We start from the raw sequence: 57,671 nt of genomic DNA, 5'->3' as shown, positions 1-57,671 counted from the left end.
CCCTGATTGTAACTGTCTTTATCTCTGGGATTTTTTACCTTATACAATTCATTCACAAAAATACGGGCTGCTGTAGCACCGCGACTAAAACCAAAAACATCAACATATAAAGTACTTATATTTAGTTCTTTTTCGTCTTGCAATTTTTTTACAATATCCTGACATCCTTTTTCTACTTTTTCAAAAAGACCAGTTTCTCCAGTACCATATCCCTGGCCTCGGGTAAAATCACCGTAATAATCAAGTGTCCCATCTTCATTTTTATCCGGATTTTTGGTACCAATTCCTTCTACATAAACAGAATAATAATGTTTTTTCTTCTCATTTAAATATGCATTTTCCAATCTGTCCACATTAGAATGATCGTTTCCATAACTGGTGTTTGAACCATCCTTGCTTGATGCGTAGGTATTTTTCAATTCCGGATCCTTTCGCCTGCCTTCAATATTTTCTCTATTGTTTGAGGTACCGTCAAAGAAAACGCCCATGTAAACGTCATTTCGTTCTTTATCATCCTCTTTAGGTGGCACAAATCGTGGTTTGCCAAATAGTATATTGCTCATTTTGTTACGATTTATTACCTTTTATATTTATCTTTTTTACCGAAATCAAGGTCAGGTTTTCTTTTGTTGCCACTATTACAATTTTTTCGGTGGTTTCGTGCATTGTACCTGAGAAACTTGTGTGAGTATTCTTTATTTTTATATTTAAATTCTTTGCTGTTTTATTAATTGCCATAAATATTATTTATTAAAAGAAATTTGATTTTTCGACACTATTTATTTCTACTGTTTTATTAGTGCTTTCTAAAAGCATATTTTCTTTGGTACTAAAAATGGTAACTTCTTCAGCATGTTGTGTTGATTCTAATGAATGTCTAATATATTCCTTTTCTATTATCTCTGTTTTATTATTTGCACTCTCAGTAAAATCTCCTGCTGCATTAATATTTACATCATTACCTGCACTTTGTGAAATATCTTTACTTGCATCAACATCAACATTCTCCCCTGCACTTACAGAAACATTTTTACCTGCTGTAATACTGATATTCTCCCCTGCATCAAACGTCATATTCTTTGGCGCACTTACATTAGTATTTCCATTCCCATCCATAAAATATTTATTCCCGCTAGGATCTTCAATCAAAATACTTCCATCTCCGTCGTTCAGAATAAATTTGATTCCTGAGCGGGTGTGAATCGCCTTCACATTATTCTGACCATCTGCATAACCGCTAGACTGACTTCCATTATATTGTGTTCCTAAAATATACGGATTCTGTGCATTGTTTCCTTCAAAGCCTACCAAAACCTCTTCATCGATTTCCGGAATAAAATAAAATCCTTTTCCTGAGCCCGAATGTGGCTGTATCATTCGAATCCATTCGCTTGAATGGTTTCCGCCTGCCCAGTTAAACTCTACTTTTACACGGCCTAAACCTTCAGGATCATTGTTGTCTTTTACCTTAGCTGGCTGTGTTTCTGCTTTGGCAAATACATTTACGTCTGTATAATGAGGTGCTGCAACATCTGCCGGAATAGCTTTAAAATTACAGGCATAATTTCCGTGTACCTGCGAGATATGTGATACTTCTGTCACAATTAGTTCGTGTTCTACAGTCTGGTTTACGATACTGAAAACCTGTCCTAGCCCTAACGGAAAATAAGATGTTCCACTGTAATATACACTATTGGCATCGCTGCCTGCTGTTTGCAGTCTGACCATTTCTTCTATTTCTTCGTTGCTTTGGGCATTTGTAGTGTAAGCTCCATTGTTCAGGTCGTTTTGAGCAACGGTTCCCTGATTGTGTCCCACAACGGCAGAGAAACTGTCTTTGCTTCCGGAAGATGTTCTTGCTGAGGCATTACGAATATTGGCTGCTCCACTATAATCATACCCTCCCAAAGAAATTTTATGCGAAGCCATATTGGCCTGAATTTTAAAACTATGCAGCGAAGCTCCGTTGATGAGTTTTACCTGACTGGTTTTCGTTTGTCCGAACTGCATGCGCATTCCGTCAAAATAGAACCATTGTCCGTAACGTTTGGCTAATCGTTTTAAGAAATCAAAATTGGTTTCATTATACTGAGCCATGTAGTTGAATTCCTGAAGATAAGTAGATTTTATAGCATCTCTTTCATAGAATTCTCCCGGCCCTTCTGCCAGAATATCCAATACGATATCATCCATACCTCTTTGCTGATAGGTTCTTGATTTTTTCATATCATCCAGTACTATACTATGACTGATGCCTTTGACATGCAATCCTTCGGCACTGCCATGGAGATCTATAGAAGAAAGTTCTGTAATGATTCCTTTGCTCATCAATCTGATTCCGGTTAAGCTCTTAAAAGTAAAGATAACTTCATCGCCAAGATAAGTTCTGATTGCCTTTGCCTGATCTGCCGGGTTTATGACGGCCTTGCCAGTATATTGCCATACAAAAGAAAAGTGATGGTGATCTGCCATCTTTTGTGACACTTCTAAATTATGATAAACTACGTTTTGGGTAAAACTGCCTATACTGATATGTACTTGTTCTGAAAAATGTGCCATAAGTTATTTGTCGACTAATAAGTAAGAATTTATTTTCAAAAATAGCCTTTAAAATTAATTTTGCAAATGTTCTGTCGATATTTTTGTAAATATTTTACTTCACAAATAAATTACCACATATTCTAAAAAATAGAAAGAAATATATAGTCATAAAAAAACATCCAAAAATCAAATTCATTTTGGATGTTGGAATGTTCTACTTACTTATAAAAACGCAAAAGGCAAGATTTCTAATACTATATGCTCATTAAAAACCCAATTAGATTTTCTTTTTTATTTAACCCGAGTTTTTTTCTTAACCGGTATCTGGCCAATTCGACTCCTCCATTGGATATATTCATAATCTCAGCAATCTCTTTAGTGGACATATTCATGAGCAAATAAGTTGATAAATCCAATTCTCTGGGAGAAATTGTCGGGTATTTTTCTTTTAATCTTTTTAGGAAATCAAAATGTACATTCTTAATATGCTTTTCTAAATCTTTCCAGCTTTTATCCGTATTTACTTCTTTTACAATGCTTTTATGAAGCTTATTAAATTCAGATTTCGTTGCATCATCTAATATGCTTGTATCAATGTCTTTTAGTTTGCTTATTATAGTATTCAGGGTTTTATTCTTCTTTACCACCTGTAAAGAATTATTTACCAGCTCTTTGTCTTTTGCCAGAATCTTAATTTGAAGTTTGTCGTTTTTTAATTTTTCAATTTCTTTTTCGAGCTCATGCTGCTCCTGTCTTATTTTAGATTCCTTTTCCAGGTATAAACGTCTTTGCTCAATGGTTTCGTAGTATTTATTTTTCCTGATTTTTAGTTTAATCCTGTTCGAAATCACATATATAACAAGAGAAATTAAAAGCAGATAGGAAATATAAGCTAAAAAATGTCTATACCATGGAGGTGAAATCGTAAATTTGACCTGATCTATTTCTGAAACTATACCAAAACTGTTTCTGGCTCTTAATTTCATTGTATAATTGCCTTCCCTTAAATTCGTATATTCCTTAATCGCAACAGGAGACCAGCTGCGCCAGGTATCTTCAAAAGGTTCTAATTTATAGGAATAAGTAACATTTTCCTGATTTTCAAACACAGGGGAAGAAAATGTAAACTTGACACGATTATCACTGTAAGACAAATTAAACAGTTTGTCAATTGTTTTTAGATTACCTGTTATAATAGTATCTCCCGGAAAAGAAAAACTTTCTATAAAAACAGCCGGTTTTGTTATAAATGTATTCGGAATTGTAGCGTCATAGTGTGTTAATCCATCCGTTAGTCCAATAAAAATATTCTTTGAGTCTATTCTGTTTATTGATATATAACTGTTGACCAGATTCCCCGTTAAATTAGAGAATGGTTCCTCTTTTCTGATGTATTTTTCATTGTCTGATTTTTCTAATACACCAAGAGACTGATTGAATGAATACCATAAATTCCCTTTAGAATCTTGAATTACGGTATTGATTAGCGGTATATTCTTAAAAAGACTGCTCATTTTTCTGTCTTCAAAAAAATCACCCTGATCATTAGAAAATCTGTAAAAATGATTTTTTGTCTGAAAATAAACTTTATCATTAATTAATTGCAGACTTTCAATTCCCTTATTGACTAACGATATCCGGGTATGTCTTTTTATCGATTCAAATTTTTTCAGATCATCCGAAAGTTCCATCTGATATAAGTAGGGGCTTTTCCTGAACCATACATAATCATTGTCTAATTCGACTTCGAAAGTACTGGTAGTTTCATCAAAACCCTGAACCTGATTTATAAACTCAGCGCTGTCAGATCCAATTTTAAAAATTGAAAAACCATTATAATGCTCTCCGATGGCATATTCAGGATGTCTGGGTATCTGTTTCAAACCAAAATATCCTCTGGTATCCAGTATTTTTGACACCTTATTATTTTCTATCACTAAAGCACCGCTATTACTGGAACATACTAAAACATTATTTATAACCTGAATATTCCATGCCTGAGCTATTGTTCCCTCGACCCTGTTGAAAGGTTCATCACTGAATGGAGTATTCCAGTGATGATAAAATAATCCCTGATTTGTTGCCACATACAATTTATTCTGATGCAATACAGATGCGTAAACTGTACCTATATTATAACTATAATCAAAATACGTAAAAGGTGAATTTTCATTAATAAAGGTTATTCCGTTATCAAGCCCCAGCCAAAGATTATTTTTATTATCAACAAATGAAGTGAGTATCGTATTGTTTTGAAGTCCCTTTTGACGATTTAGATGCTGAATTATATGTCCATTTAAATCACAAATTATTACACCATTTAAAACAGAATTTAGAACGATAAATTTATTTTTTATAATTGCTCCGCCAAGCGAAGTATTCTTTTTTATAAAACTATTTGCTTCATTATTCCATTCAGTTATGCTGTTAAAATCGTAAACAAAAAGACCTTTTTCGAGGGTAGCCAAAAGAATCTTATTGTCAGGCAACGGAAACATGGCCCAAATCTCTTTATCATTCAGAACCTTTGTGCCTTTTAAAGAATATAATTTTTGATTTTTATATTCTAAAATTCCCAATACCTTATCCTGAAAGTAAAGCCGGTTCTTTACTACAAAAGAAAACTGAAACTTTCTTGGTGCGTTGAGGACTCTAACTTTGTTGTTGTTGTTTTTATAAAAAAGTGCTTTAGTAAAAGATTGGAAAATTACTTCTCCTTTAAAAACATGAATTCTCCAGATTAAATTTATATCCTTTGCATCTTTGGGACTAATTAGCTTTGAAAGTGAGTAATATTTCAAATCACCCTTATCCCCTGCATTAAAATAACCAAATTCATTATTTCCCCCAACAAAAATTCTTCCCGAATCATCGATTTTCAAACTTCTTATTGCAGTATTGTTTGGTAAAGAATATCTACGCCATGTAGAACCATCAAATTGAATCAATCCACTATTATTTGCGAAATATATATTGCCATTTTTATCCTGATCGATACTCCAGTTTTGAGTTCCACCTTTATATTCTGTTCGTTTATAATTTTTAAGATTAGGTGTTCCAATGTTTTTTACCTGGCCAAAATTGTTGAAAGCAAGCAGAAATAGAAATGTACCCAAAAAGCAACTTATCGATTTCATATTTTTTGACCCTATTTTTTATAATTAATATATTTAATTGTAATTTTTACATTTATCCTAAATACGCAATCACAACAAAAACTATATACTAATACTTTATTTGAATTTTGATAAATGTAGTGTTTTTTTATTAGAATTAACATTATTATAACAATCCAATTATTTTTTTAAACATTTAAAATTCAATAATTTAAAACTAATATGATGTGTTTTTGTAAAGTATAAATCTATAGTTTGATGTGTTTTTGTAATGACAAAAAATTATAAAAATTTGAAATTTAAACTCTAACATTGTATCAAATTACTAATTAATTAACCAAAATTTTTAGAAAAATGAAATTAACAAAATTACTTCTTTTTTGTTTTTCGTCTTTATTGTTTTCAGTTATCGCAGTCGCTCAGGATATCACGGTAAATGGAATAATTAACGATGAAAGTGGAATGCCCGTCCCGGGAGCAACAATTTTAATTAAAGGCACTAATAAAGCAACTGCATCTGATTTTGATGGAAAGTTCCAGATTAATGCTCCCTCTAATGGAACATTAACAATAACCTTTGTGGGATATAATACAATAGAGGAGGTTGTAAATGGAAGAACTAAAATTGAAATCAGATTAAAGCCTGAATCACAAAACTTAAATGAAGTTGTAGTGGTAGGATACGGAACGCAAAAGAAAAGTGTTGTTACAGGTGCTATTTCTTCAATAAAAGCAGAGCAAATTGCCACTTTATCAGTTGGTTTGTCAACACAGGTATTACAAGGGCAAGCTGCCGGTGTAACTGTTATGGCACAATCTGGTGCTCCGGGAGCTGGAGCTAAAGTTCGTATCCGTGGAGCTGGATCAAACGGTAATTCAGACCCTATTTATGTGGTTGACGGGATGCGAACCGGTAATATCGATTTCCTTGACTCTAATGATATCGAAAAAATAGAAATATTAAAAGATGCAGCCTCAGCAGCTATCTATGGAGCTGATGGAGGTAATGGAGTTGTAATGATTACAACTAAAAAAGGTAAAGCAGGATCAATGAAAGTTACTTACAGCAATCAATTTGGTTTTCAGTCTTTGAGAACAAAATTAGAAATGATGAATGCTGATCAGTACGTTAAATGGATTGATGAAACAAAACCTCCGGGTAACAGACCAAATGTAGCAGACTGGGAAGGCAAAAAAGGAACAGACTGGCTTGATGAAGCAGCTGAAGATGCAGCACCAATGCAACACCATACACTTCAGCTTGCAGGAGGAAATGAAGTTTCTACCTTTTTAATTTCAGGCAACTTTTTTACTCAGGATGGGATTTTTGGAGGAGATAAAACCAATTTTAAACGTACAACCGTTAGAGCTAACTCCAACCACAAAGTAAGCAAATATTTAGAAGTTGGGGAAAATTTCTCTCTTTCGGTAAACAAACGTAAAGCTTTTACTGAGGATGACAGTTTCAACGGTATCATGAATCACGCCATGTTAATGGATCCTTTGACACCAGTATTTTATCCTAACGGAACAGCGTTGCCACAACACGTTCAGGATGCATTGGCAGCAGGAAAAGTACTAATCAAAAATAAAAACGGAGAGTATTATGGTATTTCAGAATATATTGATGGAGAAATTGCAAATCCAATTGGACAAATTGCAATTGACCATGGTTTAAGCCAGGAAACGAAAATTATTGGTAATGTATATGCCAATATCAAGCCTTTTGAAGGATTTGTTTTTACAACACGCTACGGTATTGAGCAGGCATTCAATAATTATGATGACTGGTCTCAAAAAGCATGGTGGAATTCTACTAAAGAAAACACTACGAATTCTAAAACTTATAATCAGGGAATTTTCAAAACATGGTTATTTGAAAACTTTGCAACTTACACCAAAACAATCGGTAAGCATGAATTCTCTGCCATGATAGGTATGTCTGCTCAGGACACTGAATATCGCTATTTGAATACACGTGCATCTGGAATGATTAAGGAAGGTGACCAATGGGCGCCTGTTGGTGAAACTCCTGTAACGGGAACTATATCCGGTAATATAACACCATCATCCATGAATTCTTACTTTGGACGTCTTACGTATTCATATGATAATAAATATTTATTTCAGGCTTCTTTAAGAAATGATAACTCTTCGCTTTTTGCACCTGACAAACGTGCCGGGTATTTCCCTGCAGTATCTGCGGGCTGGATCATCTCTAATGAATCATTTTGGGGAACTGAAACTGTAAATCATTTAAAATTAAGAGCATCATGGGGTCAAAACGGATCTACATCTAATATTGCTGCTGGTCAATGGCAGGCATTCATTACCAAAGATGGTTTAAAATATCCGGATGCATTAGGCAACTATCATACTGTAGGTGAACTTAAAGCATTACCTAACGAAGACATTACGTGGGAAACTACGGAACAAACCGATTTAGGATTTGATGTACGAGCTTTTAATAATAGATTATCATTTGGTTTTGACTATTATAAAAAAGTCACAAAAGATTTATTAACTCCTTCATCTCCACCTTTATCAACTGGTTATGCCGCTCCATATGCTAATGCAGGTGATGTAACCAACAAAGGATTTGAAATTGAAGCAGGCTGGAGAGAATCCGGACATAAATTCAACTACGGAATCAACTTAAACCTGACTACAATTAAAAACGAAGTTACGTATTTAAACCCATTGCTTACAAGAGTTGATGGAGCAAACCTGCCAGTATTAGGAACTGTAACTTCTTTCGAATTAGGAAAACCGGTTTGGTTTTTCAGAGGATATAAAACAGATGGTATTTTCCAGAATCAGGCCCAAATTGACGCTTATAAAACAGCTTTAGGAAATGTCTCTACATGGAACCCAACTCCGGGTGCCCCTATAGTTGTTGATACGAATGGTGACGGTGATATTACAGATCAGGATAAAACATACATTGGTGACCCTCACCATGATGTAATAGTTTCAACCACTATAGATTTTGAATACAAAGGATTTGATCTTAAGATTTTTGCACAAGGTGCCTTTGGAGGAGAAAATTTCCTTGCATTAGCGAGAGTTGACAACCCGGCCTCTAATCGTCCGTCATTCTTTTACACTGACAGATGGACTGGAGAAGGAAGTACAAACAGCTTTCCAAAAGCATCTTATAGTGATCCAATCATTTATACAAGTGATTTAATGGTTCAGGATGCTTCTTATGTAAAAATCAAACAAATCCAATTCGGATATAATTTTAAATCAGAATTATTAAGCCAGATAAAAGTGAGCAACCTGAGACTTTATGTTTCATTGGATGATTACTTCACATTTACAAAATACAAAGGTATTGACCCTGAAGTAGGAAGTTTTTCAAATAACTCCCAAGGTATTGACAGAGGTTTGTATCCAAATGCAAGCCGTATCATGACAGGATTATCAGTATCATTTTAATTCAAAGACATAAATAAATAACGATGAAAAAATTAATATATAAAATATCATTATTTGCAGGATTAGCAACTGTGCTGATTTCCTGTGCAGACGATTTCTTAGATAAGCCGGTTTATGGTGTTTTGGCTGCTGATGATTATTTCAAAACTGAAGAAGAACTTCAGGAAGGCGTATTTGCATGTTATGATGTGCTGCAATGGGCATATACTACTGACTGGAATTCTATGTATGTTGTAAAATCATTTCCGGCAGACGAAACACACGCAGGTGGAGGTTCAGATGGTGACCAGCCATCATATCAACAACTGGATGACTTTTCATATACAGCTGAAAACAAACCAATTGAACATTCTTTTAAAACCATGTATTTTGGCATTATGAGAGCTAATGCTGTTATTAATATAGCCGTAGGAGATACACCTGCCAAAGTTCAGATGATAGCCGAAGCCAAAGCCTTAAGAGCCTTTTTTTATTTTGAATTAGTTTCAATGTGGGGAGGAGTTCCATTACGATTAGCACTTCCGGGTGCATCTGAGTTTGCGCTTGAAAAATCGACTCCTGAACAAATCTATGCCCAAATACACAAAGATTTAGATGAAGCTATTCCAAACCTGCCTAAAAAAAGTGACTATTCTCCCGAAATGCGTTTTAGAATGTCAAAAGGGACAGCGCAGGCGATAAAAGGTAAAGCCTATTTATATCAAAAAAAATATCCTGAATCAGCTGCTGCATTTGAAGATGTAATAACTTCAACTGAGTACGACCTTGCCCCTGATTATTCAAAATTATTTTTAAAAGAATCTGAATACGGCTTAGAATCATTGTTTGAAGTTGGTTATAATATTACCGGGTATGATTGGGGTAATTTTCAATGGGGAGGAAACCGTTCAATGGAAAACAATATCAACTGGCAGTTAATGGGACCTAGAGGTGATTACTATACTACAGGAACTTCAGGACTTCTGCCAGGCTGGGGCTTTAACTATCCAACAGCTAAAATGGCTGAGGCATTTGATGCAGAAGGTGATGTCGTTAGAAAAAATGCTTCCATATTATCCGTTGCCGATCTTAGAACAAAATATGGCGGAGACTGGATAGTAGATAAGGATCTGGATTGGACAGAAGCGCCGCCGGTTTGGGGAATGGAAGGTTATTTCAGACTTAAATATGGTTCCTTAAAGTCTGAAACAGTTGCAAGTCCGGGCGTTGCTGAACTAAACTATGGAACAAATATTAGATTAATCAGGTATGCAGATGTTCTTTTAATGGCAGCAGAAGCGAATCTTTTAGCAGGAAATGTTTCAACTGCACAAGGCTATTTTACTAAAGTTCGGGACAGAGTAGACTTACCTGTTAAAACTGTTACACTTGATGCAATTAAAACAGAAAGAAGATTAGAATTAGCATTTGAAGGATTCAGATTCCTTGATTTAATTCGTTGGGGTGATGCAGCAACAGTACTTAAAAACCAAGGATTTAAGAAGAATGGTAATTTTGCTGAAAAACATAAGTTATATCCAATTCCTTCTGCAGAAATTCTTAACAATAGCAAAATGACACCTAATCCAGGTTGGGGTAACTAACGGCTAATAAGAAATTTCATTGCTGTAAAAAGCACTGATTACTTCTATTTCGGTTAAAAATTCTAAAAACAAAAAGGCAATTAATAATATTCGAGAGAATAAAACATTGCAATAAAAATGGATTCACTGAATCGTGAATCATTTGAAGTTAAGTAAGTTAAGTTTGGTTGTTAGAATAGCCCATATTTTTTATTGATATGGGCTATTTTTTAAATCATTTTGAAGAATCCAAAAACATTTATGCCTGATTCTTAAATTATTAAAACATAATACAATGAAAAAAATTGGCTTTATTATTACTTGTTTATGTTTATCATTTTCTGTTCATCCACAACAGAAAAAACCAAAGCAAACAAAAGAATTTACAACAAATAATAAAACAATCACAGTATATACTACTGCTGATAACACAAAATTAAGGTTAACCCCTACAGATAATTTAAAATTCTCACCTTCCCCACAGCCTGTTGAAACTGAAATTTCAGTTTTTGTAGAACCCTCCAAAAAATTCCAGACCTTTATGGGAATTGGAGGTGCTATTACTGACGCAAGTGCCGAAATATTTGCAAAATTATCCAAAGAAAAACAAACTGAATTCTTAAATGCTTATTACGATACTCAAAAAGGAATAGGCTATTCATTGCTAAGAACAACGATACAAAGCTCTGATTTTAGCAGTGGAAGCTATTCTTATATCAAAGAAGGCGATACCGAATTAAAGACTTTTTCTATTGAACACGATAAAGAATTTAGAATTCCATTAATCAAACAAGCCATAAAAACTTCCGGAGGAAAAATCCCTGCCTATGCAACACCGTGGTCGCCAAACGCTTTTATGAAAAGCAATAAAAGTGTACTTAAAGGCGGAAAATTATTGCCGGAATTTTACCAGCCCTGGGCTAATATGTATGCGAAATTTATAAAAGCATATGAAAAAGAAGGAATTCCAATCTGGGCTACCTCCGTACAAAATGAGCCCATGGCAACTCAAACCTGGGAATCTTGTTTGTATACAGCTGAAGATGAGAGAGATTTTCTGAAAAACTTTCTTGGGCCAACATTGAAAAAAGAAGGTTTAGGAAATGTAAAAATAATAGCCTGGGATCATAACCGGGATTTGATGGTACAAAGAGCAAACGTGATTTTTTCAGATCCTGAAGCTTCAAAATATGTTTGGGGAATGGGTTTTCACTGGTATGAAACCTGGACCGGAGCTCAGCCAATGTTTGAAAATGTAGCCAGGGTTCATGAAGCCTATCCGGACAAAAAATTAATATTTACCGAGGGCTGTGTCGAAAGATTTAATGCTGCAAAATATCAGTTTTGGCCAAATGCAGAAAGATATGGAACTTCTATGATTAATGATTTCAATAACGGAACAGTTGCCTGGACCGACTGGAATATTCTATTAGATCAGTTTGGAGGACCAAACCATGTTGGCAATTTTTGCTTTGCCCCTATTCATGCCGATACCACAACTGGTGAATTAATTTATACGCCATCTTATTATTATATTGGTCATTTTTCTAAGTTTATTCGCCCAAATGCTGTTAGAGTCAGCACATCGGTTAGCAGAAGTCATTTGTCCAGTACCTCATTCTTAAATAAAGATGGAAAAATGGCCACTATCATAATGAATCATACCGATAATGAAATCACGTATAACTTAATTATCGCAACTAAAAAAACAGTAGTAAAAATACCTGCACACGCAATACAGACTTTGATTTATTGATAATTTATTTAGTCCTTATATCATCTTAACCCTATAAAAAACACAATGAAACAACAACCAAATTATTATGGCTAATCCCCTAGAATCACACTGCTCAAGATTCAAATAGTAAAATAGAATTTACAAACTTTAAGGTTATGATTAACGTTTTTTTAAAAGATGGATTTTTTTCAGCAGAGCTTAAAATGGTAGCTTTGGAGAATAAAAATTTTTAATATGAAAAAGATACACATTGTTATTCTATTATTAATGCTTCTTTCTGCAAGCTCTTCATTCTATGCTCAGAATTTAAAAATGATGAGTTATAATATCCGTTTGGACGTTGCTTCAGACGGAGAAAATGCATGGCCAAACCGAAAAGATTATTTTACTTCTCAAATCCGGTTTTACAGTCCTGACATTTTAGGAGTTCAGGAAGCTACCCCTGGTCAGGTTGTTGATATTGCTTCGGCATTGCCGGAATATAGTAAGTTTGGAATAGGGAGAGAAGAGAATCAAACAGGTGAAGCCTGTACTATTTATTATAAAAAAGAACGCTTTAAAGTAGAACAGATAAATACATTTTGGCTTTCAGAAACCCCAAATGTTGTCTCAAAAGGCTGGGATGCCGCATGCAACAGGATATGCACATATGCACTTTTCAAAGATTTAAAAACAAAGAAATCATTTTGGGTTTTTAATACACATCTGGACCATGTGGGCAATGAAGCCAGGGTGAAAGGAGTGCAGCTGATTCTTTCTAAAATGAAAGAGATCAATTCTAAAAATTATCCGGCATTCTTAATGGGTGATTTTAATTCAGAACCCAATACAAATCAGATTGCAGAAGTAAAAAAAGAAATGGATGATACCCAAGACGTTTCAAAAGAAAAACCTTTTGGACCTTCGGGAACATTTAATGGTTTTAAGCATAATGAGCCTGTTACATTACTAATAGATTACATATTTGTTTCTAAAAATAGCAAATTAACAATTCAGAAACATGCCGTTTTAAGTGATTCAAAAGATTTAAAATATCCTTCGGACCATTTGCCTGTTTATATTGAAGTGAATTAAAAACTGCTATTTGCTTAATCAACAGAATAAAATTTTAGAACTAATAATTAATCTTAAAACCTAAAAAAACAATTATATACAAGACAGTACAAAGAATAAAACAATGTATTTCATGAAAAAAATAACAACAATGACCCTGTTGATGATTTCCATTTTTGCGATGGCCCAGCAACAGACAATAGATCAAAAGGTAAATGATTTATTGAAAAAAATGACACTGGAAGAAAAAATAGGTCAGCTTAATCAGTACACAGGAGATAATCAGGCGACTGGTCCCATTACAATTAATCCAAACAAGCAAAACGAAATTAAGCAAGGTTTAATTGGTTCGATGCTAAATATTATCGGGACAAAATATACCAGACAATATCAGGAGCTGGCAATGCAATCCCGTCTTAAAATTCCGTTGTTATTTGGTCAGGACGTTATTCACGGATACAAAACCACGTTTCCAATTCCGCTGGCAGAAGCTGCAAGCTGGGATTTATCAGCTATAGAATTAGCAGCAAGGGTTGCGGCAACTGAAGCTGCGTCAAGCGGTATTCACTGGACATTTGCCCCAATGGTAGACATTGGCCGTGACCCGCGTTGGGGAAGAGTAATGGAAGGTGCCGGAGAAGATACTTATCTGGGATCTAAAATTGCGTATGCAAGAGTAAAAGGATTTCAGGGAAATAAATTAGGAGATTTAAATTCGGTTATGGCTTGTGTGAAACACTTTGCAGCATATGGAGCCGCTGTTGGCGGAAGAGATTATAACTCTGTTGACATGAGTGAAAGAATGCTTTGGGAAACTTACCTTCCTCCTTTTAAAGCCGCTTTAGATGCCGGTGCAGCAACTTTCATGAACTCATTTAATGACCTAAACGGAGTACCGGCAACAGGAAATGCACATTTACAAAGAGATATCTTAAAAGGAAAATGGAATTTCCAGGGATTTGTAGTTTCTGACTGGGGATCCATTGGCGAAATGGTTGCTCACGGTTATTCTAAAGATCTTAAAGCTGCTGCCTATTCAGCCATTACCGCAGGGAGCGATATGGATATGGAAAGTAATGCCTACCGCTATAATTTAGCTGAATTGGTAAAAGAAGAAAAAGTTTCTGTTGATGTAATCGATGATGCCGTAAAACGTATTTTGCGCAAGAAATTTGAATTAGGATTATTTGAAAATCCATACAAATATTCAGATGAAAAAAGAGCTCAAAAAGAGCTTAATAATCCTGAAAATAGAAAAGCAGCACTGGATGTTGCTAAAAAAAGTATTGTTTTGCTAAAAAATGAAAACGAAACTTTACCCCTTTCTAAAAATTTAAAAACTATTGCTTTTATCGGACCAATGGTAAAAGAATACAAAGCCAACATGGGATTCTGGGCAGTAGAATTGCCAGAGGTAGAATACAGTAAATGGGTAGTCTCGCAATGGGATGGTTTAAAAAATAAAATAAGTAAGAATACAAAATTACTTTATGCAAAAGGCTGTGAAGTTACCGGAGACAATAAAGATGGTTTTGCCGAAGCAATTGCAACTGCAAAACAAGCAGATGTTGTAATTTTAAGTATTGGTGAAAGACATGATATGAGCGGAGAAGCAAAAGCAGAAGCGATCTACATTTACCGGGAGTTCAGGAAGATTTAGTAAAAGCGATTCAGGCAACAGGAAAACCGGTTGTAGTTTTAGTAAATGCCGGAAGACCTCTTATTTTTAACTGGACAGCAGATAATGTTCCTGCGATTGTCTATACTTGGTGGTTAGGAACCGAAGCAGGAAATGCAATTGCTGATGTTTTATTTGGAGATTATAATCCGTCTGGTAAATTGCCTATGACTTTCCCTAGAGAAATTGGACAAATCCCGATTTATTACAATCATTTCAGTACAGGAAGACCCGCTCCCGATGAAGATGCGAAAGGATATGTTTCCTCATATATCGATTTAAAAAACTCGCCTAAATTTCCTTTCGGTTACGGGTTGAGTTACACAAAATTTGATTATTCAGGTTTGAAATTATCTTCAGTAAAAATAAAAAGCAATGAAAACATAAAAGTCTCTTTTCAATTATCGAATGTCGGAAAAGTGACTGGAGAAGAAGTGGTTCAATTATATATAAAAGACAAATTTGGTTCGGTTGTCAGACCCGTTTTAGAATTAAGAGATTTCCAGAAAGTAAAATTAAATGCCGGAGAATCTAAAACTATTGAGTTTATAATTGACAAAGAAAAGCTTTCTTTCTACAATGATAAATTAGAATGGAATGCTGAACCAGGAGATTTCGAAGTTATGATTGGAGCTTCATCAGCAAATATTAAACTAAAATCTAATTTTGAGTTATTAGACTAAACAGCTTAAATTAAAATACCTCTAAATGAACATGCCCCAAAAAGTGAGATATTATTTGGGGCATTTTTATATATTTAAAGAGGGATTTATTTCGCAGCTTCCACTTTAGCTTTTACTTCTGCTTCCGTTCCTTCAAAAACTTCTGTGGTTGTTTTTCCGTTTTCGGTTTTAGTTACAGTTCCAACCGTGACACCATTTGCAGTAGACAAATTAACCTCAACTCTTTTTTTATCGTATTTAGTTGTATCAAAACAATCTGTTTTTTGATATTTCCCTTTTGTATCAAAATGAGCCATACACTTTGCAGTTTCTTCTGCAGAGCATCCTTTTTCTTTGCACATTTTAATACATTCTTCTTTGGTCATTCCTGACATATCACCGCATTTAGACACTCCACCTGCATGCATCTCCATTTTACAGCAGGAACCCTTTGCGGTAATATCTGATGGCGCATGTCCGTCACCTAAAATTGGAGCAATCACCAATCCAATTAAACATGTTAGTTTAATTAAGATGTTCATTGAAGGCCCCGAAGTATCTTTAAACGGATCACCAACTGTATCTCCAGTTACCGCAGCTTTGTGTGCATCAGAACCTTTATATGTCATTTCGCCATTGATCATTACTCCTGCTTCAAAAGATTTTTTCGCATTGTCCCATGCTCCACCTGCATTGTTTTGGAAAACTGCCCAAAGTACCCCTGAAACCGTAACTCCGGCCATGTATCCTCCCAGCATTTCAGCGATTAACTGATTGTTGTCTGCATAAACTAATTTACCCAATAACACAATAGCAATCGGAAAACCAATCGTTAAAACTCCAGGCAGCATCATTTCGCGTAAAGCAGCTTTTGTAGAAATCTCAACACATTTGCCGTATTCCGGTTTTCCGGTTCCTTCCATAATTCCCGGAATTTCCTTGAATTGACGACGAACCTCGTACACCATATCCATTGCCGCTTTTCCAACAGAATTCATTGCTAATGCAGAGAAAACTACCGGAATCATTCCTCCGACAAATAACATCGCTAAAACCGGAGCCTTGAAAATATTGATTCCGTCAATTCCAGTAAAAGTTACATAAGCTGCAAATAAGGCTAATGAAGTCAAAGCTGCAGAAGCAATTGCAAATCCTTTTCCGGTCGCTGCAGTGGTATTTCCAACTGAATCTAAAATATCGGTTCTGGTACGAACTTCTTTTGGTAATTCGCTCATTTCGGCAATTCCTCCGGCGTTGTCTGAAATTGGTCCGAAAGCATCAATTGCCAATTGCATAGCTGTTGTTGCCATCATTGCTGAAGCGGCCAAAGCAACTCCGTAAAATCCAGCCAAAGCATACGAAATCCAGATTGCTCCAGCGAACAGTAATACAGTTGGAAAAGTAGAAATCATTCCGGTTGCCAAACCTGCAATTACGTTTGTTCCTGCTCCTGTAGATGATTTTTGTACAATCGCCAACACCGGTTTTGTTCCTAATCCTGTATAATATTCAGTTACTGATGAAATTGCTCCTCCAACCACTAAGCCGACTAATGTTGCATAGAAAACACGCAATGATGAAATGTCTTTTGATCCTTCTCCAAAGAAAGTCATCTGCATGGTTTCAGGAAGCATATGTTTTACTAAAAAGAAACAAGCTACGGCAGTTAAAACAATAGAAATCCAGTTTCCTATATTTAACGCTTTTTGTACCTGCGCTTCTTTAGCATTGTCATCAGAAATACCAACCAGCATGGTTCCGATAATTGAAAATAAAATTCCAAAACCGGCAATCGCCATTGGAAGTAAAATTGGTCCAATTCCACCAAAAGCATCCTGAATACTTCCGCCCATATCTTTTATAACATAATTTCCAAGTACCATCGCAGCCAAAACAGTTGCAACATAAGATCCGAATAAATCGGCTCCCATACCGGCAACGTCACCCACATTATCTCCTACGTTATCTGCAATTGTTGCCGGATTACGAGGATCATCTTCCGGAATTCCGGCTTCTACTTTACCTACTAAATCAGCACCAACATCGGCAGCTTTGGTGTAAATTCCACCCCCAACCCGTGCAAACAAAGCGATTGATTCTGCACCAAGTGAAAATCCTGCTAATGTTTCTAGAACAACAGTCATCGTTTCAGTATCTTTCCAGACTCCGCCAGAAAACAAATTAAAAAATAGTATGAAAAAAGCAGTTAAACCTAAAACTGCCAAACCTGCAACGCCAAGTCCCATTACGGTTCCACCACCAAAAGAGACTTTTAATGCCTGCGGTAAGCTAGTTCTGGCTGCCTGAGTCGTTCTAACGTTTGTTTTGGTTGCTATTTTCATCCCTATATTACCTGCATAAGCTGAAAATAATGCTCCAAAAATAAATGCAACTACGATTAATAAATGTGTTTTTACACCCGGAATAAAAGTAATTCCTGCTAAAGCTATGCTTGCAATAATTACAAAGATGGTTAGTAGTTTATATTCGGCTTTTAAGAAGGCTAAAGCGCCTTCGTAGATGTAATCTGAAATCTCTTTCATTTTGCCGTCTCCAGCATCTTGCTTTAAAACCCAAGTCCTTTTTATTCCCATGAAAAGTAATCCAATAATTGCCATAACTATTGGCAAATAAATCATAAATGCATTCATAATATTTTAATGGTTTTGGTTAATAGTCAACAAACTAACAAAACGAATTTAAACAAAAAAGCAATACTCTTAACGGAGTATTGCTTTTTTTATAAAATATGATGCCTAAAATTATTTAATACTAAATAATCCCTCTGGTTTGTTTTCAATTTGATTAAAACGCTCTGTACATTCTTTAATAATTGCGAATGCCTCGTTTACATCACCCCATCCTTCTACATCTACTTTTTTGTTTTCAAGATCTTTGTAAACCTGGAAGAAATGCTCGATTTCTTTCAATAAGTGTCCGTTGATATCTGAAAGATCATTTAATGAATTCCAGATTGGATCTGAAACCGGTACACAGATAATTTTTTCATCCGGTCCTTTATCATCAGCCATGTGGAAAACGCCAATAGGTTTTACTTCTATAACACATCCAGGAAAAGTTGGTTCGTTAATCAAAACCAATACATCAAGAGGGTCACCGTCAAGAGCTAAAGTTTCAGGGATAAATCCGTAATCGGCAGGGTACATCATCGAAGAGAATAACATTCTGTCGAAACGCATTCTTTTGATTTCAAAATCGTACTCATATTTATTTCTGCTTCCTCTTGGTATTTCGATTAATACATCGAAAGTTGTTAGTTTGTCTGCGGTCATTTTCTTTTTTATTATATCTATAATTTCGGTTGCAAAAGTAACCCAAAGAATCCTTTTTTACAATGAAAAAAACACATTAATCTATATACTTTATTCATTAATTAATATACTTTCGTTTTATATAACAGATAGTTAATATATAATCTTGCGATTTCTCTTATTTAAGTAATAATGCCAAAGCAAATAGGTTGCATAAGATCTGTAAGGACTCCATTGTTCCACATGAATTTCCATTTCGTGTCTGTCATGAATATTCAATAATTCTTTGATCGTATTTATGACTGCAATATCACCAAGCGGAATCAAATCCGGCTCCTGAAGACAAAACATTAAATAGATATCGATTGTCCAGTTTCCGATACCTTTTAACTTAATGAGTTCTTCACGAACTTGTTTTGCTGATTTTGATGCCAGGCTTTCAATATCTAATGCTTTATTTAAAACTGCTTCCGCTAAAATCTTAATGTATTTTGTTTTCTGGCGGCTTACACCCAAATTTCTAAACTCTTCATCTGGTAAAACCGACATTGTTTCAGGATTACATGTTGTATGGTTTTTAATTTTTAAGAAGGTGGCTTTCGCCGAATCTATAGAAACCTGTTGTTCGAGAATTAACAACACTAAAGTTTCGAAACCTTGTGGGCGTTTTGGGATTGATGGGAATCCATACTTTTCGATTATTTCCCGAAATATTGGATTTTTGGATGATAAATAATCTATGGCTTCTTGCATAACGTTATTTTTTAGCCCCGATTACTTCACTTAACTTTCATTTTAATCGGAGTTCAGTGAACTTCGTTTGTAGTTAAAATCCTTTTGTGCCGGGGTTCGGCACAAAAGGATTTTAACGAATAGCGGGAATAGCTTCTAAATTAATAAATATTTAAAATCAAACTTAATTTAAAATAAAAAGAGAAATCACACATTAACTCATTATTTGAGCTTGTGTGATTTCTCCTTCGTCGAAATGACAAATATTATTTTTCTTATTTATTAGAAATAGAATCCAAAAGATCCTTTTACGGCAAATTTAGCAGCATCCGGCATATTTAAATAATTTCCTCTCCATGAGAAATCAATTCTGAAAACCTTAAAGATATTCCCAATTCCGGCATTGTACTCCCAATATACTTTTTCCGGTGCATTATATGGAAGACCAGAAGCGTTTATGGCTCTGTTTTCATCAGAAATTGTTCCATGAACGGCTCTCACGCCTATAAATTCCCTCCAGTTCAGTTTTCTCATAAATGGGATTCTGGCAAATATTCTTCCCCCAAAATCATGATTCCACTGTAATGTTGTGTATTGATCTGTGACAAATTCGTAGAAATTCAGGTTGCTAAAAGTATTCTCAATCGTAAAATATGTCTGGTTTCCGGGAATTACGCTCATTAATCCTAACGGAATTGTACCGAAAGTTTTTCCTGTTTCAAGCGTAATATTCGTTCTTCCTAACGGTCCTATAATAATAGGCTGTCTGTAAAATAACTGTACTTTTTCATAAGCAAAATCACTGTTGAGTACTCCCTTAAGACCATAACTGAAGTTAACGAAGAAATGGCTAAACGGGCTGTCAACAAGATCCCTTTCAACTCCATAACCAATTGTTTTACGATTTGGCATAAACTCAAACTGAATGTTAGCCTCAGATTGCGTAACCTTACTTTCAACTACACCAGCCGGATTTGAAACAGATGGCAAAGTTTTATAATAGTCTAAACTAAACGTTTTCGATGCCGATTCTAATGTGCGATATGAAAAACCTGCAGAAACTATAAAATTTTTCTTAGCTTCCATTTCAATAGAAACGTTACTCAGATTAATATTGGTCAGTTTTCCGTTGCTTCCTGTTGTAAACAACGCCGAAGAAGCAAAACTTCGCCCTAAAACATCATTTGTTGTGGTCAAACTAGCTCCAATTTGTTCGATATCACGTCTGTTTCCTCCAGAAATAATTAATCTGTTTTTCTTATCAAGCATCCATTTTCCTGAAACGCCATATTTGAATTTATTGTCATCAAATCCATAGGCTGTATAAGCTTGAATTCTCCACGGATCATTAGGCCCAAAGTACGTTCTTCCCCCAACTCTTAATCTTAAACCTTCGACTTCATTATAACCAAAGGTTGAAAAGATAGGTCCATAATCAAAATTTTTAAATTCGACATAACCACTTCCTAAAATAGAAACTAAACTATAAAGCTGTTTAAATTTCTTGACTGTCTGCAAAGTATCGAGCATTTTATAAATACCCTGCTCGTCTTTATTTAATTTTTCAAAACGATTTTCTTCCCAAAATTCATCTGGCCTTTCATACACGGCATTGTCTATAAAATTGACCTCTTCTTTATAAAATTTCTCCGGTTTCTGAAGATTGAATTTATGATTTCTATATAAAGTCGTTCGTTTTCCATAAACCCCTTTAGATTTTTCCTTTTTATTCAAAGCAAAATCAGACATCATATAATCGCGGGTTAAAAGGAAAACCGAATCGTTTTCTACTTCAAATTCCTGTTCGATATAAATATCTTTCACCCAGTTAATATTGGCGCTTTTGGTAACGCCCATATTAATTTTCTTGATGGCAAAAGTGGAATCGTTGACCCAGAAATCTCCTTTAAAAGTCAGTTCGTTTTTACGTCTTGGATAAAACACAATATTGTAACACCATTTTTTATCAATAAAAGCACTGTCTTTCAACACATAATTATAAACATCAATTCCAGTTTTTGAAAGCGGGCTTGTAAAACTTTTATCAAAGAATTTAAGATGGTTGTCATAAATATTATAATCCGAATAGAGGTCTTTTACGAAAGATAAAATCTGCTGATTCCCGTTGAATCCTGACATTTTATTTCCGGATAAATTTTCTTTTACTTTCTTTAATTTATTATCTCCGTAAACATCATATACGGATTCATTGATAAAAATTGGCAAATAGGTTTTACCTGTAACATCAGAAGTATCGACATGATTGAAAACAAACTCCATTCCTTTGAAAAGTTTATTTTTCATGAAAGCACTGTCAATCGTGTTCATATCGAACTCAACTTTTTCGTACTTCTGCATTTGATACTGATTGAATTGGTAAAGACCGTTTTTTCGTTTTCTTTCCCAAATCTTCCTCAAGATATCCAATGCGGGATTGTTCTTTTTTGATGTTTTACCGGTAAAAATAACAACTTCATTAAGTGCCTGAGGTTCACTTAACACAATTTTGAAATTATAATTTACTGCTTTTTCCAAAGGAACTTCCTTATCTGAAAATCCTGCAGAAGTGACTAACAAAGCGGTATACGTATTTGGTGATTCTAAATAAAAACGTCCGTCTTCATTAGAAACTATTCCCGTATTTGACCCCTTAAAAACCACATTTGCAAATGGAATAGGCTGATTGGATTTGTCCAAAACAATTCCACTCACTTTAGTTTGCGCAAAAACATGGTTTGCTAAAGCAAATACAAAAAACAGGCTGAGTAAAATTATTCTTTTCATATTCCGGCAAAAAAAACTTCATCAATTAACCAATGAATGATGAAGTTTTTATGAGTATGTATGTATTATTATTTGTACATTACTTTTTTTACTGCTTTCACTACATCACCAGCATTTGGCAACCAGTCTTTCAGTAAAACAGGTGAATAAGGTGCAGGAGCATCAGCAGTTGTAATACGCTGAATTGGGGCATCAAGAAAATCGAAAGCCTGCTCTTGTACAATATAAGTTATTTCAGATGAAATACTGGCGAATGGCCAAGCCTCTTCTAAAATTACCAAACGATTTGTCTTTTTAACTGATTTTAAGATAGCTTCATTATCCATTGGACGAACCGTTCTTAAATCGATGATTTCACAAGAGATTCCTTCTTTAGCTAATTCATCAGCAGCAATAAAAGCTTCTTTAATGATTTTTCCGAAAGAAACGATTGTTACATCAGTACCTTCACGCTTCACATCAGCAACTCCAATTGGAATTACATATTCTCCGTCCGGCACTTCACCTTTATCGCCATACATTTGCTCTGATTCCATAAAGATTACAGGATCATTATCACGAATAGCAGACTTTAAAAGTCCTTTAGCATCATAAGGTGTTGAAGGAACAATAACTTTAAGTCCCGGAGTGTTAGCAAACCAGTTTTCTAAAGCCTGTGAGTGAGTTGCTCCTAATTGACCTGCAGAAGCAGTTGGTCCGCGAAAAACGATAGGTACATTAAATTGTCCACCTGTCATCTGACGCATTTTAGCAGCGTTATTTATAATCTGATCAATACCAACTAAACAGAAGTTGAAAGTCATATATTCTACAATTGGTCGGTTACCGTTCATTGCAGATCCTACTGCAATTCCTGTAAACCCAAGTTCAGCAATTGGAGTATCGATTACTCTTTTTTCACCAAACTCAGCAAGCATTCCTTTTGAAGCTTTGTATGCTCCGTTGTATTCTGCAACCTCTTCGCCCATTAAATATATGGATTCATCGCGACGCATTTCTTCGCTCATCGCTTCGCAAATGGCCTCTCTAAATTGTATTGTTCTCATAGTTGTATGTTATATTCTTTTTTCTGATGAGCAAAAATAAATATTTTAAATAACTTAAAAGCATAAATTGAATTTAAAATAACAGTAACTTCTCTTTCTTCTTTCACTTTTAACTTTTTAAAATTTATTGTGATATTTACAAAATAGATATAGCGTCACTTTTCATCATTAAAAAATATTTCATAAAACCCCATTTTATCTGATTTATTCTAAAACATTCAAAAAACTTTTTTTATGTTATTTCGAGAAAGAACATTAATTAACTATCATTAAGCCTCCTACATACCCTCAAAAAATAAAATTCTCTAAAAACCAATATTATCAATAAAGTTTTGATTTTATTTTTTTACTAAAGTATCCCAAAAACCAGCAATTTCCGAAATCGTAATAGTTTTAAAAAAAATATTATGCATGCATAGTATAATTATTCCAAATTAAATTCTAAATTTGTAAAAGCATATTATAAATTCAAAATATATACTTATGAAAATATTGGTTTGCATCAGCCATGTGCCTGATACTACTTCAAAAATTAACTTCTCCAATGGTGATTCAGAATTTGATACCAATGGTGTACAATATGTAATTAATCCTAATGATGAGTTTGGTTTAACCCGCGCTATCTGGTTTCAGGAACAACAAGGAGCAAATGTAACGGTTGTAAATGTTGGTGGTCCGGATACAGAGCCAACTCTACGCAAAGCTTTGGCAATTGGTGCGAATGAAGCAATTCGTATAAATGCAAACCCAACAGACGGTTTTTTTGTTGCAAAACAATTAGCCGAAGTAATTAAAAATGGCGGTTACGACTTAGTAATTGCAGGAAAAGAATCTTTGGATTATAACGGTGGAATGGTTCCTGGAATGATTGCCGGAGTTTTAGGTTATAACTTTTTAAATTCCTGTACAGCTATTACTGTTGACGGAAACAATGTAAAAGCTGTTCGCGAAATTGACGGAGGAAAAGAAACGGTAAGTACTACTCTTCCTTTAATTATTGGAGGTCAAAAAGGTCTTGTTGAAGAAAAAGATTTACGCATCCCTAACATGAGAGGAATTATGACAGCAAGAACAAAAGCGCTTACCATTCTTGAGCCAGTTGATGCATCTGTTAATACAAAAGCTGTAAAATTTGAAAAACCAGCTCCTAAATCTGCAGTAAAATTAGTGCCTGCAGATAATTTAGATGAGTTAATCAATTTATTACACAACGAAGCGAAAGTAATCTAGTATTGAGTGTTCAGTTTGAAACCTGAAACTTGAAACTAATAACCTCAAAACAAAAATATCATGTCAATATTAATATATGCAGAATCTGCAGAAGGAAAATTTAAAAAAGTCGCTTTCGAATTAGCTTCTTACGCTAAAAAAGTGGCAGAATCATTAGGAACTACGGTTACAGCTTTGACTGTAAACATCAGCGATGTTAGCGAATTAGCAAAATACGGAGTTGACAAGGTTTTAAAAGTAAACAATGATAAATTAGCTGGTTTTAATGCAAAAGCTTACGCAGATGTTATTAAACAAGCAGCTGAAAAAGAAGGCACAAAATTAGTTTTGCTTTCTTCAACTACAGATAGTATTTACCTTTCGCCATTGGTAGCTGTGGCCTTAGAAGCTGGATTTGCTTCAAATGTAGTGGGATTACCAGTTAGCACTTCTCCATTCCAAGTAAAAGAAATGCTTTTTCAAACAAAGCTTTCAATATTACAGAAATCAGTACAGATATAAAAGTTCTGGGGCTTGCAAAAAACTCTTATGGCATTTTTGAAAGCGCAGGTTCTGCTGCCGAAGAAGATTTTAATCCTTCAATTGGAGATAATGATTTTGGTGTAAAAGTAGACTCTGTAGAAAAAGTAAGCGGAAAAGTATCAATAGCTGATGCGGACATTGTAGTTTCAGGAGGACGCGGATTAAAAGGGCCTGAAAACTGGGGATTAATAGAAGATTTAGCCGCTGTATTAGGTGCAGCAACGGCATGTTCAAAACCCGTTTCTGACTTAGGATGGAGACCTCACAGCGAACACGTTGGACAAACAGGGAAACCAGTTGCAACAAACTTATATATTGCTGTAGGTATTTCAGGAGCTATTCAGCATATTGCCGGCATCAACTCATCAAAAGTAAAAGTAGTGATTAATAGCGACCCAGAAGCCCCATTTTTCAAAGTAGCGGATTATGGAGTAGTTGGAGACGCTTTCGAAATTGTACCACAATTAATTGAGAAACTAAAAGCTTTCAAAGCACAACATTCTTAATTTAAAAATTCTCTATAAAAATATAGCTGCCTAAAAATAAGATAATCGTATCTTTGTTTAGGTGGCTTTTTTGTTCCATATTTTTTGATTAAAATTGCACCTTTATTTTTCAGTCAAAAAAAGTATTAAATAGAGGCGCTAAGTGCCTTTTTTACAAACATATATGAGTCTAGTAAAATTATCTATAAAGGGAATATCATACAGTCAAACTCAAAATGGCGCTTATGCCTTAATTTTGAACGAAGTGGATGGCGAAAGAAAATTACCAATTGTTATTGGCGCTTTTGAAGCCCAATCAATTGCTATTGCCTTAGAAAAAGAGATTAAACCGCCCCGCCCATTAACCCATGATTTATTTAAAAATTTCGCCGAAAGATTTGATATAGTGGTAAAACAGGTCATTATCCATAAACTTGTTGACGGTGTTTTTTATTCAAGCTTGATATGCGAAAGAGACAAAATCGAAGAAATTATTGATGCCAGAACATCTGACGCTATTGCATTGGCGTTAAGATTCAGTGCTCCAATATTTACTTATAAAAACATTTTAGATAAAGCCGGAATTTACCTGAAATCAAGTACTGCAGAAACTGATTCTGGATCACAGGAAATTGATGATGTCCTTTCTAATCCTGAAACTTTTGGACACGAAGAAGAAACAAATCAGTCCGGAGATGTTTATGCCAAACACAGTTTACAAGAATTGAATGAATTATTGGATCAGGCAGTTTCTCAGGAAGATTATGAAAAAGCCGCTAAAATTAGAGACGAAATCTCCAGAAGATAAAATTTCATAGGTTTTTGACTTTAGATTTCAGAATTAATTATTTAGATTTTATAAAATGAAACAATATTTAGATTTAGTAAAACACGTTTTAGAAAACGGCAATCAAAAAGGAGACCGAACCGGAACAGGTACTAAAAGTGTTTTTGGATACCAGATGCGTTTTGATTTAAGTGAAGGCTTCCCAATGGTTACTACTAAAAAACTACATTTAAAATCTATCATTTATGAATTACTTTGGTTTTTAAAGGGTGATACCAATATTAAATACCTTCAGGAAAACGGAGTAAAAATATGGGATGAATGGGCTGATTCTAATGGTGATTTAGGCCCCGTTTACGGACATCAGTGGCGCAATTGGAATAGTGAAGAAATTGATCAAATCTCAGAATTAATCACTGAATTAAAAACAAATCCGAATAGCCGCAGAATGCTGGTTTCTGCCTGGAACCCTTCTGTTTTACCGGATACGAAGAAATCTTTTGAAGAAAATGTAGCCAACAATAAAGCTGCTTTACCTCCCTGCCATGCTTTTTTTCAATTTTATGTTTCAAGTCCCAATACCGAAAAAGGAGAAACAAAAGGAAAACTTTCGTGTCAGTTGTACCAGCGAAGTGCTGATATCTTTTTAGGAGTACCTTTCAATATTGCTTCTTATGCACTATTGACTATGATGATTGCTCAGGTTTGTGATTTAGAATGCGGTGAATTCATTCATACTTTTGGTGATGCACATATTTATAACAATCATTTTGAACAATTGGAACTTCAATTATCACGTGAACCAAAACCACTTCCAAAAATGATTTTAAATCCAAAGATCAAAAACATTTTTGATTTTGATTATAATGATTTCACTCTTGTTGACTATGATCCACACCCTGCCATAAAAGGTAGTGTTGCTGTATAAAAACAAAAATCCGCTTGAATTCAAGCGGATTTTTTTATACTATTAAAACGCTATTTTCACTTCCTGCAAAATCATTCCATCTGTAAGAATCTGCTTCCGGATCATTGATATACAGTCCGTCAACCACATACTTAAACTCATAAATTGCATCTTTTACTAAGTCATAAGTAGCCTTAAAAGTTCCGTTTTTCAGTTTGCTTAATGTTCCCTCTTCTATGTTCCAGTTATTAAAATCCCCAACTACAGCGACAGAATTAGCATCTTTCGCCTCAATTGCAAATGTTACTTTACAAACCGGTTTCGTTTTTACAAATTGCTTTTTCAAAGACATAACTGTTTCATTTTTAGATTTATACCTTCAAAGTTCGCAAATTCATCTGATTAATCAATACGTACCCTGTATGATTTATGATTATAGCAACCAGAAATATATTTTTTACACTATCGATAATTTTAAGCTTTTTAATTTATAAATTCGGATTTTAAGACCATTTTGAATCAAATATTATTTATTCAGAATAGTGATTTTTCAAAATAAATTATAACTTTATGATCTTATTTTGAATAAATTATGGAAAAAGAAGTACATGAACAATATGAGTATGCTCGTAAAAGAATCAGACAGAAAAAAGCTTTATATTTTCATTTTGTTCTTTTTTTGTTAGGAAGCTTATTTTTATTTGTTGCTAATCGTTTTTTTGGTTTTAGCATTGGAACAGAACAAAATTGGTGTACATGGATCATTACTTTATGGTTTTTTATCTTTATTTTGCACTTCATAAAAATCTACATTACAGATCGATTTATGAATAAAAAATGGGAAAGAGAGCAGATTGACCGATTAGTTGCGCTTCAGCAGAGGAGAATTAATCAATTAGAGTCTTCTATCAATGATAATCCTGAAAATAAAATTTAGTCTTTAACACACTATGCTTATAATGATAGCGGCTGTTGCCGAAAACAATGCCTTGGGAAAGAAAAACAAATTAGTCTGGCATCTCCCAAACGATTTTAAAAGATTCAAATCGCTTACTACTAATCACCATATTATAATGGGGAGAAAAACTTTCGAAAGCTTTCCAAAACCACTGCCTAACAGAACACATATTGTAATATCCCGACAAGAAAATTATAACCCGGGAGGATGTATAGTGGTTGACAGCATTGAAAAAGCGATTGCGATGTGCCCCGAAAATGAAGATTCATATATTATAGGAGGAGGCGAAATTTATACGCTTGGATTACAATATGCTGATATAATTGAAATAACACGTGTTCACCACACTTTTGAAGCTGATGCTTTTTTCCCTATAATCAATGAAAGGGAATGGCAACTGGTAGAATCCGAAGCCAACTCTAAAGACGAAACCCATCTTTATGATTATACATACGAAACATACATTAAAAAATAAAAAAAACATCCTCAAAATTGAGGATGTTTTTTTTTAAATCAAATGATTAGAGCAATGACCTACTCTTGAAACAATATTTGATAACATAAAATAAAAATTACAAATATTAAAAATACCCCTGAAAGGAATATAATAACATTTGATATTTTTTGAGAGTACATCTCAAAAAAACCCTTAATACCAAATACCACGAAGGTACTAAAGGCAAAGAAAATTAAAATTTCCAAAAACAAATTTAATCCTAAGAACGTATTTTGCACTTTAAATATAATACTGCTCTCAAAAACAGTACTTTCAAAACAGCTTACAAGAACAAATGAGATGCTAAGCGCAAGGAGCACCCATTTGATTTGGGTCATTGTATCTCTATTTATCATTGAAAAAATATTAACATTTTTACAAGTGCTAAATTCACCAATAAATACTTTACCTACAATACCCACTTTTAGTGATTTTACAAAATACCATTAATATCTAAAAACATTCAATCCTAATTAAGAAACACAATTGCAGTTAAATACTTTATGTTATATTTGCGTAAATAAAAAAAATGTCTGAAAAAATAACTCCGTACAAAAACTCAACTTTAGGCAAAAAAGAACAGGTTGCACAAATGTTTGACACTATATCAGGAAACTACGATAACTTAAATCGTGTGATTTCATTTGGAATAGATGTAAAATGGCGTAAAAAAGTATTAAAAATAGTTTCTGATTCAAAGCCAAAAGTTATACTTGATATTGCTACCGGAACCGGGGACCTTGCAATTTTAATGGCACAAAGCAAAGCCGAAAAAATTATTGGTTTAGATATTTCTGCAGGAATGCTGGAAGTTGGAAGAAAAAAGTAGAAGAAAAAAACCTTTCAAACAGAATTGAATTAGTATTAGGTGATTCTGAAAACATGCCTTTTGAGGACAATCATTTTGACGCTATTACAGTGAGTTTTGGAGTACGAAACTTTGAGAATTTAGAAAAAGGGTTTGCTGAAATTTTAAGGGTTTTAAAACCAAATGGTGTATTTGTAATTCTGGAAACTTCAGTTCCTGATAAAACACCTTATAGACAAGGATATCGCTTTTACACTAAAAACATACTTCCAGTTATAGGTAAATTATTTTCTAAAGACAATTCAGCGTATGGTTATTTATCAGAATCTGCTGCTGTTTTTCCTTATGGAGAAGCACTAAACAATATTTTAAGAAAAATTGGGTTTATAGAAGTTGTGGCAATGCCTCAGACTTTTGGAGTTGCAACGATATATTCTGCTTCAAAAAAATAGTATGAAAAAAACAGTAGTCTTAATTTTATTAGCATTATCGGCACAGGGATATTCACAATTTGCTAAAAGCATGTTTAGCAAAGATCCTATTATTAATCTGGAAAACTGGCAGAAACAACGTTTATACTTTGGTTATTATTTAGGCTTTAACAGCTTTGATTTTAAATTTGATTACAAAGAAGTCACAGAAGATATCCAGGTAAAGAAAACAACAGGATTTAATGTTGGGGTTGTTGCAGATTTAAGACTACAGGAATATGTAAATTTGCGTTTTGAACCGGGTTTATACTACACAAAACGAGATTTGCATTTTTCGGGAGTAGGAAATTCAGAAAGTGATTATTTAAGAGAGGTGAATAGCACATATATTCATTTTCCGTTACTATTAAAATTTTCGGCATTACGTACAGGAAATATCCGTCCTTATTTAACAGGAGGACTTTCTACCACTCTAAATTTATCCAGCAATTCAAAGTCAAAAGACGATAACTTTGAGGGCACATTTAGAACTAAATCATGGAGTTCTGCTTATGAAATTGGTTTTGGCATCGATATTTTTTCTGAATATTTTATTTTTTCTCCCTCCATCAGAGGTATGTTTGGAATAACAGATGAATTAGTTCGTGATAATCCTGGTCAGCCGAGTCCATGGACAGACAACATAGATTCGATGAAATCAAGAGCAATTTTAATAAATTTTACTTTTCATTAAAACAAAAGCCTAACTATTTCGTTTAAACTCACTAAGAACAATAGCAGTAGCGGTGGCTACATTTAAACTTTCGGTTTTTTGTAGTTTACCAAATCTGGGAATTGTGAGTCGGCTTGTTACTGTTTTTTCGATTTCTGCTGAAATACCATTGGCTTCATTACCCATAATAATGATTCCATTTTGAGGCAGAACGGATTGATAAATATTTTCGCCATTCATAAAAGTTCCAAATACAGGCAATTTTGCGTTTGTTATAAAAGATTTCAAATCAACATAATTTACATTTACTCTGGCAATAGATCCCATTGTGGCCTGCACTACCTTTGGATTGTAGATATCGACAGTTTCTTTTGAGCAAATAATTTGTTGAATTCCAAACCAATCGCAAAGCCTTAAAATGGTTCCTAAATTTCCCGGATCCCGAATATCATCTAAAGCTAAAATCAAGCCCGAGTCGATTATTGTATTTCCGGCAGGAATCTTGAATACTGCCAGACATGTATTTGGAGTTGATAAAGCACTTATTTTTTTAAGTTCCTGTTCAGTAACAGGAATACATTTTGAAGTCCCAACCGTTTCAAAATCATTTTGTGTTGTGAATAAATACTCTAATTCAAAATTGGACTGTAATAATTCCTGAATTACCTTTATTCCTTCAGCAAAGAATAATTGATTAGCAAAACGTTGCTTTTTTTGATGTAAACCTGTTATAAGTTTTATTTGGTTTTTACTAATCATAAAATATAATGTACTTTTGAATTAAATATTTAAAAACACTTGAAAAAGATTTTTACAAAAATAACAGCATTTATTCTAATAGCAATACTTATTTGTGCTTGTAATGCAGTGAAACGAGTTCCGGACGGAAAAAATTTACTTATAAAAAATGATATTATTGTAAACGGAAAATCTACTAATGATGAAACTGCTTCAGATCAGATGTATCAGAAACCAAACAGTAACTTATTAGGATTTCGTCTGCGTTTAAATTTATATAATCTGGCAAAATTAAATCCTGATTCTAGTTATCAGGCAAAATTTAAAAATAATCCCGGAAAATATGAGCGCCAATCTAAAATATTATCTGCTAAACAAGTAGACCGTCTTGGACAGTCTTTTTTATACAAAGGAATTCATGAATTCTTAAAAAGAACTGGTGAGCCTCCTGTTATAATTGATACTTCAAAAACCAAAAAAACATTAGTTCGTTTAAAATCCTATTATTTTAACAATGGCTATTTTAATGTAGCCATGAATTACAACATTGACACGGTAGGCTATAAAAAAGCAAAAATCAACTACAATATTACAACCGGAAATGTTTTTACTTTGGATTCTATTAGACAAAACATAAGCACACCTGCTTTGGATTCATTATATAAAACAAACCCGGAGCCTTCATTTTTAAAATCAGGTAACCAATTCAAAACCAGCGATTTTGAAGAAGAAAAAAATCGAATTACTACCTATTTTAGAAATCACGGAGCCTACTATTTCCAGCCTACATATGTCACTTTTGATGTTGATACCATTGGCAAAAAAAATAAGGCGGACATAAATTTAATCATCAAAGACAACAGTATTCAGGAAAAAGATTCCAGCAGGACAGAACCTTTTAAACTGTATAAAATAAGTGATGTAAATATTTATACTGATTATTCTCCTGCACGGGCAAAAAGCCAAATTAAGGACAGCACCACTTACAACAACTTTAATTTGTATAGCTATGACAAATTAAAATACAAACCCCGCGCAATTACAGATGCTATTTTTATTACAAAAGGAGGTACTTATGCCGATTTTAGGACTACTCTTTCCTCCCGCTACTTAAACAATCTGAAAATTTTCAATTACCCATCAATACAATATGAAGTTGATAAACGAGATTCGACAGCACAATCTTTAATTGCAAAAGTGTATCTGACACCAAGAAAAAAATACAGCTTTGGCGCAAGCTTAGATTTAACACATTCCAATATTCAGGATTTTGGAATTGGAGCAAGTGTTTCAGAAACGATTCGAAATGTATTTAACAGGGCTGAAACCTTAGAAATTTCTGCTCGTGTAAACATAGGCTCATCAAAAGACATGGCCAATCCTAATAATAATTTCTTTAATGTTTCGGAATATGGAGTTGACATGAAACTTAATTTCCCAAGAATCTTAATGCCTTTTGGAACAGAAAAAATTATTCCGAAAAGCATGATCCCGTCCACGTCAATTTCCGCCGGTTTTTCTAAACAAAGAAACATTGGACTAGACAAAGAAAACTTCACAGGCGGCCTGTCTTACCTTTGGTCTCCAAAAAGATACAATTCAGCAAAATTAGATTTACTAAACGCACAATATGTCCGTAATCTGAATCCGGATAATTATTTTAAAGTATATACTTCTTCTTATGATGAATTGAATAGTATTGGAAAAGATTACAATGTTAATAACAACAACTGGGGAGATACACCAGAAGAACAAGCCAATAAAAACCTGACTATACCTAAAGGAGCCTCTGATTTTACTAATGATGTTATAAATAACAGAACAGCATTGACAGCATCGGATTCAAAATACAAAGATGTACAGGGTATAGAAGAAAGAAGGGTACGTCTGACTGAAAATGACTTTATTTTAGCCACTAGTTATACATTTACCAAAACAACCAAAAAAGATTTGGCAGATAATACTTTTTATCAGTTTAAAACTAAAATAGAATCAGCAGGAACTTTATTATCTGCCATTTCAGGCGTAACAAGTCTTCCTAAAAATTCAAGAGGCAATTACGAAATATTTAATCTGGAATATTCAGAATATATTAAAACCGAATTTGATTATATTAAACACTGGGATTTTGGCAAAGAAAAAGTACTGGCTGTCCGAAGCTTTTTTGGTATTGCAATTCCTTTTGGAAACTCAGATTATATTCCTTTTTCACGAAGTTATTATTCCGGAGGATCAAATGACAATCGAGCCTGGCAGCCTTATGCGTTAGGTCCGGGAAGTACAAATGCAGTAAATGACTTTAATGAAGCCAATATGAAACTCGCCCTAAGTGGGGAATTTCGATTCAAAATCTTCGGAGATGTTAAAGGTGCAATCTTTGCTGACGCCGGAAATATCTGGAATGTACTCGATAATGTAACTGATGAAAAGGCAAAATTCTCTGGCTTAAACGATTTCGAAGAAATTGCTTTAGGAAGCGGATTTGGTTTGCGATATGATTTAAGCTTTTTTGTTATTCGTTTAGATTTAGGCTTTAAGACTTATAATCCGGCGCATGAACCGGGCAAACGTTGGTTCAGAGAATACAATTTTGGGCATTCAGTTTTAAATTTTGGGATAAATTATCCGTTCTAATGCTAATTAATTCTTATTTTTGCAACCTAAAAACCTAAAAACAACTAAAAAAAATTACAATGGCACACAATATTAAACCAGGAGTAGCTACAGGAGATCAAGTACAGGAAATCTTTAATTATGCAAAAGAAAAAGGATTTGCACTTCCGGCAGTAAACGTAACCGGATCAAGTACAATTAATGGCGTTCTTGAAACTGCAGCAAAACTTAATGCTCCGGTTATCATTCAATTTTCTAATGGAGGAGCACAATTCAACGCTGGAAAAGGATTATCGAATGCAGGTGAAAAAGCGGCAATCGCAGGTGGTATTGCAGGAGCAAAACACATTCATACTTTAGCAGAAGCTTACGGTGCAACTGTAATTTTACATACTGACCACTGCGCAAAAAAATTATTGCCTTGGATTGATGGTTTGTTAGATGCCTCTGAAAAACATTTTGCAGAAACAGGAAAACCATTATTCAGTTCTCACATGATCGATTTGTCTGAGGAGCCAATCGAAGAAAACATTGAAATCTGCAAAGAGTACCTGGCAAGAATGAGCAAAATGGGAATGACATTAGAAATCGAACTTGGTATTACAGGTGGTGAAGAAGATGGTGTTGACAATTCTGATGTTGACAGTTCAAAATTATATACTCAGCCAGAAGAAGTAGCTTATGCTTACGAAGAATTATCTAAAGTAAGCCCTAAATTTACAATTGCTGCTGCTTTTGGAAACGTTCACGGTGTTTACAAACCAGGAAACGTAAAATTGACTCCAAAAATCTTAAAAAATTCTCAGGATTTCGTTCAAAAGAAATTCAATACAGGTCATAACCCTGTAGATTTCGTTTTCCACGGAGGTTCTGGTTCTACACTTGAAGAAATCAGAGAAGGAATCAGCTACGGAGTGATCAAAATGAATATTGATACCGATTTACAATTTGCATATACTGAAGGAATCCGTGATTATATGGTTAAAAACCTTGACTATTTGAAATCTCAAATTGGTAACCCAGAAGGTCCGGATGCTCCAAACAAAAAATATTATGACCCAAGAAGATGGGTTCGTGAAAGTGAAGTAACATTCAACGCAAGATTGGAGCAAGCTTTTGCAGATTTGAATAACGTGAATACACTATAATAAAAAAGTTTCAAGTTTAAAGTTTCAGGATTCAGGTTTCGCAACTTGAAACCTCAAACCTCAAACAAATAAAACATTCAATATGGCTTGGTTTAAAAGACAGGAAAAAGGGATTACGACTGCTACAGAAGATAAGATGGACGTTCCGAAAGGATTGTGGTACAAATCTCCTACCGGAAAAATTATTGATGCAGACGAATTAGCGAGAAACTTATTCGTAAGCCCTGAAGATGATTTTCACGTTCGAATTGGAAGCGCAACCTATTTTGAAATTTTATTCGACAACAACGAATTTGTTGAGTTAGATAAAAACATGACATCAAAAGATCCTCTGCATTTTGTGGATACAAAAAAATATGCCGAGAGACTGAAAGATGTAATGGAAAAAACACACCTTAAAGACGCTGTTCGTACTGGAGTAGGAAAATCTAAAGGAAGAGAACTTGTAATCTGCTGTATGGATTTTGCCTTTATTGGCGGATCTATGGGAGCCGTTGTAGGTGAAAAAATCGCAAGAGGTATTGATCACGCGATCAAAAACAAATTACCTTTTGTAATGATTTCCAAGTCTGGTGGGGCCCGTATGATGGAAGCAGCTTATTCCTTAATGCAATTGGCTAAAACATCTGTAAAATTAGCTCAGCTTGCCGAAGCTGGCTTACCATACATTTCTTTATGTACAGACCCAACTACAGGAGGAACAACCGCATCATATGCTATGCTGGGAGACATCAACATTTCTGAGCCTGGCGCTTTGATTGGTTTTGCTGGTCCGCGTGTTGTACGTGATACTACAGGAAAAGATTTGCCGGAAGGTTTCCAGACTGCTGAGTTTCTTTTAGAGCACGGTTTCCTTGACTTTATCACGCCTAGAAAAGAATTGAAAGATAAGATCAATTTATATATTGATTTGATTCAGAACAATGATATTAGAAAATAGTTTTTAAAACTTCTAAAAATATTAAAATCTCATCCGCTTCATTGCAGGTGAGATTTTTTTATATATTTAATTTTAAATCTTATTTTCATGGCTAAAATTTTTATTGGTTTCGTTATTTGTATATTTCTTTCGAATTGTAACATGAAAGAAAATAAAAAAGAAAATATTCCTTATATAATTTCTAAGGAAAGTAAGAGAAAAATCACCGGCAACGATACCATTCCTCCAAGCACTCCTATTCCCGGCTGGCTAGTCTATGGAACAAATACCTTTATTATAAACACTGATTCTACAGCATACTACTTTCAAAATAAAGGAATAGGATTTATATGCGGAACACCAAATGCAGACACTATTCCTTATTTTATAAATTTACAACCAAAAGATTTAATTGAAATTTCAAATAAAAACCTTTATGAATTTATAAAATTGAATTATAAAGATAACTTTCGAAATGCAACTTTTATCGCATCACAATCTGACACATTGACATCGAAGATATTCTTTGATTTACGTAAATCTTTGAAGTATTTTATCAGAGATCGTGATTTCTGTATTGTAAGAAGAACAACCCAAGAAGAAGATACTGTTTTGAAATATAAGAGAAATGATGAATCTTATTATTCTTCAGATGATATTAAATGGGATAAAACAAAAATTAAATTCCCTGAGTAAGTTAAATTTGTCAAACCACTAATTCGAATTAAAACGAAACCTTAAAAAACTACATTCCCGTTCTAATTGCCTCAACAGGATCAAGATTTGCAGCTGAAATAGCCGGCAATATTCCAGAAATTAATCCAATAAGAGCCGCTAAAGTTGTTCCTAACATTATATTTCCAAAACTTAAAACAAATTCAAAATCAAGTGCTTTTGTTAAAACAAACGCAATTCCCCAAACCATCAGTAAACCAATAATCCCACCGATCACAGAAAGAATTATGGCCTCGAATAAAAACTGAAATAATATGAATCGGTTTTTAGCTCCCAGCGATTTCTGAATTCCTATTAAATTGGTTCTTTCTTTTACGGATACGAACATAATATTAGCAATTCCGAAACCTCCAACTAAAAGAGAAAACCCGCTGATAATCCACCCTACAACATTCATCTGACCCAAAATTCCATCAATAAAATCGGTAAATCCGGAAAGTACATTTATAAAGAAATTATCCATCTCCCCTGCTTTCATTCCGCGAATTGCTCTTAGTTTTTGAGCAACTTCTGCTTTATAAGCATCCATATCGACACCTTTTACCGGTTTTAAAACAATTACTGGTGTCATCGAATCGCTGTCGCCGTACATTCTACGCAGGAAATTAGCAGGAAAATACACAGAAGTATCATTACTGTCTCCAAAAAACCCTGCCCCTTGTTTTGTCATTACTCCGATAACCGTAAAACGCTGTCCGTATAGACGAATATTTTTTCCAATAGGATCGCTTTCTCCAAAAAGCCCGTTGGCAATATCATAACCTAAAACAATTACGGGAGTTCCTGAATTCGATTCGGATTCATTATAAAATCTTCCTTTGTCAAAACTCAATCCGTCAATATCAACCATTTCGAAAGAAGAAGGAATCATATTTACGTCGGCAACGGTTTTCGAATCATATTTTAAAGTTTCACGATTAACGAATAACTGGTAGCCTACCTGATCGGTATTATTTAGGGAATTTTTCAGGGCAATATATTCATCATATTTTACATTTGGAAACTGCTCTCTCTTCCATTGTGGAATTTCAGATGGCCCAAAATTATATTTCATTAAATAAATTGTATTTTTATCTAAGCTGCTCAGATCTTTTGAAATTTTCCGATCGAGTGAATCAACAGCGGCAAGTACAGCAATAATCGAAAAAATACCAATAGTCACACCTAGCAGTGATAATAATGTTCGCAATTTATTATTTCGTAAAGCATTAATGGCAAAGCTCAGACTTTCTTTTAATAACCTAAGATAAAGTAGCATATGTTCGTTTTTTCGATAAAGTAAAATTCAATAAATTTAAATCAAAAACCTAATAAAAGGTAACTAACTCATCAGTAGATTTTTTTAATATAATGTTACAAGAATTCCTTTAAATATATAATCAAAAAAAACTACTTTTGCAGTCTGAAAATTATAACTACACAATGAGCACGACTAAAAAAATACAATCAGCATTAATATCTGTTTTTTCGAAAGATGGATTAGAGCCAATTGTTCGAAAATTACACGAACAAAATGTAACACTTTATTCGACTGGAGGAACAGAAGATTTCATCAAAAACCTTGGAATTCCAGTAGTTCCTGTTGAAGACATTACTTCTTTCCCTGAAATTCTTGGTGGAAGAGTAAAAACGTTGCACCCAAAAATTTTTGGCGGAATCTTGAATCGTCAAGACAATGAAAGTGATGTGCAGCAAATGAAGGAATTTGATATTCCGCAGATCGATTTAGTGATTGTTGATTTATATCCTTTTGAAAAAACAGTTGCTTCTGGCGCAAGCGAACAAGATATTATTGAAAAAATTGACATTGGCGGAATTTCATTAATTCGTGCTGGTGCTAAAAACTTTAAAGACACTGTAATTGTTGCTTCTGTTAACGAATACAGTTTGCTTTTAGATTTAATTACTGAACAAAATGGTTCTACAACGCTAGAAAACAGAAGATTGTTTGCTACAAAAGCATTCCATATTTCTTCTCACTATGACGGAGCTATTTTTAATTATTTCAACACAGATGAGACTATTTACAAAGAAAGCATTGCAAACGGTCAAGTTTTAAGATATGGTGAAAACCCTCACCAAAAAGGATTCTTCTTCGGAGATTTTGATGCTATGTTCAAAAAAGTTCACGGAAAAGAATTATCATACAACAACTTACTAGATGTTGATGCTGCAGTAAATTTAATTGCTGAATTTAAAACTGACGGACCAACATTTGCAATCTTGAAACACAACAATGCCTGTGGATTGGCTTCAAGAAAAACAATCAGCGAGGCTTATTTAGCAGCTTTGGCCTGCGACCCGACTTCTGCTTTTGGAGGAGTTTTAATTTCAAACGTTAAAATTGATTTAGCAACTGCTCAGGAAATCAATAAATTATTTTGCGAAGTTGTAATTGCTCCAGCTTATGATAACGAGGCAATTGCCGTTTTACAAGAAAAGAAAAACAGAATTATTTTAGTTCAAAATGAAGTTGAATTACCATCTCGTCAAGTAAGAACTTGTCTTAACGGATTGTTAATTCAGGACAGAAATAATATTACGGATAATAAAGAGCATTTAAAAACCGTTACAATTACAGAACCTACTGCTCAGGAGATCGAAGATTTGATCTTTGCTTCTAAAATCTGCAAGAATACAAAATCAAACACAATTGTATTTGCTAAAAACGGAACATTGATTTCATCTGGTACAGGTCAGACTTCAAGAGTTGACGCTTTGATTCAGGCAGTTGATAAAGCAAAAGCTTTCGGATTTGATTTAAATGGTGCTTCAATGGCAAGTGATGCCTTTTTCCCATTTCCTGACTGTGTAGAATTAGCTAAAAAAGCAGGAATAACTGCTGTAATTCAGCCAGGAGGTTCAATAAAAGACGAATTAAGCATAAATTATTGCAACGAAAATAATCTTGCAATGGTATTTACAGGAACACGTCATTTTAAACATTAATTTGTTTAACTTTGTTCGATAAATTATTTTATAACATTTTAAACCCCTAAAAAACTTATGGGATTTTTTGATTTCATGACCGAGGATATTGCGATAGACCTTGGAACCGCAAACACTTTAATCATTCATAATGATAAAGTTGTTATTGATAGCCCTTCTATCGTAGCACGCGATAGAATTTCTGGCAAAATCATTGCTGTTGGTAAAGAGGCCAACATGATGCAAGGTAAAACACATGAAAACATCAAGACCATAAGGCCTTTGAAGGATGGTGTAATTGCCGATTTTGATGCTTCAGAAAAAATGATCAATATGTTCATTAAAAGCATACCTGCATTAAAGAAGAGAATGTTTACTCCTGCTTTAAGAATGGTGGTATGTATTCCTTCTGGTATTACTGAAGTGGAGATGCGTGCGGTAAAAGAATCTTGCGAAAGAGTTAACGGTAAAGAAGTTTATTTGATTCATGAACCTATGGCAGCGGCAATTGGTATTGGTATCGATATCATGCAGCCAAAAGGAAATATGATTGTTGACATCGGAGGTGGTACAACTGAAATCGCTGTTATTGCGTTAGGCGGAATTGTATGCGACAAATCTGTAAAAATTGCGGGTGACGTTTTCACAAATGATATTGTATATTACATGCGTACACAGCACAACCTTTTCGTAGGAGAAAGTACTGCAGAGAAAATAAAAATTCAAATTGGAGCAGCTATCGAAGATCTTGACGGACCGCCAGAAGATATGTCAGTACAAGGTAGAGACTTACTTACAGGTAAGCCAAAACAAGTTGATGTTTCTTACCGTGAGATCGCTAAAGCATTAGACAAATCTATTCAGCGTATCGAAGATGCAGTAATGGAAACATTATCTCAGACCCCTCCAGAATTAGCAGCAGATATCTACAATACAGGTATTTATTTAGCTGGTGGAGGATCAATGTTAAGAGGTCTTGACAAACGTATTTCTCAAAAAACAGATTTGCCTGTTTACATCGCAGAAGATCCATTAAGAGCTGTAGTTCGTGGAACCGGAATGGCACTTAAAAACATTGCAAAATTCAAAAGTATCTTAATTAAATAAGATTCGACATAACAATCATTTTTTTTATTAGAGTTAAATTTCATCATTTAACTCTAATAAAATTTGAAACTAAAAGCATATCCTGAAACAAAATAACCAAACAAGAAATGCAGCAAATTTTTAATTTCATTATAAAAAACAGTAATCGTTTGCTGTTTTTGCTGCTTTTAGGTATTTCGTTGGCACTCACAATCCAATCTCACTCATTTCACAGAAGCAGAACAATTAGCTCTGCTAACTTTATTAGTGGTGGCGTTTATGAAAAAATAAACAGCGTAAATGAGTATTTGAATTTGAGAACTGAAAATGACGAACTTGTACTTGAAAACGCAAGATTAAAAAGTCTTTTATTCAACATAGAAGATACAACAAAAGCACCGATGATCGACAGTATTAAAGGTGTTAAGCCAGCTGATATTATTGTCTCGAAAGTAATTCATAACTCGTATAGCACACACGAAAATTATCTGACTTTAAATTCGGGATCAAACGAAGGTGTTAAACAAGATATGGGAGTAATTAATAGTTTAGGAATTATTGGTATTGTAGACAATACATCTCCTAACTATTCTACTGTGATTAGTATATTGAATATGAAATCTCAGATTAATGCAAAATTAAAAAAATCAAATCATTTTGGTTCTTTGACCTGGGACGGAAAAAGTACAGGGACCGTTCAATTAACTGATGTTCCGAGACTGGCTTCTGTTAGAAAAGGAGATACTATTGTTACGGGTGGACAATCTGTAATTTTCCCTGAAAACATTAACATTGGTGTAATTGATAAATATTATATAGACACAAAAACAACATTCTATACAATTGATGTCAAATTATTTAACGACATGACTAATTTAGGACATGTTTATATTATTAAAAGTAAGGGAAGGGAAGAACTTATTAATTTAGAAAACAAAAACAAGGAAAAAGATGAATAGCGCACTGTTAGTCAATATTTTTCGATTTATTATGTTACTTGCAATTCAGATTGTTATTTTTAACAACATGAATTTCTTAGGGTACATAAGTCCTTACCCGTATATTTTATATATTATTTTATATCCTGTAAACAGCAATCGATCCGGTTTAATAATTTCGAGTTTTTTATTGGGTATTACAATGGATATGTTTTGTAATTCAGGGGGCATTCATGCAGCAGCCTGTGTTATTTTAGCTTATTACAGGCCCTATATTTTTAAATTCTCTTTCGGATTGAGTTATGAATATCAAACTATCAAACTAAACGAATCCTTAACGCCTGAGCGTTTCTCATTTATTTTAGTTTCTGTTTTCTTACATCATATAGTTTTATTTATTCTGGAAGCTTTCCAATTTAAATTCATTTGGGATATTTTGCTCCGCACTTTATTTAGTTCCATTTTTACAATACTCATTTCTATCATAATCATTTATCTTATTAAGCCAAATAAACGATGAGAAAAGTCCTGCTGCCCACTTTAATTATTATTGCAGCATCTTTGCTAGTGATCAGGATATTTTATTTGCAGGTTATTGATGATTCTTTCAAACTGAAATCAGAAAATAATGCCATCAAAATAAAATATGACTACCCTGAACGCGGGTATATTTATGACAGATACGGAAAACTGCTTGTTGCAAACCAGTCATCTTATGATATCATGGTGATTCCAAGAGAAATTAAAGATAATCTCAATATCGCTGAATTCTGCGAACTATTAAATATTACTAAGGAAGAATACGAGAAAAGAATAGCCAAAGCGAAGGTGTATAGCCCTAGACTACCTTCTGTTTTTTTAGCACAGCTTAACAAGACAGAATTTGCAGCTTTTCAGGAGAAAATTAGAAAATATGAAGGCTTCTATTTTCAAAAACGTTCTCTTCGTGATTATGAAGTTGATTGTGGCGCTAATATTTTTGGTTTTATCACACAGGTAACCGAAAAACAGATTGCAAAAAACCCTTATTACAATAGTGGTGATTTAATTGGTAAGCAAGGCGTCGAAGAAAGTTACGAAGAAATCCTGAGAGGCATAAAAGGTGTAAAATATATCCAAAAAGACAAATACAACAGAGAAATTGGTTCTTATAAAAACGGAAAATATGATACTATAGCGGTTCAGGGAGAAGATATTAATTTAACTATTGACGCAGCACTTCAAAAATATGGTGAAGAATTGATGATCAATAAAAGAGGCGGTATCGTTGCTCTTGAGCCTAGCTCGGGTGAAATTTTAGCACTCGTAACTGCTCCGTCATACGATCCGGGAATCTTAGTTGGAAGACAGCGCTCTAAGAATTACACACTTTTATATCGTGATTCAATAGCTAAACCGTTATATGACAGAGGACTTTTGGCGGAATACCCACCCGGTTCTCCTTTTAAAATATTAACAGGTCTGGTAGCTTTACAAGAGGGTGTAATTGATGAAAATTTTTCTGTTACCTGTCATCATGGTTTCAGTTATGCAAGAGGCCGATTTATGAGATGTCACTGCAGTGGAGGCCAATTGCAACTACACAGAGCTATTTACCAATCCTGTAACAGTTATTTCGCAACTTCATACATGAGAACAATTAATAAATACACAAAACCTGCTGCTGCAGTAGATGTATGGAGTAATCACCTTAAAACTTTTGGTTTAGGTGAATTTATGGGTTACGATTTACCAACTGGTAAGAGAGGAAAAATTCCAACTTCTAAAACATACAAACGAATGTATCCTAATGGCGGCTGGAAAAGTACTGCCATTGTTTCAAATGCTATCGGGCAGGGAGAAGTTGTAATGACACCAATTCAGCTTGCAAATATGATGGCTACAATTGCGAATCAGGGCTATTATTACACCCCTCACATCATAAAAAAGATTGAAGGCAAAAGCATCGATTCAAAATTTACAACAAAACACACAACATCTATTGATAAAAAATATTTTCCTCCAATAATAAGTGGCTTATTTGATGTTTATAATATGGGAACAGCAAGCAGATTAAAAGTCGAAGGAATTGATATCTGTGGAAAAACAGGTACGGCTGAAAATTTTGCGAAGATTGACGGTAAAAGAGTTCAGCTTGAAGATCACTCTATATTTGTTGCATTTGCACCAAAAGACAATCCAAAAATTGCGATTGCAATTATGATTGAAAATGGTGGTTTTGGAGCTTCAATTGCCGGACCCATTGCGAGTTTAATGATAGAAAAATATTTAAAAAAGAAAATTTCCAGAACGGATTTAGAAGTCAGGGTTTTAAACAAAAGTCTTCAAAGCGAATATGCAAAATTAGGCGGACTTTCAGAAAGTGTTAAAAAAGAAATACGAATAAAGGATTCTATTGCAAATGTTGCTAAGTTAGAAATTAAACGAAAAGACTCAATTGCAAAAAGCAAAAGAATAATTCCAAAAACCAAAGCTGATTCCATCAAACGAAATTAATAAGGGATTCATTTAAAATGAAAAATCAAAGTGTAAAAAAAATATTGATTGGATAAGCGTTATCATTTACAGTATTCTGGTGATTCTGGGATGGTTAAACATATATTCGTCTTCCTTATCTTCTACAGAAGGAACTTATGAAAAGCAGTTAATATTTATTGGCTGTACCATTCCTTTAATTTTCGTTGTTTTATTCGTTGATGGTAAATTCTATGAAAAATATGCCAGTATCATCTTTGGAGTTGCATTATTATCATTGGCCGGATTGTTTCTCTTTGGAAAAACAATTGCAGGACAAAGATGCTGGTACGCTATCGGAAGCTTTACACTTCAGCCATCAGAATTTGCGAAAGCAGCTACTTCATTGGCCTTAGCCAAATATCTGAGCGACACACAAATTAATCTTAAGGAAACCAATCGTCAAATCCAGGCACTTGCCATAATATTCCTGCCTGTAATTTTGATCTTGCCGCAACCGGATCCCGGGAGTGCTTTAATTTATAGTATTTTCATTATTGTTTTATATCGGGAAGGACTGCCTGCCTGGTACGTATGGACCGGTTTCATAACCATACTTTTATTTGTACTAACACTCATTTTAGAGCCTTATGTTGTTATTTTAATTGCGTTCGCAGTATTGGCTATTATACATTTTAAAGGAAGAGCTGTTGACCGTAATATTATTTTAAGCAGTATACTCCTGGCCATTATTTCAGCATTTGTTTTTTCAGTTGATTATGTTTTTGATCATGTTTTTAAACAACATCACAGAGACCGTTTCAATATATTGCTAGGAAAAACGGTCGATATGAAAGGTATCGGATACAATACTAACCAATCTGAGATTGCTATAGGATCAGGAGGCTGGACAGGAAAAGGTTTTTTAGAGGGGACACAGACAAAAGGTGGTTTTGTACCAGAACAACACACTGATTACATATTTACAACTGTAGGCGAAGAATGGGGATTTGTTGGTTCCTTCATTGTTATTGCATTATTTGCCGGATTACTTTTAAGAATTATTTATTTAGCTGAAAGACAAAAAACAAAATTCAGCAGAGTATACGGATATTGTGTTGCCGGAATTTTATTCATTCACTTTTTTGTGAACATTGCCATGGTAGTTGGTATTTTTCCTACAATTGGAGTACCTTTGCCTTTCTTTTCTTACGGAGGATCTGGTTTATGGGGATTCACCATTTTACTTTTTATATTCTTAAAAATGGATGCCAATAAAGTTAATGAATGGTAGGTAATTTAAAAAATTAAATAAAAAAATCCGAAGCTTCAACTTCGGATTTTTTATTACATATAACTTAAAATTTCTTTTTTGTAATTGTCATATTCACCCTGGAGAATTAAGCCATTATCCAGCAGTTTTTTATAATTCTGTAATTTATCAAAAAGCTCTTCTTTAGATAATTCACTTAATTTACGCTCACCTGTTGACTGAGTTTGTTGAATTGGTTCGAAAGTGTCTGTGTAAGACGGAGCTGCCGGCAAAATTTCTGCAAAATTAGTTACTTCTTCTGTTTCAATTTCTTCAACTGTATCCTCTTGCTCTTCTGCCTGAAGAGTTTCTGAAACTGGAGCTGATATAGTCACCGGATTTTTAAGTAAATCCAATTGTTCTTTTGCGTATGTATATATTTTTCTGGCCTGGATTTTTGGAATATAATCAATTGAAATTGACAAATCAGTATTGGTATTAAAAGAAAATTCTGAACCCAGAATATTTTCTTTTACAAAAGCTCCCGCAACATCATCCCAGGTATAATCTGTAAAATCCATTGAAAGACCCAGATTTTTAGGTTTACAAATAATAATTCTTTTATTCGTTAATACAATGCTATCCGGAAAAACAGTAATTGCAGGCTTTTTTTGAACTGCTATATATCCTACTTCTTCTCCTTTCATCAATAAATCATTGAGTTTTGAAGTGATTTTTTCAATCGCTTTAGGATCTTGCTCTTCGTTCAGAAATTTTTTAAATTGTTCTTTCATATTCTATAAACTACTAAGTTGCAAATTAATTGAGTGTTATGTTTTTGACATTCCTTACAAATGTAATGCCTAATTTTCTAATTGCTCCGCCTGTTCGGTAAAATTTTACCTCGGGTCGATAATTTCATTCTGAATTTTCTTTGTCAAACTTTTGAAAACCAATTCATATGAATGATCTATGAGTTCCTTAACAAAATGTCCCGGTAGATTTCCGTTTAGTGCAATCGTATTCCAATGTACTTTGCTCATATGAAATCCAGGTTTTATTTCATCATATTCTGCCCTAAGCTCCTGTGCCCGTTCAGGATCACATTTCAAATTTACGGAAGCTTCATTCTTTTCCCATTGTGACAAAGACGACAAAGCAAACATTTTTCCACCAACTTTAAATACCAAAGTATCTTCATCAAAAGGAAAATGTTCGCTGACACCTTTTTTCGAAAGGCAATATTCGTAAAACGTTTCTAAATTCATAATTGTTTATTTACCAATTTCACCCAAATGAGTGTATTTAAAACCTTTTTCATATTTAAGGCCATAACCAAAAATACGATCCATTGCAGAATGTGACATCAAAATAACTCCTGCTAATTGCAGAACTTCAATTTTAAAATACGATCCTAAAATATAAAATAAAACGGCAATTCCTTTATGATGAAACACATTATAAAAAAAGCTCCGCTTTTATTTCCAAATAAATATCCCAGCATCGATAAATCAGGGGCTAAAATTAAAACCAAAAACCACCACCATTCAAAACTTAAAAGACTGAACAAATAAATTCCGAAAATAAATAAAGCCGTTTCTTCGAGTTTAACAATTGTATTCATCATAGTATTTTTTCCATCATTTTTCCAGGATGACTCAGTTTAGTAAATCCGAATTTTTCATATAAAAAATGTGCATCTGTTGTTGCCAGACGCCAGATTTTAATATCTTTCAGCAGCGGCTCATTCATCATATGCTGAATTAAAATGGAAGAGTATCCTTTTCCACGATGTTCTTCCGCAATAAAAACATCCATTACATATCCAAAAACAACATAATCTGTAATTACCCTTGCAAAACCAATTTGTTGATCATTCAAATAAATCCCAAAGCAAACAGAAGCATCAATTGTAGTCTGTACCTCTTCAATAGTCCGGCCGGCAGCCCAGTAAATATCTTTTAGAAAATTTTGTATAAATGGAACATCAAGTTTTGTTTTATCAGTAGAAACGGTAATCATTAGAGTTTGTTTTTTTACCACAAATTACACAAATTTTCACGAATTATTTTTATTCTACACATTAGAGATCAGAAATTATTAAATCTGTGAAAATCATTTTAGCACAATAGCTCTATCGGGATTGGCAAGACAAAAAATTGCAAAAATTCACGAAATTTGTGTGTAACTTTTTTAAATCTTATATAAAATAGGCTTGGAAGGGCTTGCATCGTTTTCAAAAGAAGCAATTTGTATGTTTAACAGATAATTCCCATCATGGATTTCGTTTGGCACAAAAATCATTTCTGTGATTGTCGCTTCAAAACGTGCATCGCTGTTTAAATTATGTGTATCCATAACATTCCAAAAAGCTTTATGAGCTAATAGTTTACCCTCATCATGCTCACGGTCAACACTTGGCAAATCAATTAAAAGATGCTGAATTTCGCTTTCGCGGATAAAAATCGCTGCTTCTTCAGACAAATAGGGTGGATTTGTATTCGAATACTTTCTTGATTTTTTTCTTTTTGATTAGGAATCGTTCTAATAATAATTGCTTTCGTTTTTGAAAAATCTGAACTATTGAGAGCATTTGATATCTGCTCTTTTGTAATCACAAAATCTTCCTCAATTTTTTCAGGTTCGATGGTAATTAGTCTGGCAAAAAAGAAAAACTTTTTCAAAGATTGGTTTATACTGTAAAAATCATTTGTAATATGCCCTAAACATTCCGTATGCGTACCATGCCCATGCGGATTGAAGAAAATATTATTAAAATTAGTCGATGATTTTCCTTCAGAAACTTTGCCTATCCAGTCTCCAAAAACCACAGGCTCAATTGAAGGTTTTTCAATATACCATGCAATTGGGTTTTCTTCTGTATTAGTTAATGGAATCGAGATATCGATAGGTTTTGATAAGTCTATTTGATATTGATTGTCAATTACTGCTAGCATACACAAACTATTATACGAATTTTATCTGCATTAAATTTTTATTCATCCAAATTTAAATAAAACAAATCACTCGCGATTCCATCCGTTAAAAATTTTCCTTTTGATGTTGGTTTCAGTATGTTATTTTCTATTGAAAGTAAATCATCATCTAAGAATTTTTGAGCCTGTTCTTTCAGGTAATTTAAATATTGCTGTCCAAATTCATTTTCAATTCTTTCTAGAGAAACGCCCCAAATAGTTCGCAATCCCGTCATAATACATTCATTATAACGATCTGAAGTAGTCAGAATTTCAGTTTCTATGGGAAGTTTATTTTCCTGAATTGATTTTAGGTAAAGCGAATTATTGGCAATATTCCAGCCTCTTTTTTCTCCATCATAACTATGTGCAGAAGGTCCAATTCCGATATATTTTTTCCCGAGCCAGTAAGCAGAATTATTTTTTGAGAAATAATTTTCTTTCCCAAAATTCGATAATTCGTAATGAATAAAACTGTTTTTTTGAAGCATTTCAACCAAAATCATAAAATGATTTGAAGCGGCTTCATCCTCTGGTTCAGCAATTTTTCCGGTTTGAATTAATTTGCTCAAAGCTGTTTTCGGCTCAACTGTCAAAGCATAACTCGAGATATGCGGAATGCCAAAATCCAGAGCCGTCTGAATATTCTGTTTCCACATTTCGTCAGTCATACCTGGAATTCCGTAAATCAGGTCCAAGGAAATGTTATCAAAATATTTGGTTACTTCTTCCAGACATTTTTTGGCTTCCTCCGAATTATGAGCACGGTTCATCAGCTGCAAATCTTCTTCGAAAAAAGACTGAATTCCGATACTGAGACGATTTATCTGACTTTTGGATAGCTTTAAAATTCGTTCTGAAGACAAATCATCCGGATTTGCTTCGAGCGTAATTTCAGGATTTTCGATTACTTTATAATTCTCATAAACTTCAGCAATCAAAAAGTTAATTTCTTCATTACTTAAAACAGAAGGTGTACCTCCTCCAAAATATATCGTTTCTACAATCTCATTTTCAAATTCATCTTTACGCATGGTAATTTCTTTGGCCAATGCCAAAACCATATCGTCTTTCTTTTTCATTGAAGTAGAAAAATGAAAGTCGCAATAATGGCAAGCTTGTTTGCAAAAAGGTATGTGAATATAGATTCCGCTCATTTTTTTAGTTTTCAGTGTTCAGGTTTTTAGTGTTCAGTTTTATCGTTGACAAATGCCTACTAAAAGCTTTTACTATTCACTAATTTTAACTCCAAACTTTACTGGGTTCAAAAGCATATAATTTATTAATTTTCCGATTTCAATACTTTCGGACAAAAGCTCATCATAGGATTCGTTTGAAATATATTTACAAGCTAAAGCAAATTCCAGCCAAACTTGTGTCTCAGAATTTTCACCGTCTGAGTCAGTTAATTTACTGTAGAAATGTTTCGGATAAATACGTTTTCTGTAAGCTTCCGCAATTGTTATCGGAACACTTCTGGATGAACGTCTAATCTGATCGGTTAATGAATAAGTTTCTTCTTTTGGAAACTGTTTGGTAATATCAAATATCTTCATTGCTAAAGAAAACGACTTTTTGTAAGCTAATAAATCTTGAAATCTCATTAAATTTTTATTTATAACAAAAACTACAAAAGAAAATAGCTGAGTACTAAAAACCTGAACACTGAACCACTACTTTTTAACTCTATCCTCATTCTGTTTTACAAAAGCATCCCAGCCTGAATAACTTTTTCCGGCAACTACTTTTCCTGAATTGAAATGATGACAAACAGCTGCAGCCAAACCATCAGTCGAATCCAAATTTTTAGGTAATTCTTTTAAACCTAAAAGCTGCTGCAGCATTTTGGCAACTTGTTCCTTGCTGGCGTTTCCGTTTCCGGTAATCGCCATTTTTATTTTTTTAGGTTCATATTCGGTAATTGGAATACCTCTTGAAAGTCCGGCTGCCATGGCAACACCCTGTGCGCGACCAAGTTTTAACATCGACTGTACATTTTTACCAAAAAAAGGAGCTTCAATTGCAATTTCATCAGGAAGATGCGTCTCGATTAATTCGATGGTTCTTTCGAAGATGATTTTTAGTTTTTGGTAATGATTATCGTATTTGGAAAGCTGCAATTCATTCAATTGCAGAAACTCCATTTTTTTATTGGTGACTTTAATCAGTCCAAAACCCATAATTGTGGTTCCGGGGTCAATACCTAATATGATGCGTTCTTTTGTCAAGAGAAGTTTTGTTTCAAGTTTATTTTATTTCAAGTTTCAAGTTACCTGAATCTCGAATAAATCATTTTCTAATTTACTAATTGCCACATTATCTCATTCTCAAATTGACTACTTTTGCGGCATGATTTCAATTCCTCACAAAGCTAAGCAATTCCTTGTTCTTCTGGCCAAACTTTTGATTGTTGGCGGTGCATTTTATTTTATTTACAATCAGCTAGCGAACAATGATAAACTCGACTGGCAGAAATTCATTATTTTGTTCCGAAAAAATCAGTCGGTTTTAGGAATTGGATTTATCTTGCTGTTGAGCGTTCTGAATCGCTTTTTTGAAATTTTAAAATGGCAGAATTTAGCCAGAGTCATATCTCCGATATCTTTAGGAGAAGCAACAAAACAGGTTTTAGCTGCCTTAACCGCCGGGATTTTCACTCCAAACGGAGTTGGGGAATATGCCGGAAAAGCTTTGTACTATCCTAAAACGGAAGCTAAAAAAGTAGTTTTTCTGAACTTAATCTGTAATGGAATCCAGATGATTTTGACCATCATTTTTGGCATTTTCGGTTTGTTATATTTCAATGCACTTTATGATGTCATTACCACAAAATCAGTATTGATTTTATTTGGCGGATTTGTATTTATTCTGATTCTGTTATTTTCAATAAAAAAGATAAAAGTTAAAGGATATTCAATTGAAAAACTGATTCATAAAATCAATGAAATCCCAAAGCCAGTTCATCAAAAAAATATATTTTTAGGCATTTGCCGTTATTTGGTTTTTTCGCACCAATATTACTTTTTGTTTCTCGCTTTTAAAGTTCAACTACCTTATTTAACCTTAATGGCAGCCATCACTTCTGTATATTTTTTAGCTTCATCATTGCCAACATTTCAGTTTTTGGATTTTGCGGTAAAAGGCAGCGTTGCGATTTATTTCTTCGGAATTCTGGGTGTAAACGAATGGATTGTGGTTTTCATCAGCACTTTAATGTGGTTTTTAAATGTAGTTCTTCCTGTAGTTTTAGGAAGTTATTATGTTTTGAATTTTAAAACAAAAACTGCTGTATGAGCCTGATATTGTTTGTCATATTAAAAATTTATGTCATAACAATCGGCTTGCTGATTTATGGTTTTTTCAAAGTCAAAAAATATCAAAAATCAGATTTAGAACCTAAAACAAGTTTTACGATTATAGTTCCGTTTCGCAATGAAGCAAAAAATTTGCCCCTACTTTTAGAAAGCTTTTCGAAATTAAATTACCCACTTGATTTATTTGAAGTGATTTTGGTTGATGATTCTTCAGAAGAAAAGTTTGAGGTTTCAGGTTTCAGGTTTCAGGTTTCTACAGTTGATACTATTCGTATGTCAAAATCTCCTAAAAAAGATGCCATCACAACCGCAATGCAGCATGTAAAAACCGAATGGGTTATTACCACCGATGCCGATTGTATTGTTCCTGAAAACTGGCTTTTATCATTCGACAATTATATTCAGGAAAATAAAATCTCGATGCTCGCAGGGGCAGTTAGGTATGATTGCAAAAATTCATTTTTAGATCATTTCCAGCAATTGGATTTAACAAGCCTGCAAGGAGCTACCATCGGAAGTTTTGGACTTGACTATGCTTTTATGTGCAATGGCGCCAATTTTGCGTATACAAAATCATTATTTGAAAGCTTAAACGGCTTTGAAGGAAACGATAAAATTGCCAGCGGAGATGATGTTTTTTTATTGCAGAAAGCAATTCGGAAATTCCCAAAAGAAGTTCATTATTTAAAAGATGAAGAAGCTATCGTAACCACCAAACCCACTGAAACCTGGAAAACTTTATTTTATCAAAGAGTGCGCTGGGCGGCAAAGACAAGTTCGTATCAAAGTGCGTTTGGAAAGTTATTGGGACTGGTTGTTTTCTTTGGAAATTTAAGTTTCGTTATTGGATTTTTATTTCTCCTTTTTGGAATCTGGTCGTATCCTATTTTTGTTTTGTTTGCTTTTCTTAAGTTTTTTATAGATTTTGTTTTGCTTTATATCACCAGTCTTTATTTGACTAAAGGCCATCTAAAAAGTTGGTTTTTGAGTAGTCTGTTTTATCCCTTTTTTAGTTCGGCTGTAGCTTTATACAGTTTGTTTGGCTCTTATGAATGGAAAAACCGTCGGTTTAAAGTATAATTTTATTTTTAATCTTACTGCCTAGCCCTGATGGGAGAAACATCCTTTTTATTTTTTCTTTAAAAATAAAAAGATATAACGGACAGCAGGAACAGCTACTTTAAATCCTTCTCATTTAATTTATTTTTCTTTTCCTTAAGAATGACAGGTAAAATAAATTGTGATTTAACGGGAATTCCACGTTTAATGGCTGGATTCACTTTTGGAAAATCTATCAATCGTGCACGAAGAATACTATCGATTTTTATCGTGTCATAAGTCACTGAATCCTTAGGGAACTGCGGCTCAAATTCCAGGGTCGCATTAGGAAAAACAGTTACTTTAACTTCTATGGTATCTAATTCGGGATACAAAATGGAGAGTGTATCTATATCCAGTTTTTCCTGAATAAGCCTCGACATGATTTCGAAAAAACATTGCTGTCGCTGACTTTTATCGTTGATTTTCTCGCAGTCTGGCAAAGAGGGGTATTCATCAACTACTTTCCAGTTGATTGATTTTAATTCTTTTTGAAGCAATTCTTTTTCAGAAGGTATCTGCTTCTCAAAATATTGACAAGAATTTAAAGATATGAAAACAAAAAAAAGAGAAAAACGTTTCAAGATTTTGATGTTGATTTGACTAATATTGTAAAAATACGATTATTTTTTGGTAAACTTTGTATTGCAAATATTCTTCAAAGAGAAATTATGAACTATTTTTTCATTACTTTATAAGTGATGATTCAATAGATGGCATAAATTTACAATTAAAATTTACAACGGTTTTTAGCATGGATTTAGTATTAGTTTTACTTGGTTTTATCTGCATGATTATAGGAATCATGGGAAGTTTTTTGCCCGTTTTACCCGGGCTGTCAAGTTGTTGGGTTGGTTTGTTATTACTGTATTTAACCAAAGCGGTTGAAAATAATTACTGGGTTTTAGGAATTACTTTTATCATCATGATTATTATCACGATTTTAGATTATGTGATTCCAGCCAAGGGAACTAAACGTTTTGGCGGCAGCTCATACGGCATTTGGGGAACTAATATTGGTCTTATAGTTGGTATCCTTACACCAATTCCTTTTGGAATAATTATAGGCCCATTTGCAGGGGCATTCATAGGTGAAATGCTATACGATTCTAAAGATCATAGAAGAGCATTTAAGGCTGCAACAGGTTCACTAATTGGTTTTTTAGCCTCCGGTTTTATCAATTTTTTAATGTGCGTTATTTATTTTGGATCATTTCTTACTATAGTTTGGAAAAACAGAGTTTTATTGTTTTAATTACTCAATAAATACTTAAGTATTTTCTTATTTTTAACATAGTTCAAATAAAAAATCTTTTTTTTATTCTAAATAATTGCTACTTGGTATTAATACAAAGTATTATATTCGTTGATAATATCATAATTTGTTAATTAAATTACACAAAAGTTAAAACAATATATTTAACTTATTTTTTGGATATGTTAATTTATTTTATATTTTTATCACTATAATCGACAAAATACCACATTTAATCGGTTTATTGACAGCAATTATTAACTAATCCCGTAACAATTATGACCCCAAATCTACAAATTGAACTACGCCGTTTTATCTCATCTAATGTCATCTCAAAACTGAACAAATTCTATTTCGAAAATGATGCTTTACTAATTAAGGCTATCGATGTCTCGCTGGGAACTGTTTTAATGGGATGCTATAACAATTTTGATGAAAAAGCTTTAACGGAAATGACTGAGCTTGTAACAGAATCAACATTTTACAAAGAAGTTGATTTTACTTCTTCCAGAATTTTGTCTGTGGATGAAAATTATAAATCAGAAGGAAATCACTTTTTAGAAAAAATTTTCACCAGCAAAAAAGCCAGAATTACTGAAATGATTTCGAATGAAGTCGGCATCAAAAGTGAAACAGCACGTGAAGTTTTAAACTTTTCTACATTGCTTATCCTTTCTTATTTAAAGTATAATGCTGAAGTAGCTTCAAGTTTAAAATTGCTTCTCGATGAACAAAAAAGAGACATCTTAAACAGCATACCTCCGGGAATTAAAATTATTTTAGGCTTCTCCTGTTATGAAACTGTGGAAGAAAAAAATAATTCGCGTTTCGCAAGATCAATTTTTAATCTTTTTGGAAACATCTAAAATTTTAAATAGATTAAAAATTAGATTTTCTCAATTGGTCTTTTCTTTAAAAGTTTCAACAAAACAGGAAATGTAGAGATAACCACAATGATTATAATGATATATTCGATATGATGTTTCAGATCGATTCCTTGTTTTAAAAATACTCCGTATAAGTAATGACCTGCAAAAATCAATATAAAAGACCATAGAAAAGAGCTCAAAATATTATAGAACATAAATTTCTTTTTATCCATAGAAACTATACCTGCAATAATTGGGGCAAATGTCCTGAAAATTGGTAGAAATCTTGCATAAATAATAGCTTTACCTCCATACTTTTCGAAGAAATCCTTCGATTGTAAGAGGTATTTCTTTTTAAACCAAAAAGAATCTTCTTTTTTTGAATAAATAGTATCCGCTTTTAGCACCAAACCAATATCCGGTCATATTTCCTAAAACACCCATTACTGCTACCATAAATGCCAGTAAAAAGACGTTTAAAAAATCATTAGGAATATAAACCATATTCTCTATTAATTCCCGACTGTAAATTCCCGCTAAAAACAACAAGCTGTCTCCTGGCAGAAAAAAACCTGCAAAAAGTCCTGTTTCAGCAAAAACGATAAACAAAACAATAAATAAACCAATCTGAAAACCTCCAATGCTTAATGTGATGTAAAATTCAGGGTTTATTAATTGAGTCCAGTCGAAATTATTCATATCAGGTTTGGTTACATTTATTAGTTGGTGAAAGTAACAATAATTTAATTTAACCACAATAAAATACGGTATTTTAAAGATAAATTAACTATTAAAAAAGCCCGGGCTTTTTTAAAAACCCGGGCTCATAATTATTCTCTTTCATACTTACAGCAAGAATGCAGATTATCATAATCTGCCTGAGTTGCTTTTACTTCTTTGGTATCATGACCAACCTTAGCAACAGCTTTATTCAAATCAGCTGTTGATGATTTTTCTTCATTTAAAATTACTGTTAGCTGGTGTGAACTAATATCCCAATTAGCAGTTTTTACACCTGGAACACTAAAAGCCGCTTTTTCGATACGTTTTTTACATTGTTCGCAATTGCCATTTACCTCTGTAGTGTATTTTAAATTCTTATTTTTTTTAGTTTGTGCCTGAGCCGAAAATCCTAAAAAAGTTATTAATGCTATTAAAATTATCTTGTTCATCTTTTTATTATTTATTGTTATTGAATTTGTTTTTTGCAATTGATAATTGCCTTTATTTTATTTTAAATCGTAATCCTGCATAATACATTTGTCCAAAAATTGGCGCGTATGCAATTGAAGCATCAAAGTTCGCACCAAACGGATCTTCTGCACCTAAAATTGCTTTTTGCTGCTTGTAATTTCCAATATTCTCCCCTCCTGCATATACTTCAAAAACTGGAGAAAAAACTCTGGTAACCTGAACATTCATGACAGCATAAGAAGGTGAAAATTCTGAAAATCGGTCAGCTTCAGGATTTGATGCCGTATATGGTAACTGTTGTTTTCCAGACCAGCTAAAGGTGTAATCAAATTTCCATTGTTTGTGATCATTTAATTGGGTTTCATATTCAAGATTTCCTAAAAAACGATGTTTGGCCTGCAATGGTCTCTGGAAAGTTCCTCTCAAATAATCGGTTTGAATATCATAGTATTTGTAGGCTGTTCTTAAATTCAGGTTATGGATTAACTCATAATTGAACTCTAGTTGTAAACTATTTGCGAATGAGTTTCCTTTTAAATTATAAAACAAAACCTCTTGTGGGCTTTGCATCAAATCGACAACGGCCTGATTTTGGAAATCTGTTCTGTAAATATCAAAACCTGCTTCGGCATTTTTATTGAAAAGTTTGAATTTCTGAGAAAAACTCACACCATAATTCCATGCAATTTCAGGATTTAAACCATAAATTTTTCCACTATTATCTAAGATTGAAAAAGTTCTTGAACTTGCAAAAAGCTGTTGATTCTCTGCAAAAATATTGGCAGATCGTTTTCCTCTTCCTGCTGAAAAACGAACAACTCCGTCTTTCCATGGATTGTATCGCATATGAAGACGAGGCGTTACGAAAAACCCTAAACGGTTATGATTATCGACCCTTCCGCCCAAAATCAAACTAAAATTATCCGTATTATCATAAGTGTATTCAAAAAAAGCACCAACAGAATTATCAATTCGGCTATAATCAATTGCATTTACAAATTCCTGATATTGATCATAGGCAAAATTCAAACCAGCTGTAAACTTATTCATTGTGTTGCTTATTATGGAATTAAAAATCAAATTCGAATAAAAACTATTCTGTTTAATATCGTATTGATTTAAACCAAAATATGAATCTTGTTTATGACTGTTAAAAGCGTTTTGAAAACCAATGCTCTGATATGGCATATCTTT

The 57,671-nt window shown here is 33.7% G+C and carries 45 protein-coding genes and 6 pseudogenes (2 of these 51 cut by a window edge); 27 read left to right on the top strand and 24 right to left on the bottom strand.

The window, feature by feature from the left end:
* The 4 genes from P5P89_RS11575 to P5P89_RS11560 form a co-directional block, all read right to left on the bottom strand.
* Nucleotides 1-563, bottom strand: the 5' end (the start) of a protein-coding gene (locus P5P89_RS11575; protein WP_278008471.1) for a T6SS phospholipase effector Tle1-like catalytic domain-containing protein. 835 nt of this gene lie to the left of the window's left edge; 563 of the gene's 1,398 nt are visible here — the first part of the coding sequence; it begins with the start codon at nt 561-563; its stop codon lies beyond the left edge, outside the window.
* 4 nt (nt 564-567) lie between these two features.
* Nucleotides 568-738, bottom strand: a complete 171-nt coding sequence (locus P5P89_RS11570) for a hypothetical protein (protein WP_278008470.1) — start codon at nt 736-738, stop codon at nt 568-570.
* A 12-nt stretch (nt 739-750) separates the two neighbouring features.
* The gene (locus P5P89_RS11565) at nt 751-2,559 is read right to left on the bottom strand and encodes a type VI secretion system Vgr family protein (protein ID WP_278008469.1); all 1,809 of its coding nucleotides are present in this window, start codon (nt 2,557-2,559) and stop codon (nt 751-753) included.
* Between the two features lie 236 nt (nt 2,560-2,795).
* On the bottom strand, nt 2,796-5,678 hold the full coding sequence (locus P5P89_RS11560; RefSeq protein WP_278008468.1) for a helix-turn-helix and ligand-binding sensor domain-containing protein: 2,883 nt from the start codon (nt 5,676-5,678) through the stop codon (nt 2,796-2,798).
* Between the two features lie 333 nt (nt 5,679-6,011).
* Here P5P89_RS11560 and P5P89_RS11555 point away from each other — a divergent pair, with 333 nt between their 5' ends.
* From P5P89_RS11555 to P5P89_RS11535, 5 genes and pseudogenes are all read left to right on the top strand, one after another.
* Entirely contained in the window at nt 6,012-9,098 is a 3,087-nt protein-coding gene (locus P5P89_RS11555) for a SusC/RagA family TonB-linked outer membrane protein (RefSeq protein WP_278008467.1), read from the top strand.
* A 23-nt stretch (nt 9,099-9,121) separates the two neighbouring features.
* On the top strand, nt 9,122-10,681 hold the full coding sequence (locus P5P89_RS11550) for a RagB/SusD family nutrient uptake outer membrane protein (RefSeq protein WP_278008466.1): 1,560 nt from the start codon (nt 9,122-9,124) through the stop codon (nt 10,679-10,681).
* 274 nt (nt 10,682-10,955) lie between these two features.
* Nucleotides 10,956-12,416 (top strand): glycoside hydrolase family 30 protein, encoded by a 1,461-nt coding sequence (locus P5P89_RS11545; protein ID WP_278008464.1) that lies wholly within the window; start codon nt 10,956-10,958, stop codon nt 12,414-12,416.
* Nucleotides 12,417-12,632: 216 nt separating this feature from the next.
* Nucleotides 12,633-13,472, top strand: a complete 840-nt coding sequence (locus P5P89_RS11540) for an endonuclease/exonuclease/phosphatase family protein (RefSeq protein WP_278008463.1) — start codon at nt 12,633-12,635, stop codon at nt 13,470-13,472.
* Nucleotides 13,473-13,584: 112 nt separating this feature from the next.
* Nucleotides 13,585-15,812: pseudogene (locus tag P5P89_RS11535) on the top strand (glycoside hydrolase family 3 N-terminal domain-containing protein).
* An 86-nt stretch (nt 15,813-15,898) separates the two neighbouring features.
* On the opposite strand, the gene P5P89_RS11530 reads toward P5P89_RS11535, so the two are convergent.
* The 5 genes from P5P89_RS11530 to P5P89_RS11510 all read right to left on the bottom strand — a co-directional run bounded on the left by P5P89_RS11530 (nt 15,899) and on the right by P5P89_RS11510 (nt 23,625).
* Nucleotides 15,899-18,442: a sodium-translocating pyrophosphatase gene (locus P5P89_RS11530; RefSeq protein WP_278008462.1), complete on the bottom strand. Its 2,544-nt coding sequence runs from the start codon at nt 18,440-18,442 to the stop codon at nt 15,899-15,901.
* Nucleotides 18,443-18,553: 111 nt separating this feature from the next.
* Complete coding sequence (locus P5P89_RS11525) at nt 18,554-19,084, bottom strand: inorganic diphosphatase (RefSeq protein WP_031454287.1); 531 nt, start codon at nt 19,082-19,084, stop codon at nt 18,554-18,556.
* 132 nt (nt 19,085-19,216) lie between these two features.
* Nucleotides 19,217-19,816, bottom strand: a complete 600-nt coding sequence (locus tag P5P89_RS11520) for a DNA-3-methyladenine glycosylase family protein (protein ID WP_278008460.1) — start codon at nt 19,814-19,816, stop codon at nt 19,217-19,219.
* A 261-nt stretch (nt 19,817-20,077) separates the two neighbouring features.
* Nucleotides 20,078-22,579 carry a DUF5686 and carboxypeptidase-like regulatory domain-containing protein gene (locus P5P89_RS11515; protein ID WP_278008459.1) on the bottom strand — a complete coding sequence of 834 codons (2,502 nt, stop codon included), beginning with the start codon at nt 22,577-22,579 and terminating at the stop codon, nt 20,078-20,080.
* Between the two features lie 68 nt (nt 22,580-22,647).
* The gene (locus P5P89_RS11510) at nt 22,648-23,625 is read right to left on the bottom strand and encodes a pyruvate dehydrogenase complex E1 component subunit beta (protein ID WP_163392137.1); all 978 of its coding nucleotides are present in this window, start codon (nt 23,623-23,625) and stop codon (nt 22,648-22,650) included.
* A gap of 483 nt (nt 23,626-24,108) precedes the next feature.
* Here P5P89_RS11510 and P5P89_RS11505 point away from each other — a divergent pair, with 483 nt between their 5' ends.
* From P5P89_RS11505 to P5P89_RS11490, 4 genes and pseudogenes are all read left to right on the top strand, one after another.
* Complete coding sequence (locus tag P5P89_RS11505; protein WP_278008458.1) at nt 24,109-24,855, top strand: electron transfer flavoprotein subunit beta/FixA family protein; 747 nt, start codon at nt 24,109-24,111, stop codon at nt 24,853-24,855.
* A gap of 60 nt (nt 24,856-24,915) precedes the next feature.
* A pseudogene (locus P5P89_RS11500) lies at nt 24,916-25,883 on the top strand (electron transfer flavoprotein subunit alpha/FixB family protein).
* Nucleotides 25,884-26,046: 163 nt separating this feature from the next.
* Nucleotides 26,047-26,670, top strand: coding sequence for a bifunctional nuclease family protein (locus tag P5P89_RS11495; protein WP_278008457.1), 624 nt, complete (start codon nt 26,047-26,049; stop codon nt 26,668-26,670).
* Nucleotides 26,671-26,725: 55 nt separating this feature from the next.
* On the top strand, nt 26,726-27,577 hold the full coding sequence (locus tag P5P89_RS11490) for a thymidylate synthase (RefSeq protein WP_278008456.1): 852 nt from the start codon (nt 26,726-26,728) through the stop codon (nt 27,575-27,577).
* A gap of 34 nt (nt 27,578-27,611) precedes the next feature.
* Here P5P89_RS11490 and P5P89_RS11485 read toward each other — a convergent pair whose 3' ends face one another.
* Nucleotides 27,612-27,908 (bottom strand): isoamylase early set domain-containing protein, encoded by a 297-nt coding sequence (locus P5P89_RS11485; RefSeq protein ID WP_278008455.1) that lies wholly within the window; start codon nt 27,906-27,908, stop codon nt 27,612-27,614.
* A gap of 240 nt (nt 27,909-28,148) precedes the next feature.
* Between P5P89_RS11485 and P5P89_RS11480 the strand changes: the two genes are divergently transcribed.
* From P5P89_RS11480 to porT, 4 genes and pseudogenes are all read left to right on the top strand, one after another.
* Nucleotides 28,149-28,493 (top strand): 2TM domain-containing protein, encoded by a 345-nt coding sequence (locus P5P89_RS11480; RefSeq protein WP_278008454.1) that lies wholly within the window; start codon nt 28,149-28,151, stop codon nt 28,491-28,493.
* A 13-nt stretch (nt 28,494-28,506) separates the two neighbouring features.
* Nucleotides 28,507-28,989: a dihydrofolate reductase gene (locus P5P89_RS11475; protein WP_025571574.1), complete on the top strand. Its 483-nt coding sequence runs from the start codon at nt 28,507-28,509 to the stop codon at nt 28,987-28,989.
* Between the two features lie 550 nt (nt 28,990-29,539).
* Nucleotides 29,540-30,270 (top strand): annotated as a pseudogene (gene ubiE, locus P5P89_RS11470) (bifunctional demethylmenaquinone methyltransferase/2-methoxy-6-polyprenyl-1,4-benzoquinol methylase UbiE).
* A gap of 1 nt (nt 30,271) precedes the next feature.
* Nucleotides 30,272-30,982: a type IX secretion/gliding motility protein PorT/SprT gene (porT, locus tag P5P89_RS11465; RefSeq protein ID WP_278008453.1), complete on the top strand. Its 711-nt coding sequence runs from the start codon at nt 30,272-30,274 to the stop codon at nt 30,980-30,982.
* Between the two features lie 9 nt (nt 30,983-30,991).
* Here the strand turns inward: porT and P5P89_RS11460 are convergent, their stop codons facing one another.
* A complete protein-coding gene (locus P5P89_RS11460; RefSeq protein WP_278008452.1) occupies nt 30,992-31,720 on the bottom strand; it encodes a TrmH family RNA methyltransferase in 729 nt (242 codons plus the stop codon).
* 39 nt (nt 31,721-31,759) lie between these two features.
* Here P5P89_RS11460 and tamL point away from each other — a divergent pair, with 39 nt between their 5' ends.
* The 4 genes from tamL (at nt 31,760) to P5P89_RS11440 (ending at nt 37,075) form a co-directional block, all read left to right on the top strand.
* Nucleotides 31,760-34,333: a translocation and assembly module lipoprotein TamL gene (gene tamL / locus P5P89_RS11455; protein WP_278008451.1), complete on the top strand. Its 2,574-nt coding sequence runs from the start codon at nt 31,760-31,762 to the stop codon at nt 34,331-34,333.
* 59 nt (nt 34,334-34,392) lie between these two features.
* A complete protein-coding gene (gene fbaA, locus P5P89_RS11450) occupies nt 34,393-35,460 on the top strand; it encodes a class II fructose-bisphosphate aldolase (protein WP_207297995.1) in 1,068 nt (355 codons plus the stop codon).
* 82 nt (nt 35,461-35,542) lie between these two features.
* Nucleotides 35,543-36,400 carry an acetyl-CoA carboxylase, carboxyltransferase subunit beta gene (accD, locus tag P5P89_RS11445; RefSeq protein ID WP_163392113.1) on the top strand — a complete coding sequence of 286 codons (858 nt, stop codon included), beginning with the start codon at nt 35,543-35,545 and terminating at the stop codon, nt 36,398-36,400.
* 87 nt (nt 36,401-36,487) lie between these two features.
* On the top strand, nt 36,488-37,075 hold the full coding sequence (locus tag P5P89_RS11440; protein ID WP_278008450.1) for a hypothetical protein: 588 nt from the start codon (nt 36,488-36,490) through the stop codon (nt 37,073-37,075).
* 49 nt (nt 37,076-37,124) lie between these two features.
* On the opposite strand, the gene P5P89_RS11435 is transcribed toward P5P89_RS11440, so the two are convergent.
* The gene (locus P5P89_RS11435; RefSeq protein WP_278008448.1) at nt 37,125-38,372 is read right to left on the bottom strand and encodes an ABC transporter permease; all 1,248 of its coding nucleotides are present in this window, start codon (nt 38,370-38,372) and stop codon (nt 37,125-37,127) included.
* A gap of 164 nt (nt 38,373-38,536) precedes the next feature.
* Between P5P89_RS11435 and purH the strand changes: the two genes are divergently transcribed.
* From purH to rodA, 6 genes are all read left to right on the top strand, one after another.
* The gene (purH, locus tag P5P89_RS11430; RefSeq protein ID WP_278008447.1) at nt 38,537-40,063 is read left to right on the top strand and encodes a bifunctional phosphoribosylaminoimidazolecarboxamide formyltransferase/IMP cyclohydrolase; all 1,527 of its coding nucleotides are present in this window, start codon (nt 38,537-38,539) and stop codon (nt 40,061-40,063) included.
* 57 nt (nt 40,064-40,120) lie between these two features.
* Complete coding sequence (locus P5P89_RS11425; protein ID WP_007804822.1) at nt 40,121-41,149, top strand: rod shape-determining protein; 1,029 nt, start codon at nt 40,121-40,123, stop codon at nt 41,147-41,149.
* Between the two features lie 107 nt (nt 41,150-41,256).
* The gene (gene mreC / locus P5P89_RS11420) at nt 41,257-42,087 is read left to right on the top strand and encodes a rod shape-determining protein MreC (protein ID WP_278008445.1); all 831 of its coding nucleotides are present in this window, start codon (nt 41,257-41,259) and stop codon (nt 42,085-42,087) included.
* Nucleotides 42,080-42,586, top strand: coding sequence for a rod shape-determining protein MreD (locus P5P89_RS11415; RefSeq protein ID WP_223679250.1), 507 nt, complete (start codon nt 42,080-42,082; stop codon nt 42,584-42,586). The genes mreC and P5P89_RS11415 overlap by 8 nt, the downstream gene beginning before the upstream one ends.
* Nucleotides 42,583-44,562 (top strand): penicillin-binding protein 2, encoded by a 1,980-nt coding sequence (mrdA, locus tag P5P89_RS11410; RefSeq protein ID WP_278008444.1) that lies wholly within the window; start codon nt 42,583-42,585, stop codon nt 44,560-44,562. Before P5P89_RS11415 ends, mrdA begins: the two co-directional genes overlap by 4 nt.
* Nucleotides 44,563-44,647: 85 nt before the next feature.
* Nucleotides 44,648-45,814 carry a rod shape-determining protein RodA gene (gene rodA / locus P5P89_RS11405; protein ID WP_278012008.1) on the top strand — a complete coding sequence of 389 codons (1,167 nt, stop codon included), beginning with the start codon at nt 44,648-44,650 and terminating at the stop codon, nt 45,812-45,814.
* A 53-nt stretch (nt 45,815-45,867) separates the two neighbouring features.
* On the opposite strand, the gene P5P89_RS11400 is transcribed toward rodA, so the two are convergent.
* The 8 genes and pseudogenes from P5P89_RS11400 to ruvC form a co-directional block, all read right to left on the bottom strand.
* Complete coding sequence (locus P5P89_RS11400; protein ID WP_278008443.1) at nt 45,868-46,566, bottom strand: PH domain-containing protein; 699 nt, start codon at nt 46,564-46,566, stop codon at nt 45,868-45,870.
* 105 nt (nt 46,567-46,671) lie between these two features.
* Nucleotides 46,672-47,040 (bottom strand): MmcQ/YjbR family DNA-binding protein, encoded by a 369-nt coding sequence (locus P5P89_RS11395; protein ID WP_278008442.1) that lies wholly within the window; start codon nt 47,038-47,040, stop codon nt 46,672-46,674.
* A gap of 6 nt (nt 47,041-47,046) precedes the next feature.
* A pseudogene (locus P5P89_RS11390) lies at nt 47,047-47,396 on the bottom strand (DUF4260 domain-containing protein).
* The gene (locus tag P5P89_RS11385; RefSeq protein WP_278008441.1) at nt 47,396-47,794 is read right to left on the bottom strand and encodes a GNAT family N-acetyltransferase; all 399 of its coding nucleotides are present in this window, start codon (nt 47,792-47,794) and stop codon (nt 47,396-47,398) included. Before P5P89_RS11385 ends, P5P89_RS11390 begins: the two are co-directional and overlap by 1 nt.
* A gap of 171 nt (nt 47,795-47,965) precedes the next feature.
* Nucleotides 47,966-48,729 (bottom strand): annotated as a pseudogene (locus P5P89_RS11380) (cyclase family protein).
* Nucleotides 48,730-48,767: 38 nt separating this feature from the next.
* On the bottom strand, nt 48,768-49,904 hold the full coding sequence (gene hemW / locus P5P89_RS11375) for a radical SAM family heme chaperone HemW (protein ID WP_278008440.1): 1,137 nt from the start codon (nt 49,902-49,904) through the stop codon (nt 48,768-48,770).
* A 72-nt stretch (nt 49,905-49,976) separates the two neighbouring features.
* The gene (locus P5P89_RS11370) at nt 49,977-50,351 is read right to left on the bottom strand and encodes a four helix bundle protein (protein ID WP_278008439.1); all 375 of its coding nucleotides are present in this window, start codon (nt 50,349-50,351) and stop codon (nt 49,977-49,979) included.
* Nucleotides 50,352-50,420: 69 nt separating this feature from the next.
* Nucleotides 50,421-50,975, bottom strand: a complete 555-nt coding sequence (gene ruvC, locus P5P89_RS11365) for a crossover junction endodeoxyribonuclease RuvC (protein WP_278008438.1) — start codon at nt 50,973-50,975, stop codon at nt 50,421-50,423.
* A 121-nt stretch (nt 50,976-51,096) separates the two neighbouring features.
* On the opposite strand from ruvC, the gene P5P89_RS11360 reads away from it, so the two are divergent.
* The gene (locus P5P89_RS11360; RefSeq protein WP_278008437.1) at nt 51,097-52,041 is read left to right on the top strand and encodes a hypothetical protein; all 945 of its coding nucleotides are present in this window, start codon (nt 51,097-51,099) and stop codon (nt 52,039-52,041) included.
* Nucleotides 52,038-53,141 (top strand): glycosyltransferase family 2 protein, encoded by a 1,104-nt coding sequence (locus P5P89_RS11355; RefSeq protein WP_278008436.1) that lies wholly within the window; start codon nt 52,038-52,040, stop codon nt 53,139-53,141. The genes P5P89_RS11360 and P5P89_RS11355 overlap by 4 nt, the downstream gene beginning before the upstream one ends.
* Nucleotides 53,142-53,236: 95 nt before the next feature.
* On the opposite strand, the gene P5P89_RS11350 is transcribed toward P5P89_RS11355, so the two are convergent.
* On the bottom strand, nt 53,237-53,743 hold the full coding sequence (locus P5P89_RS11350; protein ID WP_278008435.1) for a hypothetical protein: 507 nt from the start codon (nt 53,741-53,743) through the stop codon (nt 53,237-53,239).
* Between the two features lie 170 nt (nt 53,744-53,913).
* Here P5P89_RS11350 and P5P89_RS11345 point away from each other — a divergent pair, with 170 nt between their 5' ends.
* Nucleotides 53,914-54,414, top strand: a complete 501-nt coding sequence (locus P5P89_RS11345; RefSeq protein ID WP_278008434.1) for a DUF456 domain-containing protein — start codon at nt 53,914-53,916, stop codon at nt 54,412-54,414.
* A 278-nt stretch (nt 54,415-54,692) separates the two neighbouring features.
* Entirely contained in the window at nt 54,693-55,280 is a 588-nt protein-coding gene (locus P5P89_RS11340; RefSeq protein ID WP_278008433.1) for a DUF937 domain-containing protein, read from the top strand.
* A 20-nt stretch (nt 55,281-55,300) separates the two neighbouring features.
* Here P5P89_RS11340 and P5P89_RS11335 read toward each other — a convergent pair.
* The 3 genes and pseudogenes from P5P89_RS11335 to P5P89_RS11325 form a co-directional block, all read right to left on the bottom strand.
* Nucleotides 55,301-55,982, bottom strand: a pseudogene (locus tag P5P89_RS11335) (DedA family protein).
* A 131-nt stretch (nt 55,983-56,113) separates the two neighbouring features.
* Nucleotides 56,114-56,455: a heavy-metal-associated domain-containing protein gene (locus P5P89_RS11330; protein ID WP_269234483.1), complete on the bottom strand. Its 342-nt coding sequence runs from the start codon at nt 56,453-56,455 to the stop codon at nt 56,114-56,116.
* 52 nt (nt 56,456-56,507) lie between these two features.
* Nucleotides 56,508-57,671, bottom strand: partial view of a TonB-dependent receptor plug domain-containing protein gene (locus P5P89_RS11325; RefSeq protein WP_278008432.1) — the 3' portion only. It continues 843 nt past the right edge of the window; only the last 1,164 of its 2,007 coding nucleotides appear in the window; the start codon falls outside the window, past its right edge; it ends in the stop codon at nt 56,508-56,510.

Origin of the sequence: Flavobacterium gyeonganense (assembly GCF_029625295.1) — a bacterium.
Lineage (GTDB): Bacteria > Bacteroidota > Bacteroidia > Flavobacteriales > Flavobacteriaceae > Flavobacterium > Flavobacterium gyeonganense.
This window is presented reverse-complemented; position numbering and strand designations above follow the sequence as displayed.

Bases quoted from the DNA above. Each gene is read 5' to 3' on its own strand.
- P5P89_RS11570 (WP_278008470.1), bottom strand. From the start codon at position 738: ATGGCAATTAATAAAACAGCAAAGAATTTAAATATAAAAATAAAGAAT.
- P5P89_RS11565 (WP_278008469.1), bottom strand. From the start codon at position 2,559: ATGGCACATTTTTCAGAACAAGTACATATCAGTATAGGCAGTTTTACC.
- P5P89_RS11560 (WP_278008468.1), bottom strand. From the start codon at position 5,678: ATGAAATCGATAAGTTGCTTTTTGGGTACATTTCTATTTCTGCTTGCT.
- P5P89_RS11555 (WP_278008467.1), top strand. From the start codon at position 6,012: ATGAAATTAACAAAATTACTTCTTTTTTGTTTTTCGTCTTTATTGTTT.
- P5P89_RS11550 (WP_278008466.1), top strand. From the start codon at position 9,122: ATGAAAAAATTAATATATAAAATATCATTATTTGCAGGATTAGCAACT.
- P5P89_RS11545 (WP_278008464.1), top strand. From the start codon at position 10,956: ATGAAAAAAATTGGCTTTATTATTACTTGTTTATGTTTATCATTTTCT.
- P5P89_RS11540 (WP_278008463.1), top strand. From the start codon at position 12,633: ATGAAAAAGATACACATTGTTATTCTATTATTAATGCTTCTTTCTGCA.
- P5P89_RS11530 (WP_278008462.1), bottom strand. From the start codon at position 18,442: ATGAATGCATTTATGATTTATTTGCCAATAGTTATGGCAATTATTGGA.
- P5P89_RS11525 (WP_031454287.1), bottom strand. From the start codon at position 19,084: ATGACCGCAGACAAACTAACAACTTTCGATGTATTAATCGAAATACCA.
- P5P89_RS11520 (WP_278008460.1), bottom strand. From the start codon at position 19,816: ATGCAAGAAGCCATAGATTATTTATCATCCAAAAATCCAATATTTCGG.
- P5P89_RS11515 (WP_278008459.1), bottom strand. From the start codon at position 22,579: ATGAAAAGAATAATTTTACTCAGCCTGTTTTTTGTATTTGCTTTAGCA.
- P5P89_RS11510 (WP_163392137.1), bottom strand. From the start codon at position 23,625: ATGAGAACAATACAATTTAGAGAGGCCATTTGCGAAGCGATGAGCGAA.
- P5P89_RS11505 (WP_278008458.1), top strand. From the start codon at position 24,109: ATGAAAATATTGGTTTGCATCAGCCATGTGCCTGATACTACTTCAAAA.
- P5P89_RS11495 (WP_278008457.1), top strand. From the start codon at position 26,047: ATGAGTCTAGTAAAATTATCTATAAAGGGAATATCATACAGTCAAACT.
- P5P89_RS11490 (WP_278008456.1), top strand. From the start codon at position 26,726: ATGAAACAATATTTAGATTTAGTAAAACACGTTTTAGAAAACGGCAAT.
- P5P89_RS11485 (WP_278008455.1), bottom strand. From the start codon at position 27,908: ATGTCTTTGAAAAAGCAATTTGTAAAAACGAAACCGGTTTGTAAAGTA.
- P5P89_RS11480 (WP_278008454.1), top strand. From the start codon at position 28,149: ATGGAAAAAGAAGTACATGAACAATATGAGTATGCTCGTAAAAGAATC.
- P5P89_RS11475 (WP_025571574.1), top strand. From the start codon at position 28,507: ATGCTTATAATGATAGCGGCTGTTGCCGAAAACAATGCCTTGGGAAAG.
- porT (WP_278008453.1), top strand. From the start codon at position 30,272: ATGAAAAAAACAGTAGTCTTAATTTTATTAGCATTATCGGCACAGGGA.
- P5P89_RS11460 (WP_278008452.1), bottom strand. From the start codon at position 31,720: ATGATTAGTAAAAACCAAATAAAACTTATAACAGGTTTACATCAAAAA.
- fbaA (WP_207297995.1), top strand. From the start codon at position 34,393: ATGGCACACAATATTAAACCAGGAGTAGCTACAGGAGATCAAGTACAG.
- accD (WP_163392113.1), top strand. From the start codon at position 35,543: ATGGCTTGGTTTAAAAGACAGGAAAAAGGGATTACGACTGCTACAGAA.
- P5P89_RS11440 (WP_278008450.1), top strand. From the start codon at position 36,488: ATGGCTAAAATTTTTATTGGTTTCGTTATTTGTATATTTCTTTCGAAT.
- P5P89_RS11435 (WP_278008448.1), bottom strand. From the start codon at position 38,372: ATGCTACTTTATCTTAGGTTATTAAAAGAAAGTCTGAGCTTTGCCATT.
- purH (WP_278008447.1), top strand. From the start codon at position 38,537: ATGAGCACGACTAAAAAAATACAATCAGCATTAATATCTGTTTTTTCG.
- P5P89_RS11425 (WP_007804822.1), top strand. From the start codon at position 40,121: ATGGGATTTTTTGATTTCATGACCGAGGATATTGCGATAGACCTTGGA.
- mreC (WP_278008445.1), top strand. From the start codon at position 41,257: ATGCAGCAAATTTTTAATTTCATTATAAAAAACAGTAATCGTTTGCTG.
- P5P89_RS11415 (WP_223679250.1), top strand. From the start codon at position 42,080: ATGAATAGCGCACTGTTAGTCAATATTTTTCGATTTATTATGTTACTT.
- mrdA (WP_278008444.1), top strand. From the start codon at position 42,583: ATGAGAAAAGTCCTGCTGCCCACTTTAATTATTATTGCAGCATCTTTG.
- P5P89_RS11400 (WP_278008443.1), bottom strand. From the start codon at position 46,566: ATGAAAGAACAATTTAAAAAATTTCTGAACGAAGAGCAAGATCCTAAA.
- P5P89_RS11395 (WP_278008442.1), bottom strand. From the start codon at position 47,040: ATGAATTTAGAAACGTTTTACGAATATTGCCTTTCGAAAAAAGGTGTC.
- P5P89_RS11385 (WP_278008441.1), bottom strand. From the start codon at position 47,794: ATGATTACCGTTTCTACTGATAAAACAAAACTTGATGTTCCATTTATA.
- hemW (WP_278008440.1), bottom strand. From the start codon at position 49,904: ATGAGCGGAATCTATATTCACATACCTTTTTGCAAACAAGCTTGCCAT.
- P5P89_RS11370 (WP_278008439.1), bottom strand. From the start codon at position 50,351: ATGAGATTTCAAGATTTATTAGCTTACAAAAAGTCGTTTTCTTTAGCA.
- P5P89_RS11360 (WP_278008437.1), top strand. From the start codon at position 51,097: ATGATTTCAATTCCTCACAAAGCTAAGCAATTCCTTGTTCTTCTGGCC.
- P5P89_RS11355 (WP_278008436.1), top strand. From the start codon at position 52,038: ATGAGCCTGATATTGTTTGTCATATTAAAAATTTATGTCATAACAATC.
- P5P89_RS11345 (WP_278008434.1), top strand. From the start codon at position 53,914: ATGGATTTAGTATTAGTTTTACTTGGTTTTATCTGCATGATTATAGGA.
- P5P89_RS11340 (WP_278008433.1), top strand. From the start codon at position 54,693: ATGACCCCAAATCTACAAATTGAACTACGCCGTTTTATCTCATCTAAT.
- P5P89_RS11330 (WP_269234483.1), bottom strand. From the start codon at position 56,455: ATGAACAAGATAATTTTAATAGCATTAATAACTTTTTTAGGATTTTCG.